Genomic DNA, 57,671 nt, shown 5'->3' with positions numbered 1-57,671 from the left:
TGAAGTCCGACGCGGTAGTGAAGATCCTCACCGATTCCAATAACGCCAAGGGATTCCTGGTGGTCAATCCCGGTGAGCGACTCAGCACGGTACTTGATCAGGCCGCGGACCTGTCCGGTATCGACCGGTCGGAATTCCAAGCCATCGTCGAAGGCAAGGGCGAAGGCATCCTTCCCGCGGAGGCAGGCGGCAGCTTCGAAGGATGGCTGGAACCTGGAAACTACAATGTCAGGGAATCGAAGTCGGCCGCGGACATCATGAAGACGATGGTCGACAAGCGCATCGCCAAGCTCGACAGTCTTGGCGTACCCACCGGCGACGATCGTGAACGCATCCTCAAGATCGCGTCCATCGCCGAAGGCGAAGTCAACAAGTCCGACTACTACGGCAAGGTCACCCGCGTCGTGGAGAACCGACTTGCCAAGGACATGCCCCTCGGTATGGATTCGGTGATCGCCTATGGCAACAACGTCGAACCCCGCGCCCTGACCAAGACGATGCTGTCCGACACCAGCAACCCCTATAACTCCCGTGTGCAGAAGGGGCTGCCGCCGACACCCATCAACCAGCCCGGCGACAACGCCATCAGGGCGGCGATGCATCCCGAGGACGGCGATTGGCTGTACTTCGTGACGGTCAACCTCGACACCGGCGAAACGAAGTTCACCGCCGACGAGAACGAGTTCCAGCAATTCTCCAAGGAATACGAAGACTGGGAGGCTAATAACTAGCCGAATCGTGATCCTCAGAACAGACTCAGCAGGACCACGATCACGGCTGCCAGGACAATGGCCGGGGCGAAGGGAATCGAATCCCCGCCCCGGCCTTTGCATAGGCCCAGCATGATCAGACCAATCAGTCCCATAAGCATCCACCACAACAGCACCGCCGTCAGACCGAACCAGCCGACGGCAAACCCCATCATCAGCGTGCAGGTCACATCACCGAACCCCAGCGTGCCGGGACGAACCATCGCCAGACCCAACTGAACCAATGCGGAACCCAGTCCCAGCACGACGCTCATGGCCAGCGACGGCCACTGTCCGTAAAGCACGCACCAGACGACCAGACAGAGCAGCTGCGCCGCCGAACCTCCCACGATCACAGCACGCGGCACCCGGCGTGTCCGTATATCGGTACACGTCACCACAAATCCGGCCACTGCTGTAGGAATGAAAAGGTACGTCATTACTCGTAAGATATACCGAGGCTGAACGACAAACGTTCGGTTGGAAATACACGTGGACAAAGGAGCGGGAGATGTTGCGCTGGCAGACGGCTGGGGAATCACATGGCGAGGCGTTGGTGGCCATGATCGAGGGATTGCCGTCCGGCGTGGCCGTCACATCCCAGGACATCAAGGACGCGTTGGCCCGCCGACGTCTGGGATACGGTCGTGGAGCCCGTATGAAGTTCGAAGAGGACAAGGTCCGTATGCTCACCGGCGTGCGCCACGGCTCCACGCTCGGCTCGCCGATCGCCATCGAGATCGCCAACACCGAATGGCCCAAGTGGACCGAGGTCATGAGCGCCGATCCGCTTGATCATGACATTCCGCGTGAAGGACGCAATGCTCCGCTGAGCCGTCCCCGTCCGGGGCATGCTGATCTCACCGGTATGCGCAAGTACGGTTTCGACGACGCCCGCCCCGTGCTGGAACGCTCCAGCGCTCGCGAGACGGCGTCCCGAGTGGCTCTCGGCGCGGTCGCCGCGAAGTTCCTTGAGCAGACGCTCGGCATTCGCACCGTCTCCCATGTCATCTCCATCGGAGGGGCCGGCGTTGACGAGAACGCGCCGCTGCCCACCCCCGATGATGTGGCTGCGCTCGACGCTTCCCCGGTCCGTACCCTCGACAAGGACGGCGAGGCCCGCATGAAGGCCCGCATCGATGAGATCAAGAAGAGCGGCGACACTGTCGGTGGCGTGATCGAGGTACTGGCATACGGCGTACCCGCCGGACTGGGAACCTACGTGGAATCCGATCGTCGTCTCGATGCCGCGCTCGCCGGTGCCGTCATGGGCATTCAGGCGATCAAGGGCGTGGAGATCGGCGATGGCTTCCTCGAGGCCGTCCGTCCCGGCTCCCAGGCCCATGATGAGATCGTGACCGATGAGCATGGCCGTATCACTCGACTGTCCAACAGGGCCGGCGGCATCGAGGGTGGCATGTCGAACGGTCAGCCGATTCGCGTGCGCGCGGCCATGAAGCCCATTCCGTCGATTCCGCGCGCGTTGCGTACGGTGGACGTGCTGACGGGTGAGGCCGCACAGGCCATCAACCAGCGTTCTGACACCACGGCGGTTCCCGCGGCATCCGTGGTGGCCGAAGCCATGGTTCGTCTGACGCTCGCCCGCTTCGTGCTGGAGAAGTTCGGCGGTGATTCGGTGTCGGAGATTCGCCGCAACGCCGAAGCATATCTGGCATCCTGGCCCGAGCACATGCGCTAGGGGAGTCCGCTGTTATGACATTGATCCCCAAGGCCGTGCTTATCGGCATGCCGGGTGCGGGCAAGACCCGCATCGGGCAGGATGTGGCCGATCTGCTTGATGTGGAATTCATAGACTCCGATGTGGAGATCGAAGCCCAGGAAGGCGTCAAGATCCCGCAGATCTTCGAGACGCGCGGTGAACAGGAGTTCCGCCGGATCGAAGCGGAGGTGATCCTCGATTACCTCCACGATTTCGATGGCGTGCTGTCGCTTGGCGGTGGCGCTCCGATGACCGACCGCGTCTATGACGCCCTCGAATCGTATATCGCTCAGGGCGGCACCGTCGCCTATCTTGATGCGGACCCGAACGAAGCCATCGCCCGCGCGTCCCGTTCCGGGAACCGCCCGTTGCTTGCCGACGGTGCTGCGAAGAAGTGGCGCCGGCTGTATTCCCAGCGTCGCCCCGTATTCGAACGGCTGACGAATTGCATCGTGCACACGAAAGGAAAGACTCCCATGCAGGCTGCACAGAACATTGCGGATTCAGCAAACGAACGCGTAGTGCATGTCACGGGTGCTGATCCGTACGATGTGCGCATCGGCGCACACGTGGCAGGTCATCTCGCCGAGGTGCTGGGCGACAAGCCGGTGCGGATCGCGCTGATCCACACCACCCCCGTTCAACGTCATTCCGACCGCGCGCGTACGCTGCTGCGCCGCGCCGGATACGAAGTGTCCGACATCACCATTCCCGATGCCGAGGCCGGCAAGACCATCGAAGTGGCCAACGGCATCTGGAAGCGTCTGGGCGAAGAAGGATTCACCCGATCCGACGCCGTGGTGGGGCTCGGCGGAGGCGCAGCCACCGATCTGGCCGGTTTCGTCGCCGCCACCTGGATGCGCGGCATCCGCTACGTGAATTGCCCGACGTCGCTGCTGGCCATGGTGGACGCCTCCACCGGTGGCAAAACCGGCATCAACACCGATGCCGGCAAGAATCTGGTCGGATCGTTCTACACGCCGGCCGGTGTGCTTGCCGATCTGACCACGCTCGCCACCTTGCCGAACGACATCTTCGTCGAAGGGCTTGGCGAGGTCGCCAAGCCCGGCTTCATCATGGACACCGAGATCCTGCGCATCCTCGAAGAGAACGCCGACGCCCTGCGTGCCTTCGATCCGGAGAACATATCCGACGATCTCGAGCATGTGATCGCCGAACTCATCGAACGCACGGTGAGGGTGAAGGCATACCATGTCTCCTCCGACCTCAAGGAGAAGGGCCTGCGAGAGTTCCTCAACTATGGGCACACCATGGGGCACGCGATCGAGAAGCTCGAGCACTTCCGCTGGCGTCACGGCAACGCCGTGGCCGTCGGCATGGTGTACGCTGCCGAATTGGCCCACCTGCTCGGCTACATCGATCAGGATCTGGTGGACTACCATCGCTCCCTGTTGTCATCGCTCGGTCTGCCGATCTCGTGGAACGGCGGTGAATTCGAAGACGTGCTGGCGCTGATGCATCGTGACAAGAAGGCCCGTGGCAACATGCTGCGCTTCGTGGTACTCGACCGCCCCGGTCATGTCGTTCACCTCGACAATCCGCCGGCCGACGCCGTGGAAGAGGCGTTCCGCCGCATTCAGCAGTAAGCAGATACAAAGCAAAGGAGAGACATCATGACCAAGGTCATCGTTGTCAACGGGCCGAATCTCGGCCGTCTTGGTGTGCGCCAGCCGGATGTGTACGGGCGACAGGATCTTGAGGAACTTCGGCGTCTGTGCACCGAATGGGGTGAGGAACTCGGACTTGACGTGGAAGTGCGTCAGACCGACGACGAGGCGGAGATGGTCCACTGGATGCATCAGGCCGCCGACGAGAAGACCCCGGTGGTGATGAACCCCGCCGCGTTCACCCACTACTCGTATGCGCTTTCCGATGCCGCGCACATGGTGGGCGACGCAGGTCTGCCGCTCATGGAGGTGCACATCTCCAATCCGTCTGCGCGCGACGAATTCCGCAAGCGTTCCGTGATCAGCCCAGTCGCCACCGGAACCATCACCGGCATGGGCTTCTTCGGATACAAGCTCGCCCTCGAGGCCGTGGCACACATCGTCAACGGCTGACCGTTTTTCGGCAGGCCCCGTCCGCGTTATCGCGTGGCGGGGCCTGATTTGTCACGTATAGGTAAAGGACGCCAGATGTCACTTTCTGCAACCGAACGCCAACTCATCGCCGAGGCGTCGCACTGGTTCGATGCCAATCGTGATCGCTTCGTGGAAGAGCTCTGCGAACTGTTGCGCTACCCGTCGGTTTCCGACGAATCCGATCCATCACCAAAACCGGACGAACCATACGGTCATGAAGTGCGCCGCGTCTTCGACCACATGATCGACAAGGCCAGACACGACGGATTTCCAACGCATGACTACGATGGGCACGTCATCGAAGTCGCATACCCGCAGACCGCTTCGGACGAACAGACCATGAACGACATCGCCTTCATCAGCCATCTCGATGTCGTGCCCGCAGGACCGGGGTGGACGCATGACCCGTTTGAGCCGCGCATCGAAAACGACGGCGACATCATCATCGCCCGCGGCGCGCTTGACAACAAAGGCGTCGCCATGATCAACTATTGGCTCCTGAGGTTCTTCGCAGAACAGGGTCAGCGGTTCCACCATCGGGTCCGTATGCTGTTCGGTGGTTCCGAGGAGCCGGCATTGAACGACATCAAATGGTTCGTGCGTAACGTTGGAGCGCCATATCAGTCCATCGTCACCGACGGCCCGTTCCCCGTCAACCACATACAAAAAGGACTGCTTGACATCGACATCGCCATCCCGGTAGGTGAACAGCTTGCGGACTGGCACTCCGGATCCTCGACCAACACCATTCCTGCGGTCGCATCCGTGGAGTTGCATGGCATCGACATCGATGACGCGCGACAGGCGCTCGCAGCTGCGAACAGTGACGGTGTCGACACCGGGGACGGAGGGGATGCGCACCGGCGTATTCATGTTCGCGGAACGTCGTCGGGCGTCACCGTCGAGGCACATGGCATCTCCGGTCATGCATCCAAGCCAGACGGCACCATCAACGCCATCGCGCATCTCGCCTCACGCCTCGATGACGCCGGACTGCTTTCCGGGCGCGACGCCACGGCGGCGGCGAACATTGCCCGGTGGGCAGCGGACCCATATGGTGCCGCGCTTGGCATTGATCATGACAATGAGGAAAGCGGCCCGACCACCGTTAACGTCGGCATCATCATGCCTGAGCGTGAATTCGATCCCCAGTCCATTGCCAACAACGAGATCGTCTCGGCATCGAATGGCGATACGACGGACGACGATACATCGGATCACGACGGCAACGCCATCGTGATGCATCTTGACATTCGCTATGCGGTCGGCCAGACGAAGGAAGAGATTCTCAATGCCATCAGTGCCAGAGCGGCGATGATCGGCGGTCGACTTGTCGCTGTGGTGAACGATGACCCGTATTATGTTTCCGCCGACGACCCTCGGGTGCGGCTGTTGACCGACACCTATAACGATGTGACCGGCACCGCCGAACGTGCGAAGCCGGTTGCCATGGGCGGTGGTACCCATGCCCGTTTCGTTCCGCGCGCATTGAACTTCGGTCCTGAATTCCACGCCGACAGCGTGCCGGCAGCCGAAGGATTGGTGTTCGAGCCGCCGGCATGCATTGCGCCGGGAACCGGTGCCGCGCACGGTGTCGACGAATGGGTATCCATCCGCAACCTCAGGGCGGCGTTCCTTATGTACGCGCTGGGACTGGTACGTCTTGACCAATATTTGGATGGGGAAGCATAGTCCCAGCCAAACTGGATACCATCGGGCATGGGAAATCCTCCGCGACAGCATGTTGTTGTCATCGCTGTTGTCTGGAAGGCGCAAAGTGGAAGACCCCACGGGCGAAAAGAGGGAAGATCATGTCCATGAAATCCATTACCCGAGTCGCGGCGGCCGTCGTGGTGCTCGCTACTACATTGTCGTTTTCGGCCTGCGGTACTTCCGATGCGACCGACTCCACTGCGAGCGATAGCGGGGATCACAGCCTCAGCGGCAACCCCACCGACGGCTACGACGTCAGTACGGTGAGGAAGGATGACGCCATCGCCGCGTTGCTTCCCGAATCGGTGACCAGTGACGGCAAGTTCGTCGTCGGTATGGACACCTCGTATGCTCCCGCCGAATTCATCAGCACCGACGGCAAGACGCCGATCGGCTATGAAGTCGATATGGCCAAGGCGTTGGGCAACATCTTCGGATTGGAGACAGAGCCGACCACGGCCGTGTTCGACTCCATCATCCCCTCCATCGGCTCCAAATACGATGTCGGCATTTCATCGTTCATTCCCAGTCCCGACCGCGTCAAGTCCGTGGATTTCGTGACCTATCAGACCGTCGGCACCGCGTTCGTGGTGAAGAAGGGCAACCCGCAGAACATTGATCCCAATAATCTGTGCGGCAGGAAGATCGCCGTGCAAACCGGCAGCACTCAGGAAACGGAAGTCAACGCATCGTCCGATCAGTGCAAGGCCGATGGCAAGGATGCGGTTGATGTTCTGTCGTTCAAGCAGCAGACCGACGTGACCACCTCGGTGATGACCGGCAAGGCCGAATCCTTCTACACCGGCACCGACGCGACCGGATACGCCATCAAGAAGTCCGATGGTGCTCTCGAACAGCTTGAGCCCGTGCGTGACACCGTCAAGGTCGGTGCCGCCGTGAAGAAGGGCGACGCCCAGACCCGTGAGGCCATGCAGAAGGCTTTGCAGAAGCTCATGGACGACGGCACCTTCCAGAAGATCATGGACTACTGGGGCGTCGGCTCCACCGCCGACAAGACCGCGGAGGTCGTCACTGAGTAGCAGTGGGTAGGGGTACGTCGGAAGACGTCCCACTATCGCGGTTTTGCTAGCATGTGATTTCCCCCAAGAGGCCGGAATATGTGTTTGACGCCTCCGCCAGTCGAAGGTGTCCGAATATTCCGGCCTCCGCGTATTCTTAAATGTTCTTATGTTGGGTGTTAACGAGGAGTGCTGATGGCTGGTTCATATGGTGCGGAAAATCCGCAGAATGACCGCTATCGGTTGTCTTTTACGGTTGGAGGACTGCTCGCCCCGCAGGGAAGGATCATCGCCGCGCTGTTTGTCGGGAACGAAGACCGGCTTGCATCACCTATTGCAAGTTCCATGTCCGGAGAAGCGGCAGCCAACAATGAGCTGGGGGAACGTGTAGCAGGCATCCGTAAACAGGCCATTGACGGGAACGTGCTTTCCATTCGCACCGAATCGGCGAATACTCGTATCGTCAGAGAGATGGTGAAACGTCTGAGCACGCTGACCGGAACGGAGATTCGGCATCTCTCCGACGACGATACCCCTGTGACTGATCTTCAGGCATTGATGTGGGTGGCAATGTGCCGCTATTACGCGGTGGTGGGGGAGTTCGCCAACGAGGTACTGCGTGACCATTACCTTTTGGGGAACATGACGGTGACCCGTGAGGATTATGACCGATTCATCTTGTCCAAAAGCATGTGGCATCCGGAACTGGAAGAGCTCAGCAATGCCACTGCGTGCAAACTGCGATCCAACCTGTTCAAGGCCTTGGATGAAGCAGGATTGGTGGGAAAGAGCGATAACACGCTGCTGCCTTCCCTACTCAGTAAGACAGTGACCGATATTCTTGAAGAGCGGCCGGAATCGTTCCAGTTTTTCCCCATGCGGTAATGATGGCAACATACAATGGCTAGACGTGGCTAGACAAAGGAGGAGACGCAAGGAATGGCGCATCCCAATGGTGAGACCAGCCCGCGGTCCCGTGACATCGAGAAAGAATTCGATGATCTGTTCCTGAAAATGCGAGCCAAGCGTTTCCGTAATGGCGAGGACACGGGCGGAGAACCGGCGAACTACATCTATGCCTACCCTCCCGAACGCGAGCTGGAGGTCGAGTGGCGTATTCCAAGGCTCGTAACCCGTTTGCAGGGAATGGACCCTGTGGATGAGAACGACTCCGCGCCTACCGTGCTTGTCATTAACCTATATGAATTGGCCATTCGCATCATGAAGGATGACGACGTGTTTGAGTCCGCCATCGAGCAGGAACCTGAAATGCATGGCGATGACGGCGATGACGACAGCGACAACACTTCTTGGCCTCAATTGCAGGAAGACGACTTCTACCAGGCACTGGCCAGCATGCTTGGCCCTGATAACGATGATTTGAAGGATGCGATCCGCACGGAATGCCAGAAAGCGGTATCCGAACGATCCGCCAATCTGGTGTTCCTGACCGGTGTCGGTCAGGTGTACCCATACATCCGCACACATGCGTTGCTGAATTGTGTGCAGGATGTCATCCCTTCGCACATGCCAGTAGTACTGTTCTTCCCCGGCACATATGAGAAAACGGCAACAACCGTGTCGGTGATGCGTTTGTTCAACCGGCTTGAAGCCGACAACTATTATCGCGCCTTCAGCCTCAATGACATGGACGTACCCGCCGACGAAGCCGCATGAGGCTGCATCGCATTGGTACGGCGTTTGACACGGTCCCCGAACATCCACGAAGATGAACCTGTTAGAGGAGGAATCGACCGATGAGCACTGAACTACAGTTCAAGGATATCTTCAAAAAGAACATCGAAGACAAGATTGACGGCGTTATCAAGGCCAGCGATGACAGCAACCTCGAGGATGAGGTTCGCGAGTATGTGCTGACCAATGAGATCCAGGCCAATCTCGAACGATTCCTTGACGTATACAACGATCCATCCGCCAAGTACACGAACGGCGTATGGATCTCCGGCTTCTTCGGCTCCGGTAAATCCCACCTGCTGAAGATCCTCTCCCACATTCTTGGCGATGTACCTGCCGGGTTCCGCACGGGGGAGACGGAACCGATAAGCCGTACACAGGTCATCGAGACCATGAAAGCCAAGGCGCGAGATGCGGAGAACCACACGCTTGAAGGTCTGCTGGATGCGAACCTGCGTATCCCAGCCACCTCACTGCTGTTCAACATCGACAGCAAAGGGCAAAAAGGCAGCAAGACGGTACTCATGGATGCCTTTATCCGCGTGTTCGACGAGGCCCGCGGCTACTACGGAGCAAACAAATACGTCGCCAAACTGGAACGTGATCTGGACAGCAACGGCTGCCTTGATGAATTCACGCGCCAGTTCGAGCAGATCGCAGGAAAACCTTGGTCCAAGGGCCGCACTCAGGCGGCATTCTCCGGTCCCAAAATCGATAAGGCGTTCGCCGCCGCAACCGGCGACGAAGTCAAGGATATCCTCAAGGACTACCAGAAGCAGTACAACCCGACCATCGCCGATTTCGCCGACGATGTGAACGATTGGCTTCAGCACCAGCCTGACAATTATCGAATCGTATTCCTTGTGGACGAAGTCGGACAGTTCATTGGCTCTAGAGCCGATCTGATGCTCAACCTGCAAACCGTGACCGAAGAGCTTTTCTCCCGTACCAATGGCAGAGTATGGGTGATCGTCACCTCGCAGGAAGACATCGACGCCGTCATCGGCGATCGCACCGTCAGTCAGGGACTGGATTTCACCAAGATCAAAGGCCGCTTCGCCATCGATCTGAAACTGTCCAGCGCCGATGCCATCGAAGTGATCCAGAAACGACTGCTCACCAAAAACGAACAAGGTGAAGCGGTATCTGAAGAATTGTGGCGAAAGCATCGCGATGAACTGGACGCCCTGTTCTCCTTCCAAGGTGAAGGCGGCGTGCGCCAGTTCAAGAATCTCAAGTTCGGCACGGAAGACGACTTCACCGCCACATACCCGTTCATCAACTATCAGTTCGCCCTGTTCCAGGATGCGATGCGCGGCATGAGTGCTGCCGACTTCTTCGAAGGCCAACACCGTTCGGTCGGCGAGCGCTCGCTGTTGTCCACCATCAGCATCGCACTCGTAGAGCAGAAGAACAGGCCGGTCGGCGGTCTTGTCCCGTTCGCTGCACTGTACGACGGTATTGCCGGTACCATTCGAAGCTCCGCAAACCATCGGATCAATGAGGCCGAGCGAGAATTCGACACCGACACCGAGAACGGAGCTTTGACCATAGCGCTGCTCAAAGCGTTGCTGCTGGTCAAACATGTCAAAGGATTCAAAGCCAACGTGCGCAACCTGCGCATTCTCATCCTCGATCGGTTCGACGCCGATCTTCCCGAGTTGGAAGGAAAGATCCTGCAGACTCTGGACGATCTGGAGCAGAAGAACTATGTGCATCGCACCGGCGATGAGTACGAGTATCTGACCAACGATGAGCAGGCTGTCGAAAGCGAGATCAAGAATCTCGACATTGACGACGGCAAGATCCGCGCTCTGGAGAACCAGATCATCAGTCAGGATATCCTTGGTATGCCTTTGCATGTGAAGTATGGGCAGGGCAAGCAGACTGCGACGTTCCGTTATGGCTTATCCATCGACGGCATCGCACAAGGCAAGACGTACCCCATCATGGTGCACGTCATTACGCCGATGAACGATATGGATTTCGGGAGCAAGGTCCTTCACTCGGCGGGAATGCGTGGTGAGTTGCGGGTGATCATGCGCAACGACGATCCTACCCTGATGCGAGATCTGAGCATGTACGAGCGTACCGAGAAGTATGTTCGGCTTCATTCCAGTGAACAGGGGCCACGCAAACGCATCATCGACGATAAGCGCAATAGTCTGAGCGCCATGCGTGCCGGTCTCAACCTCACCATGGCCGGAGCGTTGAAGTCAGCCACGCTTGCCTACAACGGCGCGGTTTTGGAAGTCAAGGCGAAGGATGATGCGGCTCTCATTGTGACGGAAGCACTGCAGACGCTCATCGGTCGTCTCTACACCAATTTCGGTATGGTATCCGGCTTGGCCTATACCGAACGTGATCTGCCGGGTGTGCTGGCCAATGCCGTACCGTCTGGTTCCAGTGACGCGGTTTTAAGATTCGACGGAAACGATTCGATAAAGGATCGTCTGGACCTTCCCGCTCAGGATGTGTTCGATTACATTTCGGGAGAGATCCGAAAGAGCCTCACCCCAACAGTCCGCAGCATCATTCAGCATTATGAGGATGTGCCCTATGGCTGGTCTCTGGGCAATACGCTCGCCTGCCTGTGCCATCTCTACGGCGGTGAGCGGATTCACCTGCTGATCGACGGCAAGCGGGTGCCACGCACCGATGTGGTCAAGAATCTGACTAATACGAAGAAGACCGAAGCCATGCGCGTGGAGATCCCCAAGTCATATAACCCCGCGAACATCAAGCGGCTGCGTGACTTCGCCAACGAATATCTCAATCTGACGGCGACTGATCTCCCTGGAGATGCCGAGGACATGGCAACAGATATCAAGAACAAATTGCTTACGGAAATCGGCAGGATCGAGGATCTCAAGAGGAACAGCAGTCAGTTCAGATTCGTTTCCCAACTTGAGGAACCGTTGAAACGACTCAAGACCGTGGCTTCCATGCCTGAAGCATGGATGCTGGAATCCTTCCCGAATGAGGAGGAGGACAACAACACGGAACAGCTGCTGGATGACAAGGAGGACTTCATCGATCCCATCCGCCAGCTGCTGCACGGTGTTCAGCGGAACGTGCTGGACTCTGGTCTGAAGTGGATCAATGGCAATGATTCGAACTTCACGCTTGCTTCCGAGAGCCTTCAACGGGAACGTGATGAGGTCCGTGCCATCACTGATGATCCGCTGCTGTTCCGCGGCAACAAGGTTAACCTGTTCAGTACGCGACTGGCTGAACTGAAGAAGCATCTTGACGCGTGGATAGCCGAAGAGAGAGCACAAGCGCTCGCGGCGGTGCAGACCGTGCGCGAGAACATCATCGGTATTGACTCGTATCTCAACGCCCGTGAGGACGCACGGCAGAGCTCCTTGCATACTCTGGATAGCGCGGCCGCCAAGATCAATGAGGCAAAGTACATCGCCGATATTCGCCAGACCGCCGATACCGTTAAAGGGGACCTGTACCTGTCTTTGGTCAACCGGCTGGATGCGGCACAACGTCAGGCGGAACCTCAGCCGGGCGAGAACGCCGACGACAACGGTTCCTCTGACTCCGCTGATGATTTTGGCAGCAGCACGGAACCGAAGCACGTGGCGACCCCGTTCGAGGCAGAATCTCAGCCGATCAACCGCAACGTTCGTGTGACGCCACCCAAGACCAAGTCCATGCTGGCCACCGAAGGCGACGTGGATGAGTTCCTTGACGCATACCGACGTGAGCTGATCGCCGCCATTCGGGAAGGAAAACGCATTCTGCTGTAATGCGATTTTCGTGCTACATGTTCAATTCACATGAATGACAGTAGCTATACGTCTTGGATTGATTGTCCGTCAGCGCCTACTCAAGTTCTGCTGGGGTCTCCATGCCGTGTTTCGACACCGACGAGAGCGGCAACATAGATGATGCTAGGCAGTGTGATGCCAGGCTGTATTGGTGATTCGCCGGTATGATAGTGCTTTGAATGTGCAGTCTGTGGGCCGGACATCAGTTCGCGATGATGAGGGCTTGACGAGGGGAGCGGAGCGATGAACACGAGCAAGTTGCAGGCGTTTGCGGCTGGAGCGCGCGTGGAGCTGATGAAGGCGGTGCGTGCGAAGCTGGATGCGGCGCTGGAACAGAATTCCGCCGCGCAGTCCGACAATCCGCGTGCGTATCAGAATCTGCTCGATGAGATCAGCCGGAACGGCGGCGGTGAGCATGGCAAGGCGAAGACTGTGGAACGTCACGCTTATCGCTGGTTCAACCGGATCATCGCCCTGCGGTACATGGACGCGAACGAGTTCACGAGCGTGCATGTGGTGTCGGGTGACGAGCCGGATAATCCCAATGCGCTGCCCGCAGTGCTATCGGCGGCACGCCGCGGTGAATTCGACGCGAACGTATTCGACGCGTACGTTGGCGCCAAAGCCAGGATTTTGCCCACCATTCAGGCTCTTTTGGACGGCAATAAGCCCAGTGATGATCCGCAGGGAGACGCGTACGGTCTGCTGCTGCGAGCCTATTGCGACTATTGGCATCGGTTCCTACCGTTCATGTTCGATGATGTTGGAGACGCCGACGAGATACTGATGCCCGCTGATCTGCTTGCCACGGATTCCGTGCTGCGTAAGGCCGTTGGCGCCATGAGTGTGGAAGACTGCGTGGGGGGGCAGGGCGAAGGCAACGTGGAGATCATCGGCTGGCTCTACCAGTTCTACATCGCCGAACGCAAGGACGAGGTGATGGCTGGCTTCAGGAAGTCGAAGAAGGCCGGTGCCGACGAGATTCCCGCAGCCACCCAGCTTTTCACTCCCGACTGGATTGTGAAATACCTTGTGCAGAACACCGTCGGCCGCCTGTGGACCCAGAACCATCCCGAATCCCGGTTGCATGAATCCTGGGAGTACTACATTGAGTCGTCGGAGGAAGAACAACAACAAGGGAGCGTACTCACGATCGCGTCGCCGGAGGAACTCACCGTCTGCGACCCCGCCTGCGGCTCCGGCCACATGCTCACTTACGCCTTCGACCTGCTGTACAGCATCTACGACGAGGCCGGATACTCCGCCAACGAGATTCCCGGACTGATCCTGAAGCACAATCTCTTCGGCATGGAGATCGATGAGCGCGCCGCCAACCTCGCCGCCTTCGCGCTGACCATGAAGGCCCGAGGCAAATATCATCGGTTCTTCCGCAAAGGCCGTCAGGTGCAGCCGAACATCCAGTGCATTCAACCGGAGTATTTCACCGAAGAGGAGGTTTCCGAACTCAACGAGCTCTACGACGTGATCCTTGACTCCGACTCATGGAACACGTACCAGAACGCCGACGTCTATGGTTCGCTCATCCAGCCGGATACCGAACTTGCCGATTGGGCCACTACTGCCTCGGCTCCCTCTGATGAGGGGGCTCCCGGCGGAGCCGGGTGGGGGAGAGACGGCGAAACTGCCACTGATCTTCGGCTCCCTCCGACGAGGAGGCTGTCAGCGGAGCCGACCGGGGGGGAGCCCACCCTCTTCTCCGGCACCCTGACCGACCGCGCCCACACCGTCCTCACCCAAACCACCTACCTCGCGCGAAAATACGCCGCAGTCATCGCCAACCCGCCGTACATGGGGACCGGCAATATGGGCGATTTGCTTAAGAATTGGCTTAATAAGAAATACAAGATTGGTAGCAAGGACCTGATGACCTGCTTCATGTTGAAAGCACAGAGCATGGTTGTCGCTGAGGGCTATTGGGGCATGATTAACCTGCCTTCGTGGATTTCGCTATCCTCGTTCGAGGAATTGAGAAAGTGGTTGCTCTCAACCGCGCATATTGATTCCTTCATTGACCTTGGACGTGGCATTTTCGGGTCAGATTTCGGTAGCGTTGCATTTGTGATGCATAATTCGTCCAGCGACGGTCGTTTTGGACATTACCGGCGATTGTTTGAGAAGCATGTCGATGTGCGATCTGTCGAGACGATTCGTCAGCTCTTCTTGGATAAGAGCTACAACTCGTTCACCGTCAATCAGCATGATTTCGCCCGGATTCCCGGTTCGCCGATCGTGTACTGGTTGCCTAAATCGCTACTAAGGGTATTTAATAGAAAAATCGCTAAGGGCGTCAGTGGTGAAGCCCTGAGCGACATTGCAGATGTCGCTAAGGGCTTCACCACTGGAGACAATGCAAGGTTCTTGAGGGTCTGGTGGGAAAGCTCTCGGTCATCTATTGATCTTGAACGCACAAAGCTTGAGGAAAAGCAATTCGGTCGTTGGGTGCCTTGCGATAAAGGTGGAGAATTCCATAAATGGTATGGGAATAACGAATATGTCATCGATTGGTCCAGGAATGGCAGCGTTATTTTTGAATTCAAGGGATCGACTCCGCGTAATCGCGATATAACCTTTAAGCGTTCGATTGCATGCTCAAAGATTTCGTCGGGACAAGTATCCTTCCGTTCTCATCAAGGAGGATTTGCCTTTAGTGATGCTGCAGTTGGGATTACCGATTGCGCGTCTCTGCCTTTTGCACATTGCTTTTTGAATTCATCTACAGCCGTGGAGATTATCCAAGCATTGTCTCCTACGCTAAATTTTGAAGTTGGCCAACTTCGTTCCCTTCCAATCTCTTTTGATGCAGACACTCCTTGGCTTGAAGCTGAATCATCTCTTGTAGGTTCAGCTACCACAGACTGGGACTCTTACGAAACTTCGTGGGATTTCACGAACTTGGAGGTATTGAAGTATGCCGGAGGCACCGCGCTCTCCGATGCCATTCCCTCCTACATCAACCATTGCAAGCAGATTGCCGAAGAGCAACGCGAGCGCGAGATCAAGAACAATGAGTTGGTGGCGGACGCTTACGGTGTGCGTGATGAGGTGCCGTGCAATGTGCCGATCGAGCGCGTCTCGTTGAAGCGCAATCCGGCGTTCGCGTATCCGAAGAACACGCCCGTCGAACGGGATGAGCTCATGGCCCGTGATCTGGTCAAGGAGATCATCTCCTATGCGGTCGGGTGCATGTTCGGACGCTATTCGCTTGACAAGCCCGGTCTGATTCTTGCTTCCCAAGGTGAGACTCTCGACGACTATCGAGAGCAGATCCCGAACCCCACGTTTGAGCCTGATTCGGATAACGTCATCCCCGTCACTGAGGATGAATGGTTCGAGGACGATCTCGCCGCCCGCTTCCGGCAGTTCCTTGGTGTGGCTCTCGGAGAGCGATATCTTGAGGAGAACATTGCTTACATCGAACAGGTACTAGGCAAGTCGCTGCGCAAGTACTTCGTCAACGACTTCTACGACGACCATGTCAAGATGTACAAGAACCGTCCGATCTACTGGATGTACTCCAGCCGTACCGACAAGAAGGGCGCGTTCAAAGCGCTGATCTATCTGCACCGCTACACGCCCGCCACCACGAACAACGTGCTGGTGTACCTTCGTGACTTCGCCGCCAAACTGCGTGCCCAGTCCGAACGACTGCTGGAATCCTCCAAGGCCAGCGAGGTTCGCAAGGGCGAAAAGCTGCAAGTCGCCATCCGGGAATGCGTCGACTACGAGCGAGACATTCTCTACCCGCTCGCCACCCGCAACCTCCCCATCGATCTCGATGACGGCGTCCTTGTCAACTACCTCCGCCTAGGCAAAGCCCTCCGCACCATCCCCGCCATCGAAAAGAAACGCAAAACCGTCCAATCCTGGACCTGGCCCACCAACCCGCTGGGAGAGTGATATGTCGAACACCATGCGTTTTGCTGGCGAATCCAAGAACGTCGAGTACAAGGTCACGTTACCGGATCGGAGTATCAAGTATACGAAGACCGCAGTGGCATTCGCCAATGGTGACGGTGGCCGCATCGTATTCGGTATCGAGGACCAGACGCTGCGCGTGGTCGGCGTTCCGGACGATCAGGTGTTCACCATCATGGACGCCATCTCCAACGCCATTGCGGATAGTTGCGAACCATTGATCATTCCGGATATCTCCATGCGGGATATTGGTGGCAAGACGGTGATCGTCGCCGAAATACTACCGGGTGCCCAACGCCCTTACTTCATCAAGTCGCTGGGGAGGGAGCAGGGCACGTTCGTCCGGGTCGCCGGCACCACGCGACAGGCCGATGATGCGACTATCAAAGAGCTGCTATTCGAAGGCAGCAACCGGAGCTTCGACCAGACCATATGTCTGGAATTGACGGCGAGCGATAGTGACATCGCCGAGCTATGCAAAACGATGACGGCGATTTCCAGAGCCAATGCGAAGCAGGGCGGTGAAACAGTCAAGCAGCTGACTGCCAAACAACTGCTGTCGTGGGGTGTACTGGTCGAACGCGACGGTGAGCTCAAACCAACAAACGCCTATGCCATTCTGACTGGCAGCAATGGTCCCGTTCGCTCCATTATCCAGTGCGGCGTGTTCAAAGGAGATACCAAGGCGGTGTTTGTGGACCGCCGTGAGTTCAAGGGAGCTCCGTGGGAGCTGATCGAGCAGGCGTACCAGTATGTGCTTCGTAATATTCATATGGGGGCGCGATTTGCTGGTGTGTACCGTCAGGATGTGTATGAGATTCCGCCAGATGCCATCCGTGAGCTCATTGTCAATGCGGTGGTACATCGCAGTTATATCGACCGGTCCAGCATCCAGATCGCCATTTACGATAATCGTTTGGAAATCACTTCGCCAGGTCGTCTGCCCATGGGACAGACTCTGGAACGGATGAAGGAAGGCTATTCGAAGATCCGCAATGAGGCATTGGCTTCGGCGTTCGCCTATATGGGGTTGATCGAACACTGGGGTAGCGGCATTCCCCGCATCATCGAAGAAGTTCGTGAAGCTGGGTTGCACGAACCGGAATTTCTTGGTGGCGACACCGATCTGCGTATCAATATTTATCGTGAACAGACGGAATCGAAACCTGATGGCGCAGAACGAGTGTTGAACGCTGTCGAAAATGTGCCGGATAGTGCCGGAATAGTGCCGGATGTGTGCCGGAATAGTGCCGGAATAGTGCCGGATGTTGATATGTTGACCGAGACTCAGCGCATTGTGTATCAATATGTGCGTGAACATGGCCAAGTCACGTCGCCGGATGTGGAGAACCTGTTGAACACACAGGCACGCAGAGCTAGGAAGGTATTGTCCGAGCTGGTTGAATTAGGTGTGCTGCGGCGAATTGGCGCGGCAAGGTATACGCGGTACATTCTTGACGGAGAGGGTGAGGAATGAGCAGCAGTACGCAGATCGGTCGTTTGCTGGCGGCACGTTTCGCGAAATTCGACAATACGCGGTACGGCGAAGGTCGAGTGGTGTTCTGGCATGATGAAGCCGGAGAATTTTCCGATGAGGTTGCCAACATTGTCGGTCCGGAAGCGGAGAACGAAGCTCTGCGCGATGTCGTACTGGCTCGTTTGGAGCGTAATCCATTCGCTCTGAAGCACCGAATCCTGCTCGCTGAGCCAGATACTAAGTTTCTGGTGTATCTGAAAGGCAAGAAGCCGGCCGACAAGGACAATTGGCTGCTGGATCTCGAAATCGCCTATGATCCGCTGTTCACCGCGGACAAGCTGTCGATGATCCTCAATGAGCTGTTTCCGCGCGAGGCAACCGCCGAAACGCGTAAGGAATGGCTTGCCATCATGCAGCGGACCAAGCGGTTCTTCGACGACGACGATCTGGTCAATGCACTGCAACAGCGGCTGCGTGCCAACGATGATGCGAGAACTTTCCAAGCGAAGATGATCGCATCGTTGTTGGGACTGCCTGTCGGAGAGCACAGTCTGCAGGCCATCTGGCGGGAACTGCTGATCCAATATTCCAAGAAATCCACCCGGGGTATTGACGCCATCACGAGCATGGGACTGGCTGATTACCATTGGTCCGGCACCCGGGGTATATACAGGTTCGACTCCGATAAGAAGCTCAGCCAGCCCACGGTGAAGGATTTTGTGATATGGCTGTTCCGCCTTGCCTGGAACGGCTTCAATGACTCCATCAACAGCATCGATTATTACGCGAACATCCGCCGAGACTTCGACACTTGGCGCAACGGTCCGAAGACCATCACAGTCATTCGGACTCTGGCGAACGAAGTATTCCCGGACCTGTCGCTGGACTCCACTATTGCCGAGATGGGATTGACTGAACTGGCACAGCATGACGTATTCAGTGAAGTCGACGATCAGATCGTGGAGCTGCTGTACGAGGCATTGGAAGATGCAAGTGTGACCGATGATGACGTGCAGCGCCTCATCACTTCCCGCAGGTACGGCCTCTGGTTCTCTCGGTTCTCCCAGGATTACGAAGTCATCTCGTCAGCCAGCGCGTTACACTCCGCATTGCGGCAATGTCGACCGCTCATGGAATCCATCTCCTCCGCGCAAGACGGATTCAACGTCTATACAACCTCGCTGTATCAAGTGGACGGGTGTTATCGCCGGTTTATCACCGCATGGAAGTCCAGTTCGCGTTTGCGAGGCGGGGCGGTTTCGGAAGGCTTGGAACGGGAGTACGCCCGGTACCAGTCCGATCTCGGCATGAAATGGCAGCGGTATGTCGATAAAATGGACAGCTGGGAGATTGAGGATGTCCCCGCGCAGGCCGAGTTCTACGAGCGCAACGTACAGACGATGACGAAAGCACATAAAAAGGTCGCGGTCATCATCTCCGATGCGTTGCGATACGAAGTCGCCAAGGAATTCTGTCAGAAACTCAACGAGCAAAGTCGTTGGACCGCCACCATGGCGGCACAGCTCAGTACGTTGCCCTCCTACACGCAGTTGGGCATGGCGGCATTACTGCCGCATACAAGCCTGTCTTTGAGCGCCGCGGACCATTACCATGCGAATGTTGATGGGAAAAATGCCAGCGGCATGGAAGCGCGTTCCGCGATTCTCGCCGAGGTCAACGGCAAAGCCGTGAGAGCGGACGATCTGCTGGACATGAAACGTGACGAATACCGCGAACTGGTGAAATCCTGCGATGTGCTGTACGTCTACCACGACGATATCGACGTTACCGGAGACAATGAGCGCAGCGAGGAAGGTGTCTTCGAGGCGTGTGCTCGTACGATCGACAAACTTAATGCCGTGGTGAAACGCTTATCCAACGCGAACGTCACTAACATGATCGTCACCGCCGATCACGGTTTCCTCTATCAGGACCACGATGTGTCGGACGCGGAATGGCTTAGCGAACGGCCTTCCGGCGACACGATATGGCAGGAGAAGCGACGTTTCGTCATCGGCGCCAATCTGGTAGGGAAAACGGCGTTCACCACATTCACTGCTGCACAGGTCGGCTTGCAGGATCCAGCGGACGAAGGGTTGACCATTCAGGTGCCGAATGCCATTCATCGTCTCCGCATCAGGGGAGCTGGCGTACGGTACGTGCATGGTGGGGCGGCTTTGCCGGAAGTCGTGGTACCGGTCGTGCATATTAACAAGGGCCGTTCGGCCTCGGAGGATGTTCGCAAGGTGAAATTCAGCATTCAGCAGACGACGAACCGTATCACCACAGGCCAGATCACGGTTGATTTTCTGCAGACCGAGCCGGTGGGAGGCAAGGTCTGCGAGCGAACTGTGCTCGCCGGACTGTGGGGCGTTGCGGCGGACGGCAAGAGCACGCTCATTTCCAACGAAGTGCCCATCGCATTCAACTCCACCAGCAAGGATGCCGCTGATCGACATGTACCGGCCACGTTCCTGCTTGCCGGCGACGCGGACCGATTCAACAACACCACGATCGAACTTCGCTTGAGCGAACGGATTCCAGGTTCCAGTCAAATGCGGCAATTGGAGGATTACAAAGCCGAGTACCTTCTGAAGCGGGGACTGTTCGCGGATGATGGGTTCGATTTTGACTAAAGACTATTAGGCGTAAGGTGGAATTATGACAGACGATGAGAACACGATTGATGAGCAGCAGACGTCCAGCGTTGCCGATGAAGTCACTGCACCCGTAATGAGTAATCTGGACCGCAAGATCACCGGCGATTTCGCTGAATTTACGGTTCGCAAGGATTTGGTCAGCGAAGTCAAGGGCAATGCTCTCGTGCCTTCGTATGTTCTGGAATATCTGCTGGGCAAATACGCGACCACCACCGATCAGGAGAGCATCAAAGCCGGTGTGAAGCGGGTACGTGAGATTCTCGCGGACAATTACGTGCACCGAGAGGAATCGAAACTTATCCAGTCAAAGATTCGCGAGAAGGGACGGTACACGGTCATCGACAAGGTTCAGGTCGCTCTGAATGAGAAACTTGACCGGTATGAAGCCACGTTCGAAAACCTCGACATCAGCCGTGTGGTCGTTGACTCACAAACCGTTAAGGACAATCCCAAACTGCTGGTCACCGGCATCTGGTGCCAGTGCACGCTGCTCTATGCCTACTCAGGTGACAGCAATGAAGTGCCGTGGAGACTGCAACGGCTGATGCCCGTGCAGATGTCACATGATGATCGTGAAAACTATTTGAACATGCGTTCAAGGTTTACCGCGGGGGAGTGGATCGACCTACTGATGCAGTCGGTCGGGTTCAATCCGGATCTGTTCAGTGACCGCGCCAAACTACTGCATTTGGTCCGCATGATTCCATTTGTGGAACGCAACTATAATCTGATCGAGCTTGGGCCCAAGGGCACCGGCAAATCGCATATCTACTCCGAGTTCTCTCCGCATGGCATGCTCATCTCCGGAGGTGAGGTGACCGCGGCGAAGCTCTTTGTGAACAACACGACACGGCAGATCGGTCTCGTCGGCTACTGGGATACGGTCGCGTTCGACGAGTTCGCCGGCAGAGCCAAAAAAGCCGACAAGGGTCTTGTGGATATCATGAAGAACTACATGGCCAACAAGAGCTTCTCGCGTGGAACCAGCGTGATGCAGGCCGAAGCATCCATGGTGTTTATTGGCAATACGGCGCATAACGTCCCGTACATGCTCAAAAATTCCGATCTGTTTGAGGAACTACCGTCGCAATATCATGATCCGGCGTTCCTTGACCGCATTCACTACTACCTGCCTGGTTGGGAATTCGATCAGATCCGTTCGGAGATGTTCACGAGTGGATACGGCTTCGTGGTGGATTATCTGGCTGAGATCCTGCATAACCTGCGCAACGTGGATTACGGTTCGGCATTCGAGAAATACTTCAAACTGTCGTCTTCGCTGTCCACGCGAGACAAGGACGGCGTGCGCAAGACCTTCTCCGGTCTGATGAAGCTGATTTACCCTGACGGGCAGGCCACGCCAGAACAGATGGAGCCACTGCTGCGTTGCGCCATTGAAGGACGCAAGCGTGTCAAGGATCAGCTGTGCCGTATCGACTCCACCATGGCGGAGGTTGATTTCAGTTACACGCGAGCCGGTTCGGTTGAGCCGATCGCGGTTCATGTTCTGGAAGAGGACGATTACCCGGAGCTGTACTGGCGTGGCGCGCATGATACGGCGGAGCTTGCTGAGAGCACCGCTCCGGAACCTGTTGAAAGTGCCGATGAGACGACGGATGCCGCCGTGGACGATACGGCTCGCGGAGAGGCTGATGCGAAGGAGAACGCATCTCCGACCCCTGTGCAAACTCAGCCGGGAAACGTACGTGTGCCACCCCTATCGCCAATCGAACGTGCAGCCAGTAAAGCCAAAGAAGGGCATGTTTCGTTCAATGAAAACCGGATGGGTGTTACTTACGACAAGTTGTTCGGTCCCTATATTGCCGGAGCAACACAGATCACGCTTACGGACCCGTATATTCGGCAACCGTATCAGGTGCGCAATCTTGTGGAGTTCCTTGAGACCGTGTTCACGTTCACCGATCGTTCCGACGAAGTACATGTGCATCTGGTTACCTGTTGCGACGAGGAATACGCCGATCGGCAAATTGATAACCTCAATCAGGTGCAGTCAACGTTCAACGAGTTGGGCATCATGTTGACTTACGAATTCAGCGAGTCCGGACACGACCGTTCCGTAGTCACGGACACTGGCTGGCTGATTGTTCTGGGACGCGGCTTGGACATCTTCCAGCGCTACGTCGACAATAACTGGTTCAACCCGCAAATAAGGCAACAGAAACTCCGCCGTGTAAAGGAATTCTCCGTTACGTATCAGAGAAGCAAGAAGGGATGATAGGTTGTCGTTCGGGTCGTGCAGCAAGGCCAACACGACCTGAACCCATGGTGACGGCATGACGATGATCCCCATGCTAGGTAAAACACGCCCGCACGCCGCGTCATGTGCCGATGATAAAGTGAAATTCCATGGTTAGAAGAAAACATGGCATCGCGCAAGAGCACATCACCAAGCACATTTTCGTCACCGGCGGAGTTGTGTCCTCGCTCGGCAAGGGACTTACGGCTTCGTCCCTTGGCCGTCTTCTTCGCAGCCGTGGCATCCACGTCCTGCAGCAGAAGCTCGACCCCTACATCAACGTTGATCCGGGTACCATGAACCCGTTCCAGCACGGCGAGGTCTACGTGACCGAAGACGGTGCCGAGACGGATCTCGACATCGGTCACTACGAGCGTTTCCTCGACGTGTTCCTCTCCCAGAAGGCCAACGTCACCACCGGTCAGGTGTATCAGGAGGTGCTGCGCAAGGAACGCGCCGGCGAATACCTCGGCCAGTGTGTCCAGGTCATTCCTCATATCACCAACGAGATCAAGTCCCGTATGCGTGCCCAGGCGTCCGATGACGTCGATGTGATCATCACCGAGATCGGCGGCACCGTCGGTGACATCGAATCCCAGCCGTTCCTTGAGGCCGCCCGCGAGGTCCGTCGCGACATCGGTTCCGACAACTGCATGTTCGTGCACGTCTCCCTCGTGCCGTACATCGCCGCCGCCCATGAGCTGAAGACCAAGCCCACCCAGCATTCCGTGATGATGCTGCGCCAGCTCGGCATCGCCCCCGACGCGCTGGTGCTGCGCTCCGACCGTCCTCTCAACCAGAGCATCAAGGACAAGATCTCCCTGATGTGCGACGTGGACGAGGAAGGCGTGGTCAACTGCGTGGACGCTCCGAGCATCTACGACGTGCCGAAGACGCTGTTCAATGAAGGTCTTGACGCCTACGTGGTCCGTGAGCTCGGTCTGCCGTTCCACGACGTCAACTGGGCCGAATGGTCCGACCTGCTCGATCGCGTGCACCACCCCAAGCACGAGGTCAACATCGCCATCGTCGGTAAGTACATCGATCTGCCCGACGCCTACCTGTCCGTCACCGAGGCCATCAAGGCCGGCGGTTTCGCCAACTGGGCTAAGGTGAACGTCGAATGGGTCGCCGCCGATGATTGCGAGACCGAAGAGGGGGCAGCCAAGGCCCTGGCCGACGTCGACGGCATCGTGATTCCCGGCGGTTTCGGCATCCGTGGCATCGACGGTAAGATCGGCGCGCTCAAGTACGCCCGTGAGAACCGTCTCCCCGCTCTGGGCCTGTGCCTTGGCCTGCAGTCCATGGTCATCGAGTACGCACGTCACGTCCTTGGACTCGAGGACGCGAACTCCACTGAGTTCGAGCCCGAGTGCGAGAACCCGGTCATCGCCACGATGGAGGAGCAGAAGGACATCGTCGCCGGCAAGGGCGACATGGGTCACACCATGCGACTGGGCTCCTACCCGGCCGAGCTGGAGGAGGGTTCCCTCGCCGCCCAGCTGTACGGCACCACCCACGTCACGGAGCGTCACCGTCACCGTTACGAGGTGAACGTGGCCTACAAGGATCGTCTGCGTGAGGCTGGTCTGCGTATCTCCGGTCAGAGCCCGGACGGTGAGCTCACCGAGTTCGTCGAGCTGCCGCAGGATGTGCACCCGTTCTACATCGCTACGCAGGCCCATCCGGAGTTCAAGTCCCGTCCGACCAAGCCGCACCCGCTGTTTGCCGGACTGGTCAAGGCCGCGCTTGATCATCAGGCCACGCACTGATCGACACGATCGACGCATACTGGTCAACTCGTACCGGTAATCCGATCGATGAATCGAGGCCCGTCGCGCATTCTTGTGTGACGGGCCTCGTCTTTTTTCAAGCGTGGCTTCTGTAATCTTTCTCACGTTTGCCAATGGATAATTCACGGAACGCCGATTAGTGTTGTTCGTGATGTTCTGTTAGGTTTGCTACGGACAGAAAGCACTTTCGTCAAGGTCCCGGTATTCATGACATATCGGGCGATGGGAGGACACTCAAGGTGACGGATGAAATGACGTCGCAGGAGACCCCGAATACGGGATCCGCGGCGGCTGACGTGGAGATGAGCCAGTATGTGGCCGACCGTTCCCGCGTCAACGAGGACAAGATCAAAAAAGACGATGAGATCATTTCGCAGTTCGGCGACTACAGCTATGGATGGCATGATTCCGATGCCGCCGGCGAGGCTGCGAAACGTGGTATCGATGAGAACGTGGTGCGTGCCATCTCCGCCGATAAGGGCGAGCCTGAATGGATGCTCGATATGCGTCTGCGCGGCTACAAGGCGTTCCTCGAAAAGCCGATGCCTGATTGGGGTGTCGATCTTTCCGGCTTCAATGCCGATGATTTCAAGTACTACGTCAAGCCGATCGACAAGCAGGCCAAGAGCTGGGACGAACTGCCCGACGACATTCGCAGCACCTATGACCGACTGGGTATCCCCGAGGCCGAGAAGAAGCGTCTGGTCTCCGGCGTGGCCGCCCAGTACGAGTCCGAGGTGATCTACAACTCCATTCAGGAGGATCTGAAGAAGCAGGGCGTGATCTTCGTTGACACCGACACCGCCGTGCGCGAATATCCGGAGCTCGTGAAGAAGTACTTCGCCACCGTGGTGCCGCCGGAGGACAACAAGTTCGGCGCGCTGAACACGGCGGCATGGTCCGGTGGCTCGTTCGTGTATGTGCCGAAGGGTGTACACGTGGACATCCCGCTGCAGGCGTACTTCCGCATCAACACGCCGGCTATGGGACAGTTCGAGCGTACGCTGATCATCGCCGATGAAGGCTCCTACGTGCATTACGTCGAGGGATGCACCGCACCTATCTGGTCCGAGGACTCCCTGCACGCGGCCATCGTCGAGATCGTGGTGGAGAAGCACGCCCGTGTGCGCTACACCACCGTGCAGAACTGGTCGAACAACGTGTACAATCTGGTCACCCAGCGCGCCTACGTGCGTGAAGGCGGCACCATGGAATGGGTGGACGGCAACATCGGTTCCAAGGCCACGATGAAGTATCCGGCATGCATTCTTGCCGAGCCGTACGCCAAGGCAAGCACCATGTCGCTCGGCTTCGCAGGCAAGGGCCAGTACCAGGACACTGGCGCAAAGATGATCCATCTCGCCCCGCACACATCGTCGACCATCGTCGCGAAGTCCATCTCCCGTGGCGGCGGCCGTTCCGCATATCGCGGACTGGTGAAGATCATCAAGGGCGCGGAGGGATCCTCCAATTCCACGGTCTGCGACGCCCTGCTTGTGGACAACTACAGCCGTTCCGATACGTATCCGCATGTGGACGTGCGTGAGGACGATGTGTCCATGGCTCATGAGGCCACTGTGTCGAAGGTCTCCGAAGACCAGCTCTTCTATCTGATGAGCCGTGGTCTTTCCGAGGAGGAGGCCATGGGCATGATCGTACGAGGATTCGTGGAGCCGATCAGCCGCGAGCTGCCGATGGAGTACGCGCTCGAACTGAACCGACTTGTTGAACTGCAGATGGAAGGATCGGTGGGCTGATATGACCGAGGCAACGAATACCGAAACCACAAGCGTCGAAACGGCCAAGGAGGTCGCGGCCGAACTGAATATTCCAGTGGCCGATCTCAACGATCCGTATGCCGTTCCCGCTCTTATGCCATCCAGCGCCGACAAGGCCAAGCGTTCCTTCGAGGCCGATGATTTCGCCATGCCCACGCGGAAGCAGGACGACTGGCGCTATACGCCGATCGAACGCATCGAGGAATTCTTCACCGTGTTCAAGCCGAGCGGCGAGACCACCGTGGAGGTCGGCGCAATCGACGGTACCGAACTGTCCGCCGACAACGTGAAGCTGTACCAGACCAAGCTGGGCGAGGAACCGTCCGGCACGGTCTCCAAACCGACCGACCGCGCCGCGGCCGTGGAATGGCAGTCCGGTTCCACCGCAACCGTTGTGGAGCTCTCCGGCGAACTGTCTTCCCCGGTATTGGTGAAGGTGAAGGGTTCGGGACTGGATCTCGACGCCTTCCATCTGGTCATCAAGGCCGCCGACAAGACCCATGCCGATGTGATCGTCGAACACGAAGGCAAGGCCCGTCTTGCCGAAGGCGTGGAGATCACCACCGGCAAGGACTCCCATGTCTCCACCACCTTCGTACAGGAATGGGACCCCGAATCCAAGCATGTCGGCAACCACCGTATTCATGTGGGCGAGGGCGCATCCCTGCGTCACTCGGTGGTCACCCTCGGCGGTGACGTGGTCCGTCTGCGCATGGATCAGGACTTCGGCGGCGAGCAGGGCGAGCTCAACATGCTTGGCATCTACTTCGTGGATCCCGGTCAGCACATCGAGAACCGCACCATGGTGGTACACAACCATCCCGACTGCAAGTCCCGCGTGGTCTACAAGGGCGCCCTCGACGGCAAGGGCGCACACTCCACATGGGTGGGCAACGCACTCATCCAGCCGACAGCTCCGGGAACCGATTCCTACGAGCTCAACCGCAACCTTGTGCTTACCCCGGGCGCAATCGCCGACTCTGAGCCGAATCTGGAGATCGAGAACGGCAACATCATTGGTGCCGGCCATGCCAGCTCCGTCGGACGTTTCGACGATGAGGAGCTGTTCTACCTGCAGTCCCGCGGCATCCCTGAGACCGAGGCCCGTAAGCTCGTGGTCCGTGGTTTCTTCGCCGAACTGATCGAGGAGATCGGCATTCCGTCCATTTCCGAGCACCTGATGAGCGTCATCGATCGGCGTCTTGCCCGCGGTGAAAGCGCGGCCATGGCCGAGGTCCTCGAAGAGAAGTAACGACGGAGCCAGCCGACAGGCAACGACAATCGACATATTCGCATAGTTGAGGAGAACAACAATGTCAACGTTGGAAATCAAGGACCTGTATGCCTCGGTGGAAACCAAGGACGGTCGCAAGCAGATTCTCAAGGGTGTCAACCTCACCGTCAACTCCGGTGAGACGCATGCCATCATGGGCCCGAACGGCTCCGGAAAGTCCACGCTCGCCTACACTCTGGCCGGCCACCCCAAGTATGAGGTCGATTCCGGTCAGGTGCTGCTCGACGGTGAGGACATTCTCAAGATGACCCCGGACGAGCGAGCCAAGGCCGGTCTGTTCCTGGCCATGCAGTACCCGGTCGAGGTCCCCGGCGTCTCCATGACGAACTTCCTGCGTACCGCCAAGACCGAGGTGGACGGCAAGGCCCCGGCCATCCGCACGTGGGCCAAGGAGCTCGGCGAGGCGATGAAGCGGCTGCGTATGGACCCGAAGTTCGCATCCCGTTCCGTGAACGAAGGCTTCTCCGGCGGCGAGAAGAAGCGTGCCGAGGTATTGCAGCTGGAACTGCTCAAGCCCAAGTTCGCCATTCTCGACGAGACCGACTCCGGTCTTGACGTCGATGCGCTGCGCATCGTCTCCGAGGGTGTGAACCGTGCCAAGGATGCCAATAACTTCGGCATCCTGATGGTCACCCACTACACGCGCATTCTCAAGTACATCAAGCCGGACATCGTGCACGTGTTCGCCGACGGACACTTCGTGAAGACCGGTGGCCCCGAGCTGGCCGACGAACTCGAGGAGAACGGCTACGACCAGTATCTGCCGGAAGGTTCGGATTCCGAAAGCGCACTGGCGTAAGGTACTTGATTGACCGCCGAGGGACAGGACACATGATGTCCGACACACTCAAGGCCGTTTGGCCGAGCCTACAGTTGGACATCATGCGTCCCGTCCCTCGGCTCACGCCAACTATTGGTTTACTGAAGCGAAAAGACGATATAAGGGGGAAAGCATGGTTGATTTTCAAGCGATTCGGGACCAATTCCCGATCCTGAATCAGCAGATCCACGGACACCCGCTGGTGTACCTCGACTCGGCGGCCACGTCGCAGAAGCCTCAGACGGTCATTGACGCGGAATCTGAGTTCTACCGCACCATCAATGCCGGAGTGCATCGTGGTGCACACGAGCTGGCCGCGCTGAGCACCGAGGCCTTTGAACAGGCCCGCGCCAAGGTTGCGGCACTGGTCGGTGCCAACGCCGCGGAGGGCGAAGAGGAGATCGTCGTCACCGCAGGTGCGACGGCGGGACTGAATCTGCTGGCCACCGCTATCGGCAACGCTTCGCTGGGTCGCGGGGGAGACGCGGCGAAGCGCTTTGCACTGAAGCCCGGTGACGAGATCGTCGTCAGCAAGGCCGAACATCATTCCGTGCTGTTGCCGTTCCAGGAGCTCGCTGCCCGTACCGGTGCCACCTTCAAGTGGTTCGATCTGGACGATGAGGGACGTGTGCGTTCCGACACCGCCGACGAGGTGATCACCGAACGTACCAAGGTCGTGGCCATCACGCATGTTGGCAACACCACTGGTGCCATTACCGACATCGCGCCGATCATCCGTCGTGCGCACGAGGTGGGCGCGATCTTCATTCTTGACGCCTGCCAGTCCGTGCCGCATCTTGCGGTGGACTTCCATGCCCTGGATGTGGACTTCGCTGCGTGGAGCGCTCACAAGATGTACGGTCCTACCGGAGTCGGATTCCTCTACGGGAAGCGCGAGCTGCTCGAGGCGTTGCCTCCGGCCAATTTCGGCGGTTCCATGGTCGAATTGGCGTGGATGGACCAGCCTGCCCAGTACATGGCTCCACCGGCACGATTCGAAGCCGGTACGCAGCCCGTCGCACAGGTGGTGGCCGCAGGCGTGGCCGCCGACTGGATGCGATCCGTGGGTATGGAGAACATCGAGGCCCATGAGAAGACCATCGCTGCCGAACTGCTCAAGCTCGGCGATATCGATGGCGTACGCATCCTCGGTCCGCGCGAAAACGTGAATCGTATCGGCACGGTGGCGTTCGATGTGCAGGGCGTGCATCCGCATGATGTCGGCCAGTTCATCGACGCGCAGGGCATCGCCATCCGCGTGGGACATCACTGCGCTCAGCCGGTTCACCGTCATTTCGGTCTGTTCGCATCCAACCGTGCATCGAGCGGCGTGTACAACTCGGTGCAGGATGCTCAGGCATTGGTGGAAGCCGTCGGCAAGGTGCGGGCCTTCTTCCGCGTTTGACGGCATAAGGCATCGGCATCAAGGTGGGCCTACGATCGGAATCATGATCCACGTGGCTCTCATAGTGCAACGGGAAGGTGGCGCGTCCGAGTCGACGATTCGCACGCGCCGCCTTCCCGTTTTCGCTGGGAGAGGTACGGCGCGTCCAAGTCAGGGCGCGCCACTAGGTTAGAGGGCATGGCAGATTACGGAATGAGCGGAGAAGAGCTCGAGCAGATGTATCAGGAGGTCATTCTCGAGGCTTCGAAGGCTCCACACGGCAAGGTAGATTTCGCATCCGGTACCGGATCTCATTCGACCATCGGAGTGAACAGCCTCAGTGCCGGAGAAAGCAAACTGAGCGCGACCCACGAATACTGCGTCCCGGCTCAGTCCCATCAGTTCAACCCCACATGTGGTGACGAGGTCACCGTTCGCGTGGAGATTTCGGACGGTAGCGACGGCAAGCCCCAGCATATCGAGCATCTGATCTGGGACGGTCAGGGATGCTCCATCTCCCAGGCCAGTCTTTCGATTATGGTGGATCTTGTGGATGGCAAGACCGTGGACGAGGCCATGGATCTCTTCCACGCATTTCATAAGCTCATGGAATCCCGGGGCGCCGGTCTTAACGATGAGGCGATGGAGGAGGAACTCGGCGATGCCGTGGTCTTCCAAGGCGTCTCCCGTTACCCGATGCGCATCAAGTGCGCATTGCTCGGCTGGGAGGGATTGAAGGATTCCATGGCACAGGCGTTGGCTCAGATGAACGCAAAGGAGGCGTAACGATGGCCGATAACAGCAATCTGGTTCCCGAACCCAAGGATTCGATTTTCGCATCCGTACAGAACGTGTTGGGAGATGAGAAGGCGGCACGTCAGGTGATGGCTAATCCGAACCTGATTAACAGCGTGCAGGCACAGTCTGCGGAAGACGGATCTGCACCTGCCGCCGATACCTGCGGCTGTGGCGATGGTCATGGCGCGTGCGGCTGCGGGGGAGAGGATCCCGAGGACGGTGGCATCGAGCTGAAGGCCGTGGACGATATCGGACGTGCGACTGCCAAGGATGTGCAGGAGGCCATGCATCAGGTCATCGATCCCGAACTGGGCATCGACGTCATCGATCTTGGTCTGGTCTATGGCATTGAGATCGACGAACTCGGCAGGGCCATCATCACCATGACCCTTACCACGCCGGCATGCCCGCTCACCGATCTCATCGAGGACGAGACGGCAAGCGTGCTCGCCGGTCTGGTGGAGGAGTTCCGCATCGACTGGACCTGGACACCCGCGTGGACGGTCGACAAGATTACTCCCGAGGGACAGGCCCAGCTGTCCGCACTGGGATTCAACTTCAACAATCTGCCTACGTACGGCGCATGATCGGCGTGGCTCGCTGACGGGCAGTGGATATGTCGGCGAGCCACGTTCAGGAGCATCCTATCCAGGAGCAGAAATTGTGCCCCGATAAGTAACGGCAGGTTTTGCTGAGACCAAATTGTCTACGTATAGAGAAAGCCGGTACCGAATCACAATGGTTCGGTACCGGCTTCCTCTGGTTTTGGTCTATGGGCTGTTCCGAGTGTTCTGAGACAGACGATCAGTCGGTGACGATCGTGCCCTTCGGGACCACGGTGATGCCTTCGGCGGTTACCGTGAATCCACGCTCGAGATCACGTTCGGTGTCGATGCCGACGGTCGCGTTTTCGGTGAGCACGACGTTCTTGTCCAGAATCGCCTTGTACACGCGTGCGCGACGGTTGATCGTGACGTTGTTGAACAGGACGGAGTCCACGATCTGCGACCACGAGTGGATGCGCACATTCGGGGAGATGACCGAGTGATGCACCTCACCACCGGAGATGATCACGCCGGGGGAGATGATCGAATCGGTGGCGTGGCCAAGACGGTCACGGCCGGCGTGCACGAACTTTGCCGGCGGCAGCGAACCGGCATAGGTGTAAATCGGCCAGTCCGTGTTGTACAGGTTGAACTCGGGGACGTAGGCGATCAGATCCATGTGGGCATCATAGAACTGCTTGATCGTACCCACGTCACGCCAGTAGGCGTGATCCTTCTCGGTCGAACCGGGGATCTCGTTGGTCGTGAAGTCGTAGACTCCGGCCTCGCCGCGAGAAGCGAAGTAGGGGGCGATGTCGCCACCCATGTCATGCTTGGTGTCCTTGGCCTTCTCATCCTTGCGCAGCGCATCGAACAGCGCGTCGGTGTTGGCCACGTAGTTACCCATGGAGGCCAGCATCATCGAGGGATCATCCGGCAGACCCTGCGTGGTCGCGGGCTTCTCCTCGAAGTGGGTGATCAGTCCGGGATGGTTCGGATCGGTGTTGATCACACCGAACTGGTTCGACTGGCTGATCGGCTGACGAATGCCGGCCACGGTGAATTCAGCTCCGGACTCGATGTGCGATTCCACCATCTGCTGGAAGTCCATGCGGTAGACGTGATCGGCACCCACGATCACCACGATGTCGGGCTTGACGTCCTCGATGATGTTGATCGTCTGGTAGATGGCGTCAGCGGAACCGAGATACCAGTGCTTGCCGAGACGCTGCTGAGCCGGAACGGGGGAGACGTAGTTTCCCAGCAATGACGAGAATCGCCAGACCTGGGAGATGTGACGGTCCAGTGAATGCGACTTGTACTGCGTCAGCACGATGATGTGGCGGAAATCGGAGTTCACCAGATTGCTCAGCGGGAAGTCGATCAGGCGGAATACACCGCCAAACGGCACGGCCGGCTTGGCTCGGTCGCGAGTCAGTGGCATCAGGCGCGTGCCTTCACCACCTGCCAGCACTATCGAGAGCACTTTCGGGTTTCTCTTCATGGGTATCCCCTGCCTTCTACTCGTCGGTGAGTTGAAACAATGCTTCTATAATCTCACAAAAAACATGATTATGTGAGCGGCTGGCGGGGTGTTGCGTGTTTTTCGTTAATCGTTTGCCGCATCGTCACCCGATGGACATGTTTGTGTCGCAGGAGCGATGCGGCAACAACCGGTCGCCGGATGATTCAGCGTCGGCGTGTCGCCCAGAACGTGACGGCGCTGGAAGCCGCGACATTCAAGCTATCCACGTCATGGCTCATGGGGATCTTCACCGTCAGGTCGGCGTTGGCGATGGTGTGGCGACTCAGGCCATCCCCTTCGGTGCCGAAGATCATCGCAAGCCGATCGAGGTGCCCCGGTGTGTCGGGCGTGTTGTTCAGCCGTTCCACCAGATCATCCAGTCCGATTGAATCGTCGGTGAGTGCGAGCGCCGCAGTGGTGAGGCCGCATGCGCGCAGCTCTTCAAGTCCCTTCCACGGCCAGTAGTGCGTGTCGTCTCCTCCGATACGCGTCCACGGCACCTGAAACACCGTTCCCATCGACACGCGGGCGGCACGGCGATACAGCGGATCCCCGCAGGACGGAGTGACCAGCACGGCATCCACGTCGAGTGCGGCGGCCGAGCGCATCAGTGCACCCACATTAGTGGGGTCAACGATGTTCTCCATCACGGCGACGCGTGACGCCCCACGGCAGATGTCCTCGACGCTGGGCAGTGTCCAGCGTCGCATGGTGGCCAGTGCGCCGCGATGCAGCCGGTATCCGGTGATGCGTTTCAGCTCCTCGCTGGTGGCGATGTAGACGGGAACGTCTGTGCCCCAGCGCGCGTCGACCTGTGCGAATTCGGATTCCATGCCGGACAGCCATGATTCCTCGACGAGGAAGGAGACGGGTTCGACGTCCGCGGCGAGCGCCCGGTCGATCACCTTGGGGGATTCGGCGATGAACATGCCCATGGATGGCTCGAGTCGGTTGCGCAGCTGCGGTTCGGTGAGATGCGTGAACGTGACGAGACGTTCGTCGTCGATGGAGTCGATGTGAATGTAGCGCATGATTCCTCCCAGCCGTCGTTGCGGCGTCGCCGGGAACCGGAGTCGTGGATGGTGAAGTCGGTCGGCCCCTCGGCTTGGACAACAAAAAACCCGGAAGTCGTAACTCCCGGGTTATTCGGTGTCCGGAGCGGGACTTGAACCCGCACGGTTGTATAAAATAACCACTAGCACCTCAAGCTAGCGCGTCTACCATTCCGCCACCCGGACAGGTGCCGTGCTTGGCAACGACATGAGACTCTATCATCACTATGGGGGTGCCTGTCAAATCGATATGAGCCTTCGGCGTGTCGCGCTGGTTTGCCGGATTTCTGGGGTAAGGATCGAAACGTGGGTCTTAAAGGGGCCCCGGCCTGTCTCGGCCGCGAGGAGTGTCAGTCTGCGAATGCCGATCCGCTGGAGCCGCAGGCCCCGATGGTTTGCGACTCGCACCGCTTCCGCATCGCGCACGATCATCAAGCGGTCTCGTCACCGGCAAGACCGCCTCGTCGCCGGCATGATCTCCACCATCAAACCCCGATCCGTTCCGGGTCGAACCGGTCACGGCCATCGACCAGGGCATCATCACCGACGCCGACATCGACATCGACACTGACATCGACATCGACGAGATCCTCGCCGACCAGAGACTCGACACCACCCGCGACCCCAGTACCGAAAACCCATGCCTGGCGTCAACCATGCCCCCAACACACCTGCCAACCACGCCTTGGGACATGACGTCAACCATGCCCCAACACATGCGTAAACTATCCGCTCGAACTAGACAATCTGGGTCAAACCGGACAGAGGTCTGGGTCAAACCGGACATATCAGATTCCGACCAACCCCGTTCCGGGTCGAACCGGACACGGGTCTGGGTCGAACAGGACAGAAGTCTGGGTCAAACCGGGTCATGAGCACCGGCTCTGGGTATAACCATGTCACGAGCCCCCTCTTTTCCGCCGCTAACCTACCCGGTTATACCCAGATGTCCGGTAATACCCAGAATGAGAGTCCGCAATACCCAGAGCGGGAGCCAACAAGCCGTCCACGGCCGAAACCCGGATGACCATCGGCGAAACCCGAAACACCATGCCGGAATACGAGAGAGAAAAAGAGAAGAGAAAAAGGGGGAGAGGAAGAGAGAAGCGGGAGAAGCGGGTCCGGCGTCGGAGAAGGGCGACGGATAACCGCCAACACACCGACGACGCATGCGAATAAGACCCACGTTGTGACTCGTAACCCGACTTCCATACCTAGATCGAATGGCCATCCAACGACTGGACCATCAGACACACATTCCGGCTTATAACCCAATAAGTCCGTGCCGCGTCCCCGCTGACTGCCGACGGGGATGCGGCACGTGTGAGTTGAGAGAGAGTTTGACGATACGCAGAAACCCCGGATCCGCAGGGGATGCCGGTTTGGGTTATAGGCCAGAAATGTCCCACGCGGGAGGGGAATGCAAAAAGACCCCTTGATTTTCAAGGGGTCTTGATGGTGTCCGGAGCGGGACTTGAACCCGCACGGTTGTATAAAATAACCACTAGCACCTCAAGCTAGCGCGTCTACCATTCCGCCACCCGGACAGGTGCCGTGCTTGGCAACGAGATGGAACTATAGCATCTCGTCATGGGTGCGTGTCAAATCGGATTGTTATCCGGCGTGTCGTATACGTTTGAGCCATGACGTTTCCGCTTTTTCTGATTGACCCCGATACGGACGAGACCCCGGTGAACAGCGACGAGCTGCATGACGGCTGGGTACTGACCCTTCCGCAAACCGTGGCCCGTCACGCGTTCAAGTCGATGCGCCTCGTCGAGGGCGATCGACTGCAGTTGTCCGACGGCCGGGGATTGCGCATTCTCGCCACGGTCCACGATCCGCAGAATCGGCAGGTGCGCGTGGACGAGTTCTCGCGAGAGCCGGCGGCGGTGACCCGCCTCGCTCTGGTGCAGGCATTGGCCAAATCCGGAAGGGACGAGCAGGCCATCGAGACGGCCACGGAAATCGGCGTGGATCGTGTGGTGCCGTGGCAGGCGAACCGTTCGATCGTGCAGTGGAAGGGCGGCAAGGAGGCCAAGGCTGCGGCCAAATGGAGACAGGTGCTTGACGCCGCCACCGAACAGTCCCGTCGCGCATGGGCCCCGGAGCTCGGCGACAAGGTATCCAGCAAACAGATTGTGGAGATGTGCCTCCGTGCCGGCGTGCATGGCGACCTTGTGGTCGTGCTGCATCAGGATGCCACTGACACCTGGGACGGTATCGAGAACAAGGTCAGGGCCATGGGGGAGCGCTGTCTGGAGGATGGGCGTCCGCGTACCGTGAGCGTGGTCGTCGGTCCCGAGGGCGGCATCAGTGAGGAGGAGGTGGCCGCATTCGTGGATGCCGGTGCCTCGGCGGTGGTGCTTGGCCGCAACATCATGCGCGCGTCGAGTGCGGGTCCGGTAGCGCTTGCACTGCTGGCACGTGCGCTTGGACGTTTTTCCTGACCGCTGATTTCGGGCTTATTCCACGGATTTATCCGAAGTGCGCAATAGCATGAAGACGCAGTGCCACCAATGCAAGGAGGAAGCGTGAGCCAGGAAAACGACTGCCTGTTCTGCAAGATCATCGCCGGAGACATCCCCAGCACCAAGGTGTATGAGGACGATACCGTGTACGCGTTCAAGGACATCAATCCCAAGGCCAAGGTGCATGTACTCATCGTGCCCAAGGACCATTATCCGAACGTTGCCGCTCTGGCCAAGGATGATCCCGCACGGTTGGCTCACATCGTGGAAGTGGCTCAGTCCATTGCCGATTCGGAGTTCCACGGCGAATATCGTCTGGTGTTCAACACCGGTGTGGATGCCGGTCAGACGGTGTTCCACGTGCATGCGCATGTGCTCACAGGCGAGGTGCTTGACGAGTAGTCGGACCGGTTCGGGACGGATGTCACACAACGCTGCTGATTGCTGCTGATTGCTGATCGAACCACACGAACGGAAAGAGACAACGACCTAACGTGGCCACAACAACACGTACCATTACGCTCCCGCCGGAACTTGACCCCGTCGCCGTGCTCGGCCCCGCCGATCAGGTGATCCGTGAAGTCGAGCGGGCGTTCCCGGAACTTACCATCATTGTGCGGGGCAACCGCGTGGCGATCATGTCGCGCTCGCGGCAGACCGAGGCACAGGCCAACAAGGCGCAGGAAGTCGTCGACGCGATCATTCACGCGGCGTACAGCGCTCCCATGGATGCGGATACGGTTCGACGCATGCTCGCATCCCATACGAGCCTCGCCGCGGCCAAACGTGAACGACCGGTTCGACGTGGCGCGTCGTCCGATGCCGCGGATAGGGGGCGTGACGATCGGGGAGTCGTCGTGCAAACCGAGCGGAAACGTCCTCGCGTACCCGGTGTCATCACCTTCGCACTGGGCGCTCCGGTTCGTCCGAAGACGCCTGGACAGATCGCCTATGTCAACGCGATCGAAAACCATATCATCACCTTCGGCATCGGACCGGCTGGAACCGGAAAGACCTATCTGGCCGTGGCCAAGGCCGTGCGCGCCTTCGAGGATGGGCAGATACATCGCATCATTCTGACCCGTCCGGCGGTGGAGGCGGGAGAGAGCCTCGGATTTCTTCCCGGCACGCTCAGCGACAAGGTCGATCCGTATCTCCGGCCGCTCTACGATGCATTGAGCGATATGCTCGGCTCCGACCAGCTGCACCGGTATCTTGCGGATGGCACTATTGAGGTGGCGCCGCTCGCCTATATGCGAGGCCGTACGCTCAACGACGCCTATGTGATCCTTGACGAGGCGCAGAACACGACCGAACAGCAGATGAAGATGTTCCTCACCCGTCTGGGATTCAACACACGAATGGTCATCACCGGTGACATCACCCAGATCGATCTGACTGTGCCGAGTTCCGGTCTGAAGACCATCGAACGCGTGCTGCATGACATCGACGACATCGCCTTCGTGCATCTGAAGCCGGAGGATGTGGTGCGTCATGAGCTGGTGGGCAAGATCGTGGAGGCTTACGGACGCTACGATGAGGAACACCGGACGCGTCATGATCGGCGGTCGGGCACGCGCAATCACAGCAATGATCAGGAGAATAGCAACGCATGAGTGTGGACGTTACCAACGAAACCCCATGGACCATCGATCCCAAGGTGTTTTCCGATTTGGGCGTTTGGGTGCTCGATCAGATGCGGGTCAGTGTACAGTCCGATCTGACGATCATGTTCAACGATCCGGAGTCCATGGCCCAGTTGCATGAACGGTGGATGAACCTTGAGGGGCCGACGGACGTGATGAGTTTCCCGATGGACGAGTTGCGCCCGGGCAATGCCCGATTCACTCCGGAGGGGGTGCTCGGCGACATCGTCATCTGCCCGTACGTCGCCGCGGAGCAGGCACGCGCCGCAGGACACTCCACCATTCAGGAGATGCTGCTGCTCACCATCCACGGCACGCTGCATCTGCTCGGCTACGATCATGCCACTCCCGAGGAGGAACGTCAGATGTTCGGGTTGCAGCGTCAGCTGCTGCTCACCTTCCTCGCGTTGCGCCCCGGTGTGCTCGACGACGTGACATTGCCGCCGGGAGCGCCTGACCTTCTCGCCCGGTACGACGCCACTCATAGGGACGGTCGGTCCCGTTCCGCGAGGGGCTGAGCAGGAGTTGATGATGGTGAGTCTGAACGATCCCACGATTCCGGCAGTTGTCGCAATGGCGTTGGCGGCGCTATTGCTGGTGTGGTTCTCTCTGGTCATGGCCTCCACCGAAGGGGCTGTGTCACGAGTCACGAGATCCAGTCTGAACAATCTCATTCTTGATGTGCAGACCGGACCCGACAGCCAGTTCACCAAGATGAAGCAGATTGATCGGATTCACAGAGTGCAGCGGCTCGTCGCCGATCGGTTCGCCACTTCGGGTTCGTGCGCGTTTTTCCGCATCGTGTGCAACATTCTCGATGGTGTTTTGGTGGCCAGCATCGCCGACGCGCTGGGTGCTCCGTTATGGATGACGTTGCTGGTGGGAATCCTGTTCGCTTTGATTGTGGGTGTGGTCTCCATCCTGGTACGTCCGCGCAGCACTGGGGCAAGCAAGCCGCTCCAGATCATGCTCAAGCATTCCCGAGTGGTGTCGTTCGTGGCATTGCTGACGCCGTTCGCTCGCGTCAATGGCATCGGTCGTGGATCCGGCAAGGCGGAACTGTCCGACGATGAGGAGCTGGAGAAGATTCACCTTGAGCAGGGACGCGCCATGATCGATCGTCTGGTCGAGACGAACGATTTTGATCCGGAGATCTCCGAGATGCTGCGCAATGTGCTCACGCTTTCCGAAACGCTCACCAGAGAGATCATGGTGCCGCGAACCGATATGATCTGCATCGGCCGCAAGGAACGACTCGGTAGCGTGTTGAAGATGTTTTCGCGTTCCGGATTCTCCCGTGTTCCGATCATCGGCGATTCGGTGGATGATCTGGTCGGCATGGCGTATCTTAAGGATGCCGTGAAGGCCGTGGCGTTCAATCCGGCTGCCGCCGATCGTCCCGTCGAATCCATCAGCAGGGACCCGTTGCTGGTTCCTGAATCGAAGCCAGTTGACGATCTGTTCCATCAGATGCAGCGACAGCGCCAGCATGTGGCCATTGTCGTCGACGAATATGGCGGTATTGCCGGACTCGTCACCATCGAAGACGCGCTGGAGCAGATCGTGGGCGAAATGGAGGACGAGCACGATCGCACGCAGAAGTCGGAACCGGAGCGAATCGGCGAGGGACGGTGGCGGTTCCCCGCACGTGCACCCATCGCCGATATCGAGGAGATCTTCGAGATTGACCTTGACGAGGATGATGTCGATACGGTGTATGGACTGCTCACCAAGATGCTTGGTCGGGTGCCTCTGGTCGGATCCAGTGCCGTCACGCATGGTCTGAAACTCACGGCCGTCGATTCCGCCGGACGGCGTAAGAAGGTGTCCACCATTCTGGTCGAGTCTCTTGGGTCCGTCACCGATAAAGGGGCCAACAAGGAGCTGCTGCACAAGGACGATCGTCAGGATGGCGGCGATGCCGCATGATGGTGAGGCAGACGTCGCGCTAGAGTGGTGTCTCATGCAAGATGCTTACAGGTCAGGATTCATCGCGGTCGTCGGACGACCGAACGTTGGTAAGTCCACGCTGATCAACGCGTTGATCGGCTCACATATCGCCATTACATCGTCCCGCCCGGAAACCACCAGAAAGGCGATCCGTGGCGTGCTCACCACCGACAATGCGCAGATCGTGCTGGTGGACACCCCCGGTATTCACCGTCCCCGCACACTGCTTGGACAGCGTCTCAATGACATCGTCGACGATTCGCTATCCGATGTCGACGCCGTCGCATTCCTATTGCCCGCCGATCAGCCCATCGGCCCTGGAGACAAACGAATCCTCAGCCGTCTTCGTAGCGACTTCGCACGCAAAAACGATGACGGTTCCCTGACGTGGAAGGTACCGCTGATCGCTGTGGTCACCAAGATCGACGAACTCGATCAGGCCGCGCTGGTCGACAAGCTCATTGCCATCAACGAATTCGCGGCATTCTCTGACATCGTACCCGTGTCGGCGCTGGAGAAGGACAATCTCGATGAGGTCAAGCAGGTCTTCATCGAAGCCATGCCGGAAGGCCCACAGATGTACCCCGAGGACCAGATCAGTGAGGAGTCTCCCTCCGAGACGATTGCCGAGCTCGTTCGAGGGGCGTTCCTCGAGGAGCTTACGGACGAACTTCCCCATTCTCTCGCCGTGGTGGTCGACGCCATCGAATATCCCGACGAGGACGAGGACGAGAACGCCGACTCCGACAAACCTCGCGCCGCGAATGCGCCCAAGCCCAAGGCGCAGGTGCATGTGTCCGTCTATGTCGAACGCGACTCGCAGAAGCCGATTATCATCGGACGCAAGGCGGAGCATCTGGTGAGGGTCAAGAAGAAGCTGCGTACGCCGATCAACCGCATCGTCGGATGCAAGGCCAACCTCGACATGCACGTCAAGGTGGCCAAGGAGTGGCAGTCCGATCCGAAGAAACTGGAAAGGCTGGGATTCTGATGAGCGAACGCAATGGAACCCATTCGGGTACGGTGAATGTGGCGATTCTGGGATGCGGCCGTATCGCACGTCACATGGCGCAAACGCTGCGAGGTATGAGCCAGGACGATCGCTACGCCGATCTGATCCATCTCTATGCCGTCGCTACACGGTCTGATGAGGCACGGGCCCGCGAGTTCGCCGATCAGTACGGTTTTCCCCACGCCTATGGTTCCTATGCCGATATGCTTGCCGATCCCGAGATCGATCTGGTCTACATCGCCACGCCACATGCGTTGCATGCCGATCAGGCCATCGCATGTATGATGGCCGGCAAGAACGTGCTGGTGGAGAAGTCCTTCACGGCGAACGAGAGACAGGCGCAACGCGTGCTGGACGTCGCCCGTGAAACCGGGTTGTTGTGCACCGAGGCGATCTGGACGCGGTACATGCCCAGTCGCCAGCTGATTCTCGATGCGATTGCATCCGGAGCGATCGGTACGCCTCGTCAGGTGTATGCGAATCTTTCCTATCCGGTTTCCGCCAAGGCGCGCATGGTCGATCCGGCCATGGCCGGTGGTGCGCTGCTCGATGTGGGCGTCTATCCGATCAATTTCATCGCCATGGCGTTCCCGGATGCGCGGATTCAACGGACGATCAGCTCCTGCACGCTGACCGATAGGGGAGTGGATGAGCAGTTTTCGGCTACGTTCTGGCTGGACAACGGCGTATCTGCGACGATCGATTCGTCCATGGTGTCCGTCGGCAGCAGGCAGGGCGTGATCCAGGGCGACAACGGGTATCTGATCGTCGAGAACATCAACAATCCCGAACGGATCGATGTATTCGACAAGGATCACCGCAGAATCAACGTCATCGACGTTCCTGAACAGATCACCGGTTATGAGTATCAGGTGGTCTCCGCAGCACACGCGATTCTTGAAGGATGCGGTGAGTGTCCGGAGATACCTCACACTGAGACCCTGCGGATCATGCGCATCATGGATTCGCTGCGTGAGCAGTGGGGCGAGGTTTACCCGTTCGAACGGTAGACGGCATCTGGAAACGGAAGGATGAAAAGGATACGAAGTTGTCGCGGCCGACCGAATGATCACATGAATTGATGATCGCTCCGGCATGGCCGTTGGATATATGCGACAGGGGCGGTGACCACGGATCGAAGCCGTGGCCACCGCCCCTGTCTGGTTGTTCGCAGTCGAACTCGGATTGCTTGCTTGCGGCTACTTCTTGCGCGGAGTGTACATCTGCGTGTTGAGCAGTTCGGCGTAGCGGGCGATCACCTTCGGGCGGATCACCTTCATCGAAGCGGTCATCAAACCGTTCTCCTGGGTGAACTCCTCCGGCAGAACGATGAACTTGCGCACCGATTCGGCGCGGGAGACGCCGTCGTTCGCCAGATCGACGAACTTCTGGATCTCCGCACGTACGGCGGCATTCGCCGCGGCCTCCTCCATCGACATGTCACGGTTGAGTCCCTTGGATTCCAGCCACGGGCGCAGATTATCCTCGTCGAGCGTGATCAGCGCGGAAATGAACGGACGCTTATCGCCGAGCACCAGTGCCTGCGAAACGATCTCACAGCGTTGAATGACCTCCTCGATCGGACCGGGGGAGACGTTCTTGCCGCCTGCGGTGATGATGAGGTCCTTCTTGCGGCCGGTGATGTACAGGAAACCATTGCCGTCGAGACGTCCCAGATCGCCGGTGACATACCATCCGTCCTCGGTGAACGACGACTTGGTGGCCTCGTCGTTCTTGTGGTAGCGAGGGAACACCGAGGTGCCCTTGATCTGAATTTCCCCGTCCGTTCCGATGCGCAACGTGAAGCCAGGGAACGGGATGCCGACGGAACCCTGATGGAATGGCACGCCCAGCGGGTTGAATGCGCAGGGAGCCGTGGTTTCCGTGGCTCCATAGCCTTCATAGACGGGCACATTGGCTCCGCGGAAGAACGCCATGAGTTCGGGGTCCAGCGGAGCGCCACCGGAGACGATCCACTGTGCGCGGCCTCCGAGGGCGTCACGCAGCGACTTGTATACGATCGGGTCGAACGATGCGCGGCGGGCGCTGGTCAGCAGTCCCGCATGGCCCTTGTCGTTGACTTCTTTCATATAGTCCTGTGCGGCGGTCACCGCGGCGGCGAAGGCCAATCCCTTGGCTCCATGACCGGCCTTCTGCGAGGCGGCGTTGTAGACCTTTTCCAGCACTCGCGGCACCACGATCATCACTGCCGGTCGTGCGACCTGAAGATCACTGATCAGCGTCTTGATACCCTGCGCAATGTAGACGTGAAGGTTGCTGGCGACCACGATGTAGTTGATGGCACGGGCGAAGGAATGCGCCTGCGGAAGGAACAGCAGCACCGAGTTATTCTCGTCATGCAGCAGATCGGGCATGTAGTCGCGCAGGTTGAAGGCGTCGGCGCAGTAATGCTCGTGCGTCATCTCCACACCCTTCGGTGCGGCGGTGGAGCCGGATGTGTAGACGATCGAGCACAGGTCGGTTTTGTGAATCGAACTGATTCGCTCGTCGAGCACGGCGTCGGATATCGAAGCACCATACGCCTGAATCTCGTCAAGGCCGCCGGTCTCCAGACATACGATGCGCTCCACCGTCGGGCAATCGCCGATCACGGTCTCCGCCTCGGCGCGCATGTCCGTGGTCTCCACGATCAGCAGACGGGCATCGGAGTTATTGGCGATGTTGCGGATCTGCTCGCCCGAATCGGTGTCATAGATGGTGGCGAGCACGCCGCCGCAGGCCATGATGGCCGCGTCGATGACATCCCATGCGTAGCTTGTGCGGCACATGAATGCCACGCTGTCACCCTTCTTCAGTCCGTAGTGCAGAAGGCCCTTTGCGGTGATGCGGATGTCGGCGAGCGTTTCGTCGGCGGTCTTGGTGATCCAGCGGCCATCCTGCTTGAAGGTGTACAGTGGCTTGTCTCCCATGCGCTCGGCACGCTCGGCATAGATGTCGTAGATGCTGGTTCCTTCGTCGAGCGGCGGATTGCCGTCCGTACGAGCCGTCAGCAGTCCGTCATCGTCAAGGAAGGTCGTCGTCGCATAGCCGGGACCCCAGAAATCGACGTGCGGCAGTTCATCGGGTGACGGTGCCGCATGCGACGGCGGATTGTCAGGCAGGCCGTCCTCGTTCAGATCGTCGCTGCCGGGATAGTCCTGATAATTGCGTCCGAGGGTGGAAGCACGATGAGCCGCCGACGCGACGGCGTTCTTCACGGAACCGATTAGACCCACAAGTTCTCCTTCAACTTAAAGATTCCTCGCATACTCTAGTCCCCGGCGCGTTCGTTACGCTACCGTAGGCGGCTCGGTGCCGTCTCTTTTGGAAACGGGTCTGCATAGCGCGCGCATCCGAATTCTGGGCAAGTGTTGCCAATTGTTGACTTTGATATAGACTTGACTGGGCATCGCGGATCATCGTGACGCCGTCACAGAAGTTACGAGGGAGGACCAGGTGGCGGAAGATACGCAATCGACCATCACTTATGGAATTTTCAACGAGACCGCGGAATATGAATCCCGCGTGGCTCTCACCCCGGATATCGTCAAGCGACTCAAGCGCTCGTCCGTAGCGTGCGTGATCGAAAGCAACGCAGGACATGCCGCCGGTTTCAGTGATGAAGAGTATGAGAAGGCGGGTGCCAGCATCGGCTCCAAGGATGAGGTCATCGCTCAGGCACAGGCATTCGGTTTTGTGGGACGACCCGATGAAGGGCTCATCGACAGACTGCCCAGGGGATCCTGGGTCATCGGCATGCTCGGATCATTCACCGATCAGGAATACGTAGACCGTCTCGACAAGGCCGGACTGGTCGGCGTCGGCATCGAAAAGCTGCCGCGCCAGCTCAGCTCCGCGCAGTCGATGGACGAGATGACCAGCCAGAACTCGGTCATGGGATACAAGGCCGTGCTCAAGGCCGCCGACGCCTATGGCTCGTTCTTTCCCATGATGACCACCGCGGCGGGCACGATCCGTCCCGCCAAGGTGCTGATCCTCGGCGCCGGCATTGCCGGTCTGCAGGCCATTGGCACCGCACGTCGTCTAGGTGCGGTCGTGACTGCGTACGATGTTCGTCCCGCCGCCAAGTCCGAGGTGCTGTCGCTGGGTGCCAAGTTCCTGGATCTGGGATTGGACTTCTCCAAGGGGCAGGGCGAAGGCGGCTACGCGCGTCAGCTCACCGCGGAGGAACAGGCCGCCCAGCAGGCGGCCGTGGACACCAAGGCCGCCGAATTCGACGTGGTCATCACCACCGCCAAGGTGCCCGGACGCAAGCCTCCGGTGCTGCTCACCAAGGCCGGCGTGGATGGATTGCATCGCGGTGCCGTGATCGTGGACTGCGCGGCAAGCGATCTCGGCGGCAACGTCGAAGGATCCAGACCGAATGAGACCATCATCACCGACAACGGCGTCCAGCTGATCGGCGCCCCGGATCTGGCGAGTGGAGTAGCCACCACGGCCTCCAACTTGCTGGCCCGTAACGTGGCCGATGTGCTTGTGCATTTCGTTCAGGACGGCAAGCTCGCCATGGATCTGAATGAGGAACTCGACAATGCCATGGTCGTCGCGGGACGCGATGAGACCACGGCGACCAAGGAAGAGGAGAAGTGATCATGCCGGATCTCGTCGTTTCGATCACACTGTTCGTACTCGCGCTGCTCATCGGCATCGAGGTCATCGGCAAGGTGCCAGCCACCCTGCACACCCCGCTGATGTCCGGAGCGAATTCGATCCACGGCATCGTCATCGTCGGCGTCGTCATCGTCGCCGCCGAGGCCCACACCCCGCTCGCCTATGTGTTCATTTTCCTGGCCGCCGTGCTCGGCACCATGAACGTGGTCGGCGGCTATGTGGTCACCGACCGCATGCTTGAGATGTTCAAGAGCTCCAAGCCTTCCAAGAAGGATGAGAAGGAAGGCGATAAGTGATGACTGCGACTCCTATCGATATCGTTGCATGGTTCGTGTATCTGCTGGCCGCCGTGATGTTCGTCATGGGCCTGCACTTCATGAACTCCCCGAAGACCGCCCGTAAGGGCAACCAGATCTCCGCCACGGGCATGGTGTTCGCCGTCGTCATGGCGTTCGTGCATCTGTTCGTGCAGGGCTTCATCTCCGTCACTGCCGTGATCGTGCTCGTCGTGGGAATTCTCATCGGCGCGATCGCCGGCGTGGTGTCCGCCAAGAAGGTCAAGATGACCGATATGCCGCAGCTGGTTTCCGTGTTCAACACGGTCGGTGGCGGCGCGGCGGCGTTGGTCGCACTCAATGACATCCTTACCAACGAGAACCTGCCCACGCTGGTCGTGCTCATCACGGCCGGACTGGGTATCATGATCGGCTCCGTGACCTTCACCGGTTCGCTCATCGCCGCAGGTAAGCTGCAGGGCGTCAAGTTCGTCAAGAACCTCAAGCTGCCCGGCAAGAGCTTCTGGAATGTACTGTTCATCATTCTTACGATCGCCGCCTTCGTGATGCTGTGCGTTCAGCCCGAACAGCGTCTGCTCTGGTCCGTGCTTACCACCGTGTTCGCCCTGTGCTATGGCTTGGTGTTCGTGATCCCGATCGGCGGTGCGGATATGCCCGTCGTTATCTCCGTGCTCAATGCCTGCACTGGTACCGCCGTGGCCATGTCCGGTCTGGCCATCGACAACGTGGCGCTTATCGTCGCCGGTGCCCTCGTCGGCGCTGCCGGTGTGACCCTGTCCATCCTCATGGCCCAGGCCATGAACCGTCCGCTGATGTCCGTCCTTGCCGGTGGTTTCGGAGGCGACAATGCCGCGGGCGGCGATGACGGCGTGACAGGCACCATGAAGGAGACCACCGCCGACGACGTGGCCGTTCAGCTCGTCTATGCACAGAAGGTCATCTTCGTGCCCGGCTTCGGTCTCGCCATGGCCCAGGCCCAGCGAGAGCTCGCCGATCTTGGTGAACTGCTCAAGAGCCGTGGTGTGGAGGTCGCCTATGCCATCCACCCGGTTGCCGGCCGTATGCCCGGACACATGAACGTGCTGCTTGCCGAGGCCAACGTGCCCTATGAGGAGCTTGTGGATCTTGACGACATCAACCCGCAGTTCCCCACCGCCACCATCTCTCTGGTGGTCGGCGCGAACGACGTCACCAATCCTGCCGCTCGTCGTCCGGGAACCCCCGTCTCCGGCATGCCGATCCTTGACGTCGACAAGTCGCAGAACGTAGTGGTCATCAAGCGTGGTCGTGGCAAGGGCTACGCGGGCATCGAGAATGAGCTCTACTTCGAGGACAACACGCAGATGCTGTTCGGTGACGCGAAGAAGGAGCTGCAGGCGATCATCGCCTCCGTCAAGGAGCTCATCGCCTGATCGGATCGTTTATCGTTCCGTATGGCGTGAACGTCGGAATGACGGTAATGGCATTCCGATGACAGGCGACATTGATTCAGAAGGATCCCATCCGACATCGCGCGGATGGGATCCTTTCTTTGTTTGTTTTCCCCAGCAAGGATGTGCGATCGACTATCCGGAACGCCGAAACGCATAGGGAAGGACGATGTCAGGCATAGGGTGATGTAGGGTGAGGCACTGTGAAGAAGATCGTTGTCCGTATGCTTGATGTGACGCCGGCCGTGGTGATCGTCGCGCTTGAGGGCGCGTTGATGTATGTGGCCACCGGGGTGGCCAAAAGCGTGTTCACCCAGATCGATCCGCTGTGTGCGGCATGGTATCGTTTCGGCTTTCTGGCCCTGCTGATGGTCATGTGGCGTAGGCCGTGGCGTCGTGAAGTGCGCAGGACGTTGCCCGTCACCCGTCGTGATTGGGTGATCACCGCCGGATGCGGTGTGGCCATCGTCGCCATGAACACCATGTTCTATCTGGCCATCAGCCAGATGAACATGGGCATGGCGGTCGCCATCGAATTCATCGGACCACTTGGCGTGGCGGTACTTACCGGTCGGAATTGGAGGGAACGCGTCGGTATCGTCATCGCGGCCGTCGGTGTGGTGTTGCTGGCCGGTATGTCGCTTGCCTCACCGGACGGCGGTCATTTCCTCGTTGGTCTTATCGCCATTCTCATCGGAGGCTCCATGTGGGGCGTATACATCGTGATGGGACGCAAGGTGGCCAGTACGGGTAGCCCGCTAAACCGTCTGTCCGTCGCCATGTGCATCGGATTCGCCGTGCAGTCGGTGTTCCTCGCCGTGCCTGCCGTACGAGGTCTGTTCGTGCCGCCTCAGACCGCGACCTGGCTGGTGTCGGAAGGAGGCTGGGGCATTCTCCATCTGCTGGCGCTTATGCTTGTCGTGTCCATATTCAGCTCGTTCTTCCCGTATGTGATCGATCAGGTGGTGATGCGCAAGACCACTCCGGGCGCGTTCTCCGTCATGCAGTCCATGTATCCCGCCATGGCGGTGGCGGTTGGGCTGCTCTTCGCGGAGTTCCCGACCATATGGGAGATCATCGGCGTTGGATGCGTGATGCTCGCCGTCGTCATCACATTCTCCGGGGCCTCGCGTGTGCGACACCCTGTTCGTCGTGATTCGGTGGATGTGGTAGACTAAACGACTGTTGTCTTGGCGAGGGAGCGGTGATGAGTGCACCATCCTCCGTAATCGACTCGACGTGTGATTGTTTCCATGCTGTGCATGGGCGTTCTCCGCGGCGCGTCGATGCGCCGAAACGAATTTCCGAGATTTCGATCCATAAGGAGAACATCATGGCAGATATCACTCTTGAAGGTGCCGTTCGTAGCGAGTTCGGCAAGGGCGCTGCCCGCCGTCTGCGCGTCGCCAAGCTGGTTCCGGCCACCGTGTACGCCGGCGGCGAGGCCCCGACGTTCCTGCAGCTCCCGATGAAGGAGACCACCAACGCCCTGCGTCACACCAACGCCCTGTTCGAGCTGAAGTTCGGTGAGGACTCCAAGCTCGCCGTCGTCAAGGACGTGCAGCGCAACCCCGTCAAGCAGCAGATCGAGCACGTGGACTTCTACGAGGTGCGCGCCGGCGAGAAGATCGAGGTCGAGGTTCCGGTCTTCGTCGAAGGCACCCCGAAGGGCGCTGCCGTGGCGTTCGTCGACATTCAGGAGCTCAAGGTGCGCGCCGACGTGACCAACCTGCCCGAGCGCATCACCATCAGCGTTGACGGCCTCGTTGACGGCACCAAGGTGCTTGCCAAGGACGTCGTCCTGCCCGAGGGCGTGGAGCTGGTGCACGACGATCTGGAAGAGTCCGTCGTGACCGTCGAGGTTCCGGAAGACGCCGCTGCCGAGGCTCCTGCTGCTGCTCCGGCTGCCGATGCCGCCGCTGCTCCGGCTGCCGATGCCGCCGCTCAGGCCTGAGATCGGTCCTTTCGCTGACTCCACCGCCACTTGGCGATGATTCCAGCCGATGGGCATGCCATCGGGGAAGAGCCCACCATCAGTGTGGGCTCTTCTCATTTCAGGGATGCCTTGCGGTTTTCACAATATGAACTTTCTCTTATACCGGTAACGTGCATGTGAGAAAGTGTTACTCAGTTCGGTGCCAGAAGCGCTGACGACATACTGACTGCCGATTGCTGCGATCGGCAATGAATACAAAGAAGCTGAGAATGACAGAAAATACTCATCACGATCCGACGGCCCTGTCCAAGCTGGCCGACGCGTTCACCGTGCTGCCCAACGACAATCCGGCCTCCGACGCCAAGCGTCAGGAGCTCATCGACAAGCCGGCGTTTGGTCAGGTCTTCTCCGATAACATGACCCATATGACGTGGACCAAGGGCGAAGGCTGGTCCGATCGTCGCGTTGAACCGTATGCCCCGCTGAAGATGGACCCGGGCGCATCCGTGCTGCACTACGCGCAGGAATGCTTCGAAGGCCTCAAGGCCTACCATCACGACGACGGATCCGTCTGGCTGTTCCGCCCGGATGCCAACGCCGAGCGTTTCCAGAACTCTGCGAAGCGTCTGTACCTGCCTGAGCTGTCCGTTGACGACTTCCTCGGCTCGGTGGCCGCACTGGTCAAGCGTGATGCGGCATGGGTGCCCACCCGTCGTGAGTACACGCTGTACATGCGTCCGTTCATGTTCGCTTCCGAACCGTTCCTGGGTGTGCGTGCTCCGCAGGAGGTCGATTACTGCGTGATCGCCTCTCCGTCCGGCCCGTACTTCCCCGGTGGTGTCAAGCCCGTGAGCATCTGGGTGGAGGACAAGTGGTTCCGTACCGGCCCTGGCGGCACCGGCTTCGCCAAGTGCGGCGGCAACTACGCCGCCTCGTTGCTCGGCGAGTACACGGGTATCGAAAACGGCTGCGAGCAGGTATGCTTCGTGGACGCCGCCACCAAGACCTACCTCGAGGAGCTCGGCGGCATGAACATGATGGCCGTGCACAAGGACGGCCACGTGGAGACCCCGTCCCTGACCGGCAACATCCTGCCCGGTGTCACCCGCCGCTCGCTGATCCAGTTGCTGCAGGACAAGGGCCGCGACGTCGTCGAGACCATGATCCCGCTCGAGCAGCTGCTTGAGGACATCAAGTCCGGTGAAGTCACCGAGGTGTTCGCCTGCGGTACCGCCGCCATCATCACCCCGATCGGACGCTTCAAGTCCGAGAAGTTCGACGTGACTGTCGCCGACGGTGGCTCCGGCGAGCTGACTGTCGCTCTGCGTGACGAACTGCTCGGCATCCAGCTTGGTGAGATCGAGGATCCGCACAACTGGATGTGGAAGGTCTGCTGACCTCTACACCCTATTCTGAGGACCGTTGAAATCCCGGTATTTTCTGGGGTTTCAACGGTCCTCTTTTTTGTTTTTGGGCACATTTTGGGCACGTTCCCAGGTCTCCCCACTGACGGCGTCGTCGATGCTCACGGCGACGGAGTCGAGAGCGGCGTTCGAGGGGGTGCTGATGTTTTCTTGAATGGTTAATGGCCAAGCCTCGTGGCTGCTTGCCTCGATCATCCCCGCACGCAACGCCACCCGCATCCAACCGGCGCAAGGCCTCACCAGCTGAGACAGCTCAGGGAGTCGCGGATCATGAGCAAGACAGCAAGGTGAACATCCGGACAACAATGCCGTGGCTTCTGTGTGTCCTGATGCCATGGTGATACTCTTGGCGTCGTTCCGCGCAAGCTTGATGTTCGGCATACGGGGATGGGGAGGCATGGTGGATCAGGTCGCACTGGAAAGCAACGCCGTATTCATGGGAATCGAGTATCTGGCGATCTTCATCTGCGGTCTTTCCGGCGGACTGGCGGCGATCCGCAAACACTACGACCTGTTCTCCATTCTGGTCATCGCCTGGGTCACCGCGCTCGGTGGCGGTATCACCCGAGACGTGCTGCTGGGGGATCTGCCACCCGTCGGCATCACTGACAAGGGATTCGTGCTCACCGCATTGTTCTCCGGCATCATTGTTGCCGTGGCGCATCCGGAGATCGAGCACCTCAAATGGTCGATGATCGTCACCGACGCACTGTCGTTGGGCCTGTTCGCGGTCAACGGCACCGCCAAGGCGCTGGCTTTCCACACATCCGGAATGACCGCAGCCTTTCTTGGCATGTTCACTGCGCTCGCAGGCGGCACCATCCGCGATATTCTGCTCAACGAGGTGCCGTCCATTCTCCGGGACAAGCATCTGTACGCGGTGCCATCCTGTGTGGCATGCGTGCTCACTGTATTCGCCTATCGGGCATCGGTGCATTGGAATCTGGGCCTCAATGGCGAGATGGTGCTTGACGTCGCCATTGTGATTCTGGTGTTCGTGCTGCGCGTGATATCGGTGAAATTCAACGTGACATTCCCCGGTGCGATGGAACGCCATCATATGCACCTGCCGGCGCAGAGACGGTATCTTAAGCGTCCGGTCATTCATCCGAAGGGACGTGACGGTAATGGCGACCGAAGGGATGACGACAACGACGACTGAATGATAGCGGTGGTGCCTTCTGACGCCGTCGGGAGACACCGTCCTGGGATCATTATGCGACAAGGATCGCAGTCCATTATTCGGACAATTTGGTGGATGTGGATGATTCTGTCAGCACGACCGTGTTTAATCAAAGCCATAATTCAATACGCATCTTCAGGGCAGGGTGAAATTCCCGATCGGCGGTATAGTCCGCGAGCATAGAGATTGCATCGACAGGTTTGAATCGACATGCAGGAGCGTAAACGCTCATGAACCGGTGGGATTCCGGTACCGACAGTTACAGTCTGGATGGAAGAAGAATGCGGCGGCGTAAAGCATGCTTTCGCACGGCCACAGATGGATATATGCCCCTGAGTTCCCATGGAGTTCAGGGATTTTTCATATCAGGCCTTGCCATAGGTGGTGCGGCGCGTCGCCACGTACCCTGGACATGCTCTATCGCGTTGAAAGGGGAAACGTGGACGATAGAGATTTCATGTCCGTGGCATTGCGCCACGCAACATTGGGCATGGGCAAGGTGAGCCCGAATCCCATGGTGGGCGCCGTCATCGTACGCGACGGCCGGATCATCGCAACAGGCCACCATGACCATTTTGGCGGCTGGCATGCCGAGCGCTCCGCACTGGAAGCGGCCAAGGCGCAAGGCGTTCCGGTACAGGGAACGACGATGTACGTCACCTTGGAACCCTGCTGCCATCAGGGCAAGCAGCCGCCATGCACGCAGGCGCTGATCGACAGCGGCATATCCCGCGTGGTGGTGGGATCCTCCGATCCGAATCCGCTGGTGGCAGGCAAGGGCATTCTCCTGCTTCGCGAGGCCGGCATCACCGTGGAGCAGGGGGTGCTCCGCGACGAATGCGATGCCCTCAACGAGATATTCATGCACTACATCGTGAACCGTACGCCGTTCGTACTGTTGAAATACGCCATGACGATGGACGGACGAATCGCCACGGCAGCCGGACGCTCGCGTTGGATCACCGGTGAGGAATCCCGCAGACGCGTGCACGAGGACAGGAACCGCTACTCCTCGATCATGGTCGGCGTCGGCACCGTCATCGCCGACGATCCCATGCTCACCTGCCGCATCGAAAACGGCCATAATCCGCTGCGCATCGTATGCGACAGCCGTCTACGCACACCGCTGGACTCCGCACTCGTGCAAAGCGCCCACGATGTGCCCACCGTGATCGCTACCTGCGTTCATGACGACGATCAGGCACGGCCATACCGCGATGCCGGCTGCGAGGTACTGACGATCGCAGCCGATGACGATGGCCATGTGGACCTCCCTGCCCTGATCCACAAACTGGGGGAGCGAGGCATCGACAGCGTGATGATCGAAGGCGGCTCGGCACTGGCCTGGTCCGCACTCCACTCCGAGATCGTCGACAAGATCAACGCATACATCGCGCCCAAACTGTTCGGCGGCACTGCGGCGCCATCCCCGATCGGCGGCGAGGGCGTGCAGGACCCCGCCGACTGCTACCGAATCACCGACAGAAGGATCCAGACGATCGGTGACGACATTCTGCTCGAAGGAGGCATCGTATATGTTCACCGGAATCGTTGAAGACCTTGGGACCGTGGAATCACTGACCCGAGGTGCCGATTCCGCCGCGCTTGCAGTGACTTCCGACGTCGTGGTCACCGATCACACGATCATCGGCGAGAGCATCGCGGTCAACGGCGTATGCCTGACCGTGACATCGATCCACGGGACGACATTCACCGCCGATGTCATGCATGAGACGCTCCGCCGATCCAGCCTCGGCACCCTGCGCAAGGGAAGTCACGTCAATGTGGAACGAGCCATGCCGGCAAACGGACGATTCTCCGGACACATCGTCTCCGGACACATCGACGGCACCGGCGTGGTGGAATCCATCGTCCCCGACGGCATCGCCACGGTCTACACGATCCGAGCACCACGGAACCTCATGCGGTTCATCGCCGAAAAAGGATCCATCGCCGTGGAAGGCATCAGCCTGACCGTCACCTTCGCCAATGAGGAGACCTTCGGCGTGTCGATCATCCCGCACACCGCCGGGCACACCGTGCTTCCGGAGCGGAAGCCGGGATCCGTCGTCAATCTGGAAATCGACCCCATCGCCAGATACGTCGACCGACTGCTGTCCATGCAAACCGAGGAAACCGGCCAGTCGGGCACAGCAACGGGTCCCGCCTCGCCCATCACCAAGGACTTCCTGCTGAGTCACGGATTCTGAACACCAGTAAGTAGTAAATAGCGAATTCAACACCCCCGGCAACTCATGCCAATTCATACCAACCATCAAATCTGCATAAAGGATCTCATCGTGAATCACACCACCAATACGCCAGACACCGATCCCGTCGCGCTCGCCATCCGTGACATTGCTGCCGGCAGGATCGTCGTCGTGGCCGATGATGAAAGCCGCGAAAACGAGGGCGATCTCATCTGCGCCACACGATTCGCCACCCCAGGCAACATCGCGTTCATGGCCACCCATGGTCGAGGACTCATCTGCACCCCGATGAGCAGTGAGATCGCCGACCGTCTCGAACTGCCACCGATGTGCGTATCGAACACCGATAATCATCACACGGCGTTCACCGTCTCCATCGATCATGTGACCACCTCCACCGGCATCAGCGCGCGCGACCGTTCCGTCACGGCGATGGCCTGCATCGACCCCGATGCCAAGCCCGACGATTTCCGTCGTCCAGGACACATGTTCCCCCTGGTCGCGCGACCGGGCGGAGTGCTGGAACGCAACGGACATACCGAGGCGACCGTCGACCTTGCCCGACTGGCGGGATTGGAACCCTGCGGACTGTGCTGCGAAATGATGAAGGAGGACGGCACGATGATGCGTCGTGACGATCTCCAGTCGTTCGCAGCCGAACACGGTCTGGCCTACATCACCATCGCCCAGCTGCAGGAATACCGTCGTACTCACGAGTTTCCCCATACGGTCCGTCGCGTCGCCACCGTCGAGCTGCCCTCCCGCTACGGACGGTTCACCATGGTGGGATATGAGTCCGAGAACGGCGGCGAACATGTGGCACTGGTGATGGGCGACGACATCCGGGCGGCGCTCGCCGGCGGTGCCCCCGTGACCGAGCCGGTGCTGTGTCGCGTCCATTCCCAGTGCCTGACGGGTGATGTGTTCGGTTCGATGCGTTGCGATTGTGGGCCGCAGCTGCAGGAGGCCATGAGTCGGATCGCCGAGCGAGGCAGGGGAGTGGTGCTGTACCTCAGCCAGGAGGGACGCGGCATCGGACTGCTCAACAAACTGCGCACCTACGAATTGCAGGAGCAGGGATTCGACACCCTTGACGCCAACCTTGAGCTTGGGTTCCCCGCCGATATGCGCGAATACGGTACAGCCGCGGCCATCCTTCGGGATCTCGGCATCGAATCGATCGATTTGATGACCAACAATCCCGACAAGATCGACCAGTTGAAACAGGCGGGCATCACCGTTGCGGATCGCGTGCCGATCGTCATCGCACCGAACGAATTCGATACCCGATACCTGTTCACCAAGCAGCATCGCATGGGCCATCTCATGAACGTCCAGGCGGACTGAGGTCTCGCTTCGGAAAGAACAACAACAACCAAACAATCACACAACCAAAGGAGTAACCAATCATGACCGTATTCGAAGGAAGCCTTGTCGCCAAGACCCAGCCGCAGTCGGGCAAGCCGGTGCGCATCGGCATCGTGGTCGCCCGATTCAACGAGTTCATCACGTCCAAGCTGTTGTCCGGCGCCCAGGACGGACTGCTTCGGCACGGTGTGGCCGACTCGGACATCGACGTGGCATGGGTGCCGGGCTCGTTCGAGATCCCGATCGCGGCGAAGCGCATGGTGAACACGGGACGGTACGACGCCGTGATCTGCCTTGGCGCGATCATCCGCGGCAGCACCTCCCATTACGATCTGGTGTGCAACGAAACCGCCAAGGGCATCGCACAGGTGTCGCTGAATACGGACGTCCCGGTGCTGTTCGGCGTCATCACCACGGAAAACATTGAGCAGGCCATCGAGCGAGCGGGCACCAAGGCCGGCAACAAGGGATTCGATTGCGCTCTTGGTGCGTTGGAGATGATCGACGTGCTGCGCTCCATCGATGCCGGCGAGTGACTGGCTGAGACGATCGACTGCAGACGCACGGATATAGGAAAAGCCCCACAGGAAAAATCCTGTGGGGCTTTCACGTCAATGGGATTCACATCACCGTCTATGCGTACTGCACATCTCGTTCATACTGGTGTATGGCATCCATGCCCTCATGCTTATGATTCATATGGTCATGGATCGTGAGGTGCATCCCGAAGCGCCTTACGAGCAGTGAACGATGAATCAGAGGGCGTTCACAGCGAGGGCCAGACCGGACTTGCGGTTGGCGGCCTGGTTCTTGTGGATGATGCCACGGCCGGCAGCCTTGTCCAGCTTCTGGGCGGCGACGCGGTAGGCGGCCTCGGCGGCGGCCTTATCGCCGGCGGCGATGGCTTCGCGGACCTTGCGCACGGCGGTCTTCAGCTCGCTCTTGTAGGCCACATTGCGGATGTGGGCCTTCTCGTTGGTCAGGACGCGCTTCTTCTGCGACTTGATGTTTGCCACTATGTACTCCAAACGACGTGTTCTAAACGGACATACGAGCGAATAGTATACCACGAGAATGAACCGAGGCCAACTCTTTAGCGGATTTTCTCCTACTGATCATGTTGGAGCGCGGAAAGGCGGTGCTCGGAACGGTATCCTGAAAACGGTAATGCCGGCCTTCGCCGGTTCGAGCCGAGGAAAGGACAGGTCATGGCAGACAAGTACAACGGCGTGCAGGAGATTCAACTGAATGACGGTGTGTCGATTCCCCAGGTTGGATTCGGCACCTATCAGATCCCGGCTCGGGACACCCAGCGTGCCGTGGAGGAGGCGCTTGAGATCGGTTACCGTCACTTCGACACCGCCGCCGCATATTACAACGAGGAGGGCGTAGGCGACGCGCTTCGGGCGACGGGCATGGCGGGCAAGGTGTTCGTGGCAACGAAGCTGCGCAATTGCGATCAGGGATACGAGCCCACCAAGGTCGCCTTCGAGGAGTCCCGCCGCAAGCTCGGCGTCGACGTGCTGGACCTGTATCTGATTCATTGGCCGTTCCCGGCGATCGACCGGTATGTGGAGACGTTCCGCGCCCTGCTTGATCTCAAGCAGGAGGGGGTGCTTCGCTCGGCAGGCGTGTCGAACTTCCTTCCCGAGCATCTGCAGCGACTCATCGACGAGACCGGTCAGGCGCCTTCCATTGATCAGATCGAGGTGCATCCCCGTTTCTCCCAGCCCGACGTCCGTCGGTACTGCGCCGAGCATGGTATCGCGGTGGAGGCGTATTCCCCGCTGGGCCACGGTGGCGACATGAGCGCCCCGGTGGTGACCGAGGCCGCCGAACGTCATGGTGTGAGTGCGGCGCAGGTGGTTCTGCGCTGGCATGTGCAGTCCGGCAGGGTGATCATCCCCAAGTCGTCGCATCCCGAACGCATGCGTCAGAATCTTGATCTGTTCGGATTCGAACTGACCGAAGCCGAGATGAACGCCATCGATGCGCTGCATGATCCGCAGGGACG

General features: G+C 58.8%; 44 protein-coding genes, 2 tRNA genes and 1 riboswitch (2 of these 47 cut by a window edge). Of the genes, 39 read left to right on the top strand and 7 right to left on the bottom strand.

Annotated elements, in window-relative coordinates; all coding sequences use genetic code 11:
- Positions 1-731, top strand: partial view of an endolytic transglycosylase MltG gene (gene mltG, locus EP30_RS04745; protein WP_140556604.1) — the 3' portion only. The gene continues 460 nt to the left of window position 1, outside the view; only the last 731 of its 1,191 coding nucleotides appear in the window; the start codon falls outside the window, past its left edge; its stop codon occupies positions 729-731.
- 14 nt (positions 732-745) lie between these two features.
- On the opposite strand, the gene EP30_RS04740 is transcribed toward mltG, so the two are convergent.
- Positions 746-1,189: a prepilin peptidase gene (locus EP30_RS04740; RefSeq protein ID WP_094665268.1), complete on the bottom strand. Its 444-nt coding sequence runs from the start codon at positions 1,187-1,189 to the stop codon at positions 746-748.
- Between the two features lie 71 nt (positions 1,190-1,260).
- On the opposite strand from EP30_RS04740, the gene aroC reads away from it, so the two are divergent.
- From aroC to EP30_RS04645, 19 genes are all read left to right on the top strand, one after another.
- Positions 1,261-2,448 (top strand): chorismate synthase, encoded by a 1,188-nt coding sequence (gene aroC, locus EP30_RS04735; protein ID WP_094665270.1) that lies wholly within the window; start codon positions 1,261-1,263, stop codon positions 2,446-2,448.
- Positions 2,449-2,462: 14 nt separating this feature from the next.
- A complete protein-coding gene (locus tag EP30_RS04730; RefSeq protein ID WP_140556602.1) occupies positions 2,463-4,076 on the top strand; it encodes a bifunctional shikimate kinase/3-dehydroquinate synthase in 1,614 nt (537 codons plus the stop codon).
- A 27-nt stretch (positions 4,077-4,103) separates the two neighbouring features.
- Entirely contained in the window at positions 4,104-4,550 is a 447-nt protein-coding gene (gene aroQ / locus EP30_RS04725; protein WP_140556600.1) for a type II 3-dehydroquinate dehydratase, read from the top strand.
- A gap of 75 nt (positions 4,551-4,625) precedes the next feature.
- A complete protein-coding gene (locus EP30_RS04720; RefSeq protein ID WP_140556598.1) occupies positions 4,626-6,263 on the top strand; it encodes a M20/M25/M40 family metallo-hydrolase in 1,638 nt (545 codons plus the stop codon).
- Positions 6,264-6,382: 119 nt separating this feature from the next.
- Positions 6,383-7,324 (top strand): ABC transporter substrate-binding protein, encoded by a 942-nt coding sequence (locus tag EP30_RS04715; protein WP_140556595.1) that lies wholly within the window; start codon positions 6,383-6,385, stop codon positions 7,322-7,324.
- A 174-nt stretch (positions 7,325-7,498) separates the two neighbouring features.
- The gene (locus tag EP30_RS04710; RefSeq protein ID WP_140556593.1) at positions 7,499-8,188 is read left to right on the top strand and encodes a DUF1819 family protein; all 690 of its coding nucleotides are present in this window, start codon (positions 7,499-7,501) and stop codon (positions 8,186-8,188) included.
- Between the two features lie 54 nt (positions 8,189-8,242).
- Positions 8,243-8,980 (top strand): DUF1788 domain-containing protein, encoded by a 738-nt coding sequence (locus tag EP30_RS04705; RefSeq protein ID WP_140556591.1) that lies wholly within the window; start codon positions 8,243-8,245, stop codon positions 8,978-8,980.
- A gap of 80 nt (positions 8,981-9,060) precedes the next feature.
- Positions 9,061-12,759 carry a BREX system P-loop protein BrxC gene (gene brxC / locus EP30_RS04700; protein ID WP_140556589.1) on the top strand — a complete coding sequence of 1,233 codons (3,699 nt, stop codon included), beginning with the start codon at positions 9,061-9,063 and terminating at the stop codon, positions 12,757-12,759.
- Positions 12,760-13,023: 264 nt separating this feature from the next.
- The gene (pglX, locus tag EP30_RS04695; RefSeq protein WP_140556587.1) at positions 13,024-16,698 is read left to right on the top strand and encodes a BREX-1 system adenine-specific DNA-methyltransferase PglX; all 3,675 of its coding nucleotides are present in this window, start codon (positions 13,024-13,026) and stop codon (positions 16,696-16,698) included.
- 1 nt (position 16,699) lies between these two features.
- On the top strand, positions 16,700-18,193 hold the full coding sequence (locus EP30_RS04690) for an ATP-binding protein (RefSeq protein ID WP_140556585.1): 1,494 nt from the start codon (positions 16,700-16,702) through the stop codon (positions 18,191-18,193).
- The gene (gene pglZ / locus EP30_RS04685) at positions 18,190-20,829 is read left to right on the top strand and encodes a BREX-1 system phosphatase PglZ type A (RefSeq protein WP_140556583.1); all 2,640 of its coding nucleotides are present in this window, start codon (positions 18,190-18,192) and stop codon (positions 20,827-20,829) included. The genes EP30_RS04690 and pglZ overlap by 4 nt, the downstream gene beginning before the upstream one ends.
- 25 nt (positions 20,830-20,854) lie before the next feature.
- Positions 20,855-23,089: a BREX system Lon protease-like protein BrxL gene (brxL, locus tag EP30_RS04680; protein ID WP_258185368.1), complete on the top strand. Its 2,235-nt coding sequence runs from the start codon at positions 20,855-20,857 to the stop codon at positions 23,087-23,089.
- Positions 23,090-23,220: 131 nt separating this feature from the next.
- On the top strand, positions 23,221-24,882 hold the full coding sequence (locus tag EP30_RS04675) for a CTP synthase (RefSeq protein ID WP_094665280.1): 1,662 nt from the start codon (positions 23,221-23,223) through the stop codon (positions 24,880-24,882).
- A 272-nt stretch (positions 24,883-25,154) separates the two neighbouring features.
- A complete protein-coding gene (sufB, locus tag EP30_RS04670) occupies positions 25,155-26,660 on the top strand; it encodes a Fe-S cluster assembly protein SufB (protein WP_094665282.1) in 1,506 nt (501 codons plus the stop codon).
- A gap of 1 nt (position 26,661) precedes the next feature.
- A complete protein-coding gene (gene sufD / locus EP30_RS04665; RefSeq protein WP_140556581.1) occupies positions 26,662-27,933 on the top strand; it encodes a Fe-S cluster assembly protein SufD in 1,272 nt (423 codons plus the stop codon).
- A 61-nt stretch (positions 27,934-27,994) separates the two neighbouring features.
- The gene (gene sufC, locus EP30_RS04660) at positions 27,995-28,774 is read left to right on the top strand and encodes a Fe-S cluster assembly ATPase SufC (RefSeq protein ID WP_094665286.1); all 780 of its coding nucleotides are present in this window, start codon (positions 27,995-27,997) and stop codon (positions 28,772-28,774) included.
- Between the two features lie 154 nt (positions 28,775-28,928).
- Positions 28,929-30,200 carry a SufS family cysteine desulfurase gene (locus tag EP30_RS04655; protein ID WP_140556579.1) on the top strand — a complete coding sequence of 424 codons (1,272 nt, stop codon included), beginning with the start codon at positions 28,929-28,931 and terminating at the stop codon, positions 30,198-30,200.
- Positions 30,201-30,377: 177 nt separating this feature from the next.
- Positions 30,378-30,965, top strand: coding sequence for a Fe-S cluster assembly sulfur transfer protein SufU (gene sufU / locus EP30_RS04650; RefSeq protein WP_094665290.1), 588 nt, complete (start codon positions 30,378-30,380; stop codon positions 30,963-30,965).
- A 2-nt stretch (positions 30,966-30,967) separates the two neighbouring features.
- Positions 30,968-31,564 (top strand): metal-sulfur cluster assembly factor, encoded by a 597-nt coding sequence (locus EP30_RS04645; protein WP_140556577.1) that lies wholly within the window; start codon positions 30,968-30,970, stop codon positions 31,562-31,564.
- A gap of 217 nt (positions 31,565-31,781) precedes the next feature.
- Here the strand turns inward: EP30_RS04645 and glgC are convergent, their stop codons facing one another.
- The 4 genes from glgC to EP30_RS04625 all read right to left on the bottom strand — a co-directional run bounded on the left by glgC (position 31,782) and on the right by EP30_RS04625 (position 35,646).
- Complete coding sequence (glgC, locus tag EP30_RS04640) at positions 31,782-33,026, bottom strand: glucose-1-phosphate adenylyltransferase (RefSeq protein WP_140556575.1); 1,245 nt, start codon at positions 33,024-33,026, stop codon at positions 31,782-31,784.
- A 185-nt stretch (positions 33,027-33,211) separates the two neighbouring features.
- A complete protein-coding gene (locus EP30_RS04635; protein ID WP_140556573.1) occupies positions 33,212-34,078 on the bottom strand; it encodes an RNA methyltransferase in 867 nt (288 codons plus the stop codon).
- A gap of 119 nt (positions 34,079-34,197) precedes the next feature.
- Positions 34,198-34,285: transfer RNA gene (locus EP30_RS04630), tRNA-Leu, on the bottom strand.
- 1,270 nt (positions 34,286-35,555) lie between these two features.
- Positions 35,556-35,646: transfer RNA gene (locus EP30_RS04625), tRNA-Leu, on the bottom strand.
- Positions 35,647-35,742: 96 nt separating this feature from the next.
- On the opposite strand from EP30_RS04625, the gene EP30_RS04620 reads away from it, so the two are divergent.
- From EP30_RS04620 to EP30_RS04590, 7 genes are all read left to right on the top strand, one after another.
- Positions 35,743-36,549: a 16S rRNA (uracil(1498)-N(3))-methyltransferase gene (locus tag EP30_RS04620; RefSeq protein ID WP_140556571.1), complete on the top strand. Its 807-nt coding sequence runs from the start codon at positions 35,743-35,745 to the stop codon at positions 36,547-36,549.
- Positions 36,550-36,633: 84 nt separating this feature from the next.
- On the top strand, positions 36,634-36,972 hold the full coding sequence (locus tag EP30_RS04615) for a histidine triad nucleotide-binding protein (protein ID WP_140556568.1): 339 nt from the start codon (positions 36,634-36,636) through the stop codon (positions 36,970-36,972).
- 92 nt (positions 36,973-37,064) lie between these two features.
- Positions 37,065-38,186 (top strand): PhoH family protein, encoded by a 1,122-nt coding sequence (locus EP30_RS04610; RefSeq protein ID WP_140556566.1) that lies wholly within the window; start codon positions 37,065-37,067, stop codon positions 38,184-38,186.
- The gene (gene ybeY, locus EP30_RS04605) at positions 38,183-38,734 is read left to right on the top strand and encodes an rRNA maturation RNase YbeY (protein ID WP_094665306.1); all 552 of its coding nucleotides are present in this window, start codon (positions 38,183-38,185) and stop codon (positions 38,732-38,734) included. The genes EP30_RS04610 and ybeY overlap by 4 nt, the downstream gene beginning before the upstream one ends.
- Positions 38,735-38,747: 13 nt before the next feature.
- A complete protein-coding gene (locus tag EP30_RS04600) occupies positions 38,748-40,145 on the top strand; it encodes a hemolysin family protein (protein WP_094665308.1) in 1,398 nt (465 codons plus the stop codon).
- A 34-nt stretch (positions 40,146-40,179) separates the two neighbouring features.
- Positions 40,180-41,157 carry a GTPase Era gene (era, locus tag EP30_RS04595; protein ID WP_258185367.1) on the top strand — a complete coding sequence of 326 codons (978 nt, stop codon included), beginning with the start codon at positions 40,180-40,182 and terminating at the stop codon, positions 41,155-41,157.
- A complete protein-coding gene (locus EP30_RS04590; protein ID WP_140556562.1) occupies positions 41,157-42,188 on the top strand; it encodes a Gfo/Idh/MocA family protein in 1,032 nt (343 codons plus the stop codon). Before era ends, EP30_RS04590 begins: the two co-directional genes overlap by 1 nt.
- A 189-nt stretch (positions 42,189-42,377) precedes the next feature.
- On the opposite strand, the gene EP30_RS04585 is transcribed toward EP30_RS04590, so the two are convergent.
- Positions 42,378-44,315 (bottom strand): AMP-dependent synthetase/ligase, encoded by a 1,938-nt coding sequence (locus EP30_RS04585; protein ID WP_375137738.1) that lies wholly within the window; start codon positions 44,313-44,315, stop codon positions 42,378-42,380.
- 319 nt (positions 44,316-44,634) lie between these two features.
- On the opposite strand from EP30_RS04585, the gene EP30_RS04580 reads away from it, so the two are divergent.
- The 11 genes from EP30_RS04580 (at position 44,635) to ribE (ending at position 56,193) form a co-directional block, all read left to right on the top strand.
- Entirely contained in the window at positions 44,635-45,789 is a 1,155-nt protein-coding gene (locus tag EP30_RS04580) for an NAD(P) transhydrogenase subunit alpha (protein ID WP_094665316.1), read from the top strand.
- Between the two features lie 2 nt (positions 45,790-45,791).
- Positions 45,792-46,106, top strand: a complete 315-nt coding sequence (locus EP30_RS04575; RefSeq protein WP_094665387.1) for an NAD(P) transhydrogenase subunit alpha — start codon at positions 45,792-45,794, stop codon at positions 46,104-46,106.
- Positions 46,106-47,518, top strand: coding sequence for an NAD(P)(+) transhydrogenase (Re/Si-specific) subunit beta (locus EP30_RS04570; RefSeq protein WP_094665318.1), 1,413 nt, complete (start codon positions 46,106-46,108; stop codon positions 47,516-47,518). Before EP30_RS04575 ends, EP30_RS04570 begins: the two co-directional genes overlap by 1 nt.
- Positions 47,519-47,739: 221 nt before the next feature.
- The gene (locus tag EP30_RS04565) at positions 47,740-48,714 is read left to right on the top strand and encodes a DMT family transporter (RefSeq protein WP_140556558.1); all 975 of its coding nucleotides are present in this window, start codon (positions 47,740-47,742) and stop codon (positions 48,712-48,714) included.
- Positions 48,715-48,869: 155 nt separating this feature from the next.
- On the top strand, positions 48,870-49,490 hold the full coding sequence (locus EP30_RS04560) for a 50S ribosomal protein L25/general stress protein Ctc (RefSeq protein ID WP_140556556.1): 621 nt from the start codon (positions 48,870-48,872) through the stop codon (positions 49,488-49,490).
- Positions 49,491-49,741: 251 nt separating this feature from the next.
- Entirely contained in the window at positions 49,742-50,869 is a 1,128-nt protein-coding gene (locus EP30_RS04555; RefSeq protein ID WP_140556554.1) for a branched-chain amino acid aminotransferase, read from the top strand.
- A 424-nt stretch (positions 50,870-51,293) separates the two neighbouring features.
- Complete coding sequence (locus EP30_RS04545) at positions 51,294-52,058, top strand: trimeric intracellular cation channel family protein (RefSeq protein ID WP_258185366.1); 765 nt, start codon at positions 51,294-51,296, stop codon at positions 52,056-52,058.
- A 148-nt stretch (positions 52,059-52,206) separates the two neighbouring features.
- Positions 52,207-52,366, top strand: a riboswitch (FMN riboswitch).
- 152 nt (positions 52,367-52,518) lie between these two features.
- On the top strand, positions 52,519-53,634 hold the full coding sequence (gene ribD, locus EP30_RS04540) for a bifunctional diaminohydroxyphosphoribosylaminopyrimidine deaminase/5-amino-6-(5-phosphoribosylamino)uracil reductase RibD (protein ID WP_140556550.1): 1,116 nt from the start codon (positions 52,519-52,521) through the stop codon (positions 53,632-53,634).
- A complete protein-coding gene (locus tag EP30_RS04535; RefSeq protein WP_140556548.1) occupies positions 53,615-54,289 on the top strand; it encodes a riboflavin synthase in 675 nt (224 codons plus the stop codon). The genes ribD and EP30_RS04535 overlap by 20 nt, the downstream gene beginning before the upstream one ends.
- A gap of 90 nt (positions 54,290-54,379) precedes the next feature.
- Positions 54,380-55,636 carry a bifunctional 3,4-dihydroxy-2-butanone-4-phosphate synthase/GTP cyclohydrolase II gene (locus EP30_RS04530; RefSeq protein ID WP_258185365.1) on the top strand — a complete coding sequence of 419 codons (1,257 nt, stop codon included), beginning with the start codon at positions 54,380-54,382 and terminating at the stop codon, positions 55,634-55,636.
- 62 nt (positions 55,637-55,698) lie between these two features.
- Positions 55,699-56,193: a 6,7-dimethyl-8-ribityllumazine synthase gene (ribE, locus tag EP30_RS04525; RefSeq protein WP_140556543.1), complete on the top strand. Its 495-nt coding sequence runs from the start codon at positions 55,699-55,701 to the stop codon at positions 56,191-56,193.
- 219 nt (positions 56,194-56,412) lie between these two features.
- On the opposite strand, the gene rpsT is transcribed toward ribE, so the two are convergent.
- On the bottom strand, positions 56,413-56,673 hold the full coding sequence (rpsT, locus tag EP30_RS04520; RefSeq protein ID WP_093959271.1) for a 30S ribosomal protein S20: 261 nt from the start codon (positions 56,671-56,673) through the stop codon (positions 56,413-56,415).
- Positions 56,674-56,865: 192 nt separating this feature from the next.
- Here rpsT and EP30_RS04515 point away from each other — a divergent pair, with 192 nt between their 5' ends.
- On the top strand, positions 56,866-57,671 hold the 5' portion of the coding sequence (locus EP30_RS04515; RefSeq protein WP_140556541.1) for an aldo/keto reductase. Its footprint extends 79 nt past the window's final position; the window shows 806 of its 885 coding nt (coding positions 1-806); it begins with the start codon at positions 56,866-56,868; its stop codon lies off the right edge, out of view.

This window comes from Bifidobacterium sp. UTCIF-39, from assembly GCF_006408715.1.
GTDB lineage: Bacteria > Actinomycetota > Actinomycetes > Actinomycetales > Bifidobacteriaceae > Galliscardovia > Galliscardovia tissieri.
Note: the sequence above shows the minus strand (reverse complement) of the source record. Positions and strands in the feature narration are given on the sequence as shown.

Coding starts and splice junctions, on each gene's coding strand:
- EP30_RS04675 (WP_094665280.1), top strand. CDS start 23,221: ATGGTTAGAAGAAAACATGGCATCGCGCAAGAGCACATCACCAAGCAC.
- EP30_RS04575 (WP_094665387.1), top strand. CDS start 45,792: ATGCCGGATCTCGTCGTTTCGATCACACTGTTCGTACTCGCGCTGCTC.
- EP30_RS04690 (WP_140556585.1), top strand. CDS start 16,700: ATGTCGAACACCATGCGTTTTGCTGGCGAATCCAAGAACGTCGAGTAC.
- EP30_RS04535 (WP_140556548.1), top strand. CDS start 53,615: ATGTTCACCGGAATCGTTGAAGACCTTGGGACCGTGGAATCACTGACC.
- EP30_RS04600 (WP_094665308.1), top strand. CDS start 38,748: ATGGTGAGTCTGAACGATCCCACGATTCCGGCAGTTGTCGCAATGGCG.
- EP30_RS04645 (WP_140556577.1), top strand. CDS start 30,968: ATGGCCGATAACAGCAATCTGGTTCCCGAACCCAAGGATTCGATTTTC.
- EP30_RS04655 (WP_140556579.1), top strand. CDS start 28,929: ATGGTTGATTTTCAAGCGATTCGGGACCAATTCCCGATCCTGAATCAG.
- EP30_RS04740 (WP_094665268.1), bottom strand. CDS start 1,189: ATGACGTACCTTTTCATTCCTACAGCAGTGGCCGGATTTGTGGTGACG.
- EP30_RS04715 (WP_140556595.1), top strand. CDS start 6,383: ATGTCCATGAAATCCATTACCCGAGTCGCGGCGGCCGTCGTGGTGCTC.
- pglX (WP_140556587.1), top strand. CDS start 13,024: ATGAACACGAGCAAGTTGCAGGCGTTTGCGGCTGGAGCGCGCGTGGAG.
- brxC (WP_140556589.1), top strand. CDS start 9,061: ATGAGCACTGAACTACAGTTCAAGGATATCTTCAAAAAGAACATCGAA.
- aroQ (WP_140556600.1), top strand. CDS start 4,104: ATGACCAAGGTCATCGTTGTCAACGGGCCGAATCTCGGCCGTCTTGGT.
- sufD (WP_140556581.1), top strand. CDS start 26,662: ATGACCGAGGCAACGAATACCGAAACCACAAGCGTCGAAACGGCCAAG.
- pglZ (WP_140556583.1), top strand. CDS start 18,190: ATGAGCAGCAGTACGCAGATCGGTCGTTTGCTGGCGGCACGTTTCGCG.
- ribE (WP_140556543.1), top strand. CDS start 55,699: ATGACCGTATTCGAAGGAAGCCTTGTCGCCAAGACCCAGCCGCAGTCG.
- EP30_RS04620 (WP_140556571.1), top strand. CDS start 35,743: ATGACGTTTCCGCTTTTTCTGATTGACCCCGATACGGACGAGACCCCG.
- sufU (WP_094665290.1), top strand. CDS start 30,378: ATGGCAGATTACGGAATGAGCGGAGAAGAGCTCGAGCAGATGTATCAG.
- EP30_RS04570 (WP_094665318.1), top strand. CDS start 46,106: ATGACTGCGACTCCTATCGATATCGTTGCATGGTTCGTGTATCTGCTG.
- sufB (WP_094665282.1), top strand. CDS start 25,155: ATGACGTCGCAGGAGACCCCGAATACGGGATCCGCGGCGGCTGACGTG.
- EP30_RS04555 (WP_140556554.1), top strand. CDS start 49,742: ATGACAGAAAATACTCATCACGATCCGACGGCCCTGTCCAAGCTGGCC.
- era (WP_258185367.1), top strand. CDS start 40,180: ATGCAAGATGCTTACAGGTCAGGATTCATCGCGGTCGTCGGACGACCG.
- EP30_RS04720 (WP_140556598.1), top strand. CDS start 4,626: ATGTCACTTTCTGCAACCGAACGCCAACTCATCGCCGAGGCGTCGCAC.
- EP30_RS04560 (WP_140556556.1), top strand. CDS start 48,870: ATGGCAGATATCACTCTTGAAGGTGCCGTTCGTAGCGAGTTCGGCAAG.
- ybeY (WP_094665306.1), top strand. CDS start 38,183: ATGAGTGTGGACGTTACCAACGAAACCCCATGGACCATCGATCCCAAG.
- EP30_RS04545 (WP_258185366.1), top strand. CDS start 51,294: ATGGTGGATCAGGTCGCACTGGAAAGCAACGCCGTATTCATGGGAATC.
- glgC (WP_140556575.1), bottom strand. CDS start 33,026: ATGAAGAGAAACCCGAAAGTGCTCTCGATAGTGCTGGCAGGTGGTGAA.
- EP30_RS04635 (WP_140556573.1), bottom strand. CDS start 34,078: ATGCGCTACATTCACATCGACTCCATCGACGACGAACGTCTCGTCACG.
- EP30_RS04590 (WP_140556562.1), top strand. CDS start 41,157: ATGAGCGAACGCAATGGAACCCATTCGGGTACGGTGAATGTGGCGATT.
- EP30_RS04730 (WP_140556602.1), top strand. CDS start 2,463: ATGACATTGATCCCCAAGGCCGTGCTTATCGGCATGCCGGGTGCGGGC.
- sufC (WP_094665286.1), top strand. CDS start 27,995: ATGTCAACGTTGGAAATCAAGGACCTGTATGCCTCGGTGGAAACCAAG.
- brxL (WP_258185368.1), top strand. CDS start 20,855: ATGACAGACGATGAGAACACGATTGATGAGCAGCAGACGTCCAGCGTT.
- aroC (WP_094665270.1), top strand. CDS start 1,261: ATGTTGCGCTGGCAGACGGCTGGGGAATCACATGGCGAGGCGTTGGTG.
- EP30_RS04710 (WP_140556593.1), top strand. CDS start 7,499: ATGGCTGGTTCATATGGTGCGGAAAATCCGCAGAATGACCGCTATCGG.
- EP30_RS04705 (WP_140556591.1), top strand. CDS start 8,243: ATGGCGCATCCCAATGGTGAGACCAGCCCGCGGTCCCGTGACATCGAG.